The sequence below is a fragment of the Flavicella sp. IMCC45668 genome, from assembly GCF_057219105.1.
In genome coordinates this window covers 1-57,671 of the sequence record NZ_CM170114.1, presented here as the reverse complement: position 1 = coordinate 57,671, position 57,671 = coordinate 1, and the positions used below count along the sequence as shown (strand labels likewise).

Annotated in this window: 56 protein-coding genes (1 of these 56 running past the window's edge); 19 read left to right on the top strand and 37 right to left on the bottom strand. The window is 34.1% G+C overall.

The annotated features are described in order from the left end of the window. The 5 genes from AC2DZ0_RS00280 to AC2DZ0_RS00260 form a co-directional block, all read right to left on the bottom strand. Positions 1-976, bottom strand: the 5' portion of a protein-coding gene (locus tag AC2DZ0_RS00280; RefSeq protein WP_484642959.1) for an acyl-CoA dehydrogenase family protein. It extends 167 nt beyond the left edge of the window; only the first 976 of its 1,143 coding nucleotides appear in the window; its start codon is at positions 974-976; its stop codon lies beyond the left edge, outside the window. A 55-nt stretch (positions 977-1,031) separates the two neighbouring features. Next, positions 1,032-1,886: a helix-hairpin-helix domain-containing protein gene (locus AC2DZ0_RS00275; protein ID WP_484642957.1), complete on the bottom strand. Its 855-nt coding sequence runs from the start codon at positions 1,884-1,886 to the stop codon at positions 1,032-1,034. A gap of 7 nt (positions 1,887-1,893) precedes the next feature. After that, positions 1,894-3,492 (bottom strand): alanine/glycine:cation symporter family protein, encoded by a 1,599-nt coding sequence (locus tag AC2DZ0_RS00270; protein ID WP_484491036.1) that lies wholly within the window; start codon positions 3,490-3,492, stop codon positions 1,894-1,896. 102 nt (positions 3,493-3,594) lie between these two features. After that, a complete protein-coding gene (locus tag AC2DZ0_RS00265; protein WP_484491035.1) occupies positions 3,595-4,584 on the bottom strand; it encodes a potassium channel family protein in 990 nt (329 codons plus the stop codon). A 20-nt stretch (positions 4,585-4,604) separates the two neighbouring features. Beyond that, on the bottom strand, positions 4,605-4,832 hold the full coding sequence (locus tag AC2DZ0_RS00260; RefSeq protein ID WP_484491034.1) for a PspC domain-containing protein: 228 nt from the start codon (positions 4,830-4,832) through the stop codon (positions 4,605-4,607). Positions 4,833-4,990: 158 nt separating this feature from the next. Between AC2DZ0_RS00260 and pyrF the strand changes: the two genes are divergently transcribed. Continuing rightward, complete coding sequence (gene pyrF, locus AC2DZ0_RS00255; RefSeq protein WP_484642955.1) at positions 4,991-5,812, top strand: orotidine-5'-phosphate decarboxylase; 822 nt, start codon at positions 4,991-4,993, stop codon at positions 5,810-5,812. A 78-nt stretch (positions 5,813-5,890) separates the two neighbouring features. On the opposite strand, the gene AC2DZ0_RS00250 is transcribed toward pyrF, so the two are convergent. The 6 genes from AC2DZ0_RS00250 to AC2DZ0_RS00225 all read right to left on the bottom strand — a co-directional run bounded on the left by AC2DZ0_RS00250 (position 5,891) and on the right by AC2DZ0_RS00225 (position 12,770). Then, positions 5,891-7,051, bottom strand: coding sequence for a DUF1214 domain-containing protein (locus AC2DZ0_RS00250; RefSeq protein ID WP_484642954.1), 1,161 nt, complete (start codon positions 7,049-7,051; stop codon positions 5,891-5,893). 231 nt (positions 7,052-7,282) lie between these two features. Continuing rightward, positions 7,283-8,317 carry a DUF1254 domain-containing protein gene (locus tag AC2DZ0_RS00245; protein ID WP_484642952.1) on the bottom strand — a complete coding sequence of 345 codons (1,035 nt, stop codon included), beginning with the start codon at positions 8,315-8,317 and terminating at the stop codon, positions 7,283-7,285. Between the two features lie 148 nt (positions 8,318-8,465). Next, complete coding sequence (locus AC2DZ0_RS00240) at positions 8,466-10,097, bottom strand: ABC-F family ATP-binding cassette domain-containing protein (protein WP_484491030.1); 1,632 nt, start codon at positions 10,095-10,097, stop codon at positions 8,466-8,468. A 68-nt stretch (positions 10,098-10,165) separates the two neighbouring features. After that, a complete protein-coding gene (locus AC2DZ0_RS00235; protein ID WP_484642951.1) occupies positions 10,166-10,705 on the bottom strand; it encodes a DUF2867 domain-containing protein in 540 nt (179 codons plus the stop codon). 120 nt (positions 10,706-10,825) lie between these two features. Further along, on the bottom strand, positions 10,826-12,289 hold the full coding sequence (locus tag AC2DZ0_RS00230) for a catalase (RefSeq protein ID WP_484491028.1): 1,464 nt from the start codon (positions 12,287-12,289) through the stop codon (positions 10,826-10,828). Between the two features lie 130 nt (positions 12,290-12,419). Next, a complete protein-coding gene (locus AC2DZ0_RS00225) occupies positions 12,420-12,770 on the bottom strand; it encodes a VOC family protein (protein ID WP_484642950.1) in 351 nt (116 codons plus the stop codon). A gap of 276 nt (positions 12,771-13,046) precedes the next feature. Here AC2DZ0_RS00225 and AC2DZ0_RS00220 point away from each other — a divergent pair, with 276 nt between their 5' ends. Next, complete coding sequence (locus AC2DZ0_RS00220) at positions 13,047-14,342, top strand: phosphatidylserine decarboxylase (protein WP_484642948.1); 1,296 nt, start codon at positions 13,047-13,049, stop codon at positions 14,340-14,342. Positions 14,343-14,403: 61 nt separating this feature from the next. Here AC2DZ0_RS00220 and AC2DZ0_RS00215 read toward each other — a convergent pair whose 3' ends face one another. From AC2DZ0_RS00215 to AC2DZ0_RS00185, 7 genes are all read right to left on the bottom strand, one after another. Next, on the bottom strand, positions 14,404-14,769 hold the full coding sequence (locus AC2DZ0_RS00215) for a VF530 family protein (protein WP_484642947.1): 366 nt from the start codon (positions 14,767-14,769) through the stop codon (positions 14,404-14,406). Between the two features lie 48 nt (positions 14,770-14,817). After that, positions 14,818-15,588, bottom strand: coding sequence for a cyclase family protein (locus AC2DZ0_RS00210; RefSeq protein ID WP_484642946.1), 771 nt, complete (start codon positions 15,586-15,588; stop codon positions 14,818-14,820). A gap of 743 nt (positions 15,589-16,331) precedes the next feature. After that, positions 16,332-17,168 carry a sulfite exporter TauE/SafE family protein gene (locus AC2DZ0_RS00205; RefSeq protein WP_484642945.1) on the bottom strand — a complete coding sequence of 279 codons (837 nt, stop codon included), beginning with the start codon at positions 17,166-17,168 and terminating at the stop codon, positions 16,332-16,334. 106 nt (positions 17,169-17,274) lie between these two features. Then, positions 17,275-18,303 (bottom strand): methionine synthase, encoded by a 1,029-nt coding sequence (locus AC2DZ0_RS00200; RefSeq protein WP_484491019.1) that lies wholly within the window; start codon positions 18,301-18,303, stop codon positions 17,275-17,277. Between the two features lie 27 nt (positions 18,304-18,330). Then, a complete protein-coding gene (locus AC2DZ0_RS00195) occupies positions 18,331-19,377 on the bottom strand; it encodes a DUF1852 domain-containing protein (protein WP_484642943.1) in 1,047 nt (348 codons plus the stop codon). A 348-nt stretch (positions 19,378-19,725) separates the two neighbouring features. Then, on the bottom strand, positions 19,726-20,682 hold the full coding sequence (locus tag AC2DZ0_RS00190) for a 2OG-Fe(II) oxygenase (RefSeq protein ID WP_484642942.1): 957 nt from the start codon (positions 20,680-20,682) through the stop codon (positions 19,726-19,728). Next, on the bottom strand, positions 20,679-21,476 hold the full coding sequence (locus tag AC2DZ0_RS00185) for an SDR family NAD(P)-dependent oxidoreductase (protein WP_484642941.1): 798 nt from the start codon (positions 21,474-21,476) through the stop codon (positions 20,679-20,681). The genes AC2DZ0_RS00190 and AC2DZ0_RS00185 overlap by 4 nt, the downstream gene beginning before the upstream one ends. Before the next feature lie 98 nt (positions 21,477-21,574). On the opposite strand from AC2DZ0_RS00185, the gene AC2DZ0_RS00180 reads away from it, so the two are divergent. Continuing rightward, complete coding sequence (locus AC2DZ0_RS00180) at positions 21,575-21,937, top strand: winged helix-turn-helix transcriptional regulator (RefSeq protein ID WP_484491015.1); 363 nt, start codon at positions 21,575-21,577, stop codon at positions 21,935-21,937. Between the two features lie 284 nt (positions 21,938-22,221). On the opposite strand, the gene AC2DZ0_RS00175 is transcribed toward AC2DZ0_RS00180, so the two are convergent. From AC2DZ0_RS00175 to AC2DZ0_RS00165, 3 genes are all read right to left on the bottom strand, one after another. Then, complete coding sequence (locus AC2DZ0_RS00175; protein ID WP_484642940.1) at positions 22,222-23,355, bottom strand: DUF4268 domain-containing protein; 1,134 nt, start codon at positions 23,353-23,355, stop codon at positions 22,222-22,224. Between the two features lie 161 nt (positions 23,356-23,516). Then, positions 23,517-24,206: a hypothetical protein gene (locus AC2DZ0_RS00170; protein ID WP_484642938.1), complete on the bottom strand. Its 690-nt coding sequence runs from the start codon at positions 24,204-24,206 to the stop codon at positions 23,517-23,519. Between the two features lie 187 nt (positions 24,207-24,393). Next, positions 24,394-25,182, bottom strand: a complete 789-nt coding sequence (locus AC2DZ0_RS00165) for an MOSC domain-containing protein (RefSeq protein WP_484642937.1) — start codon at positions 25,180-25,182, stop codon at positions 24,394-24,396. Positions 25,183-25,551: 369 nt separating this feature from the next. On the opposite strand from AC2DZ0_RS00165, the gene AC2DZ0_RS00160 reads away from it, so the two are divergent. Next, the gene (locus tag AC2DZ0_RS00160) at positions 25,552-25,839 is read left to right on the top strand and encodes a hypothetical protein (protein WP_484642935.1); all 288 of its coding nucleotides are present in this window, start codon (positions 25,552-25,554) and stop codon (positions 25,837-25,839) included. 384 nt (positions 25,840-26,223) lie between these two features. On the opposite strand, the gene AC2DZ0_RS00155 is transcribed toward AC2DZ0_RS00160, so the two are convergent. The 9 genes from AC2DZ0_RS00155 to AC2DZ0_RS00115 form a co-directional block, all read right to left on the bottom strand. Next, a complete protein-coding gene (locus AC2DZ0_RS00155; protein WP_484642933.1) occupies positions 26,224-27,504 on the bottom strand; it encodes a hypothetical protein in 1,281 nt (426 codons plus the stop codon). A 5-nt stretch (positions 27,505-27,509) separates the two neighbouring features. After that, positions 27,510-28,145: a hypothetical protein gene (locus AC2DZ0_RS00150; protein WP_484642931.1), complete on the bottom strand. Its 636-nt coding sequence runs from the start codon at positions 28,143-28,145 to the stop codon at positions 27,510-27,512. 131 nt (positions 28,146-28,276) lie between these two features. Next, a complete protein-coding gene (locus AC2DZ0_RS00145) occupies positions 28,277-29,125 on the bottom strand; it encodes a helix-turn-helix domain-containing protein (protein ID WP_484642929.1) in 849 nt (282 codons plus the stop codon). Positions 29,126-29,395: 270 nt separating this feature from the next. Beyond that, positions 29,396-30,223 (bottom strand): putative zinc-binding metallopeptidase, encoded by an 828-nt coding sequence (locus AC2DZ0_RS00140; protein WP_484642927.1) that lies wholly within the window; start codon positions 30,221-30,223, stop codon positions 29,396-29,398. Between the two features lie 215 nt (positions 30,224-30,438). After that, positions 30,439-30,849 carry a hypothetical protein gene (locus tag AC2DZ0_RS00135; RefSeq protein ID WP_484642925.1) on the bottom strand — a complete coding sequence of 137 codons (411 nt, stop codon included), beginning with the start codon at positions 30,847-30,849 and terminating at the stop codon, positions 30,439-30,441. Positions 30,850-30,963: 114 nt separating this feature from the next. Beyond that, positions 30,964-31,386, bottom strand: coding sequence for a DUF1330 domain-containing protein (locus tag AC2DZ0_RS00130; RefSeq protein WP_484642924.1), 423 nt, complete (start codon positions 31,384-31,386; stop codon positions 30,964-30,966). Positions 31,387-31,565: 179 nt separating this feature from the next. Next, positions 31,566-31,967 (bottom strand): ACT domain-containing protein, encoded by a 402-nt coding sequence (locus tag AC2DZ0_RS00125; protein ID WP_484642923.1) that lies wholly within the window; start codon positions 31,965-31,967, stop codon positions 31,566-31,568. A gap of 104 nt (positions 31,968-32,071) precedes the next feature. Next, positions 32,072-33,616 (bottom strand): DUF1254 domain-containing protein, encoded by a 1,545-nt coding sequence (locus AC2DZ0_RS00120; protein WP_484642922.1) that lies wholly within the window; start codon positions 33,614-33,616, stop codon positions 32,072-32,074. A gap of 89 nt (positions 33,617-33,705) precedes the next feature. Then, positions 33,706-34,782 (bottom strand): nuclease-related domain-containing protein, encoded by a 1,077-nt coding sequence (locus AC2DZ0_RS00115; protein ID WP_484642921.1) that lies wholly within the window; start codon positions 34,780-34,782, stop codon positions 33,706-33,708. A gap of 298 nt (positions 34,783-35,080) precedes the next feature. Here AC2DZ0_RS00115 and AC2DZ0_RS00110 point away from each other — a divergent pair, with 298 nt between their 5' ends. Next, positions 35,081-36,052: a tRNA dihydrouridine synthase gene (locus tag AC2DZ0_RS00110; RefSeq protein WP_484642919.1), complete on the top strand. Its 972-nt coding sequence runs from the start codon at positions 35,081-35,083 to the stop codon at positions 36,050-36,052. Positions 36,053-36,096: 44 nt separating this feature from the next. Next, positions 36,097-36,999: a 23S rRNA (adenine(1618)-N(6))-methyltransferase RlmF gene (rlmF, locus tag AC2DZ0_RS00105; protein WP_484642918.1), complete on the top strand. Its 903-nt coding sequence runs from the start codon at positions 36,097-36,099 to the stop codon at positions 36,997-36,999. 244 nt (positions 37,000-37,243) lie between these two features. On the opposite strand, the gene AC2DZ0_RS00100 is transcribed toward rlmF, so the two are convergent. Further along, positions 37,244-37,402 (bottom strand): C1orf53 family protein, encoded by a 159-nt coding sequence (locus AC2DZ0_RS00100; protein ID WP_484491003.1) that lies wholly within the window; start codon positions 37,400-37,402, stop codon positions 37,244-37,246. Between the two features lie 295 nt (positions 37,403-37,697). Here AC2DZ0_RS00100 and sigZ point away from each other — a divergent pair, with 295 nt between their 5' ends. From sigZ to AC2DZ0_RS00075, 5 genes are all read left to right on the top strand, one after another. Then, positions 37,698-38,240: an RNA polymerase sigma factor SigZ gene (gene sigZ / locus AC2DZ0_RS00095; RefSeq protein WP_484642916.1), complete on the top strand. Its 543-nt coding sequence runs from the start codon at positions 37,698-37,700 to the stop codon at positions 38,238-38,240. Positions 38,241-38,301: 61 nt separating this feature from the next. Next, a complete protein-coding gene (locus tag AC2DZ0_RS00090) occupies positions 38,302-39,009 on the top strand; it encodes a class I SAM-dependent methyltransferase (protein WP_484642915.1) in 708 nt (235 codons plus the stop codon). Positions 39,010-39,011: 2 nt separating this feature from the next. Next, the gene (locus AC2DZ0_RS00085) at positions 39,012-39,617 is read left to right on the top strand and encodes a DUF1684 domain-containing protein (protein ID WP_484642914.1); all 606 of its coding nucleotides are present in this window, start codon (positions 39,012-39,014) and stop codon (positions 39,615-39,617) included. Between the two features lie 316 nt (positions 39,618-39,933). Next, complete coding sequence (locus tag AC2DZ0_RS00080) at positions 39,934-41,790, top strand: 3-keto-alpha-glucoside-1,2-lyase-like domain-containing protein (protein WP_484642912.1); 1,857 nt, start codon at positions 39,934-39,936, stop codon at positions 41,788-41,790. 13 nt (positions 41,791-41,803) lie between these two features. Continuing rightward, positions 41,804-43,765: a plastocyanin/azurin family copper-binding protein gene (locus AC2DZ0_RS00075; RefSeq protein ID WP_484642911.1), complete on the top strand. Its 1,962-nt coding sequence runs from the start codon at positions 41,804-41,806 to the stop codon at positions 43,763-43,765. Positions 43,766-43,840: 75 nt separating this feature from the next. On the opposite strand, the gene AC2DZ0_RS00070 is transcribed toward AC2DZ0_RS00075, so the two are convergent. Both AC2DZ0_RS00070 and AC2DZ0_RS00065 read right to left on the bottom strand, forming a co-directional pair. Beyond that, a complete protein-coding gene (locus AC2DZ0_RS00070; RefSeq protein WP_484642910.1) occupies positions 43,841-44,809 on the bottom strand; it encodes a DoxX family protein in 969 nt (322 codons plus the stop codon). 16 nt (positions 44,810-44,825) lie between these two features. Then, positions 44,826-45,368 carry a DUF1599 domain-containing protein gene (locus tag AC2DZ0_RS00065; protein WP_484490996.1) on the bottom strand — a complete coding sequence of 181 codons (543 nt, stop codon included), beginning with the start codon at positions 45,366-45,368 and terminating at the stop codon, positions 44,826-44,828. 172 nt (positions 45,369-45,540) lie between these two features. On the opposite strand from AC2DZ0_RS00065, the gene folP reads away from it, so the two are divergent. Then, positions 45,541-46,371, top strand: a complete 831-nt coding sequence (gene folP / locus AC2DZ0_RS00060) for a dihydropteroate synthase (RefSeq protein ID WP_484642908.1) — start codon at positions 45,541-45,543, stop codon at positions 46,369-46,371. A gap of 233 nt (positions 46,372-46,604) precedes the next feature. Here the strand turns inward: folP and AC2DZ0_RS00055 are convergent, their stop codons facing one another. After that, positions 46,605-47,198: a ribonuclease HII gene (locus AC2DZ0_RS00055; RefSeq protein ID WP_484642907.1), complete on the bottom strand. Its 594-nt coding sequence runs from the start codon at positions 47,196-47,198 to the stop codon at positions 46,605-46,607. 197 nt (positions 47,199-47,395) lie between these two features. On the opposite strand from AC2DZ0_RS00055, the gene AC2DZ0_RS00050 reads away from it, so the two are divergent. The 7 genes from AC2DZ0_RS00050 (at position 47,396) to AC2DZ0_RS00020 (ending at position 55,059) form a co-directional block, all read left to right on the top strand. After that, the gene (locus AC2DZ0_RS00050) at positions 47,396-49,378 is read left to right on the top strand and encodes a putative porin (RefSeq protein WP_484642906.1); all 1,983 of its coding nucleotides are present in this window, start codon (positions 47,396-47,398) and stop codon (positions 49,376-49,378) included. A 33-nt stretch (positions 49,379-49,411) separates the two neighbouring features. Then, positions 49,412-50,974, top strand: coding sequence for an NAD(P)/FAD-dependent oxidoreductase (locus AC2DZ0_RS00045; protein ID WP_484642904.1), 1,563 nt, complete (start codon positions 49,412-49,414; stop codon positions 50,972-50,974). Between the two features lie 80 nt (positions 50,975-51,054). Then, a complete protein-coding gene (gene dapF / locus AC2DZ0_RS00040; protein WP_484490991.1) occupies positions 51,055-51,834 on the top strand; it encodes a diaminopimelate epimerase in 780 nt (259 codons plus the stop codon). 14 nt (positions 51,835-51,848) lie between these two features. Further along, positions 51,849-52,391 (top strand): GNAT family N-acetyltransferase, encoded by a 543-nt coding sequence (locus tag AC2DZ0_RS00035; RefSeq protein ID WP_484642903.1) that lies wholly within the window; start codon positions 51,849-51,851, stop codon positions 52,389-52,391. Next, entirely contained in the window at positions 52,384-53,418 is a 1,035-nt protein-coding gene (gene mltG / locus AC2DZ0_RS00030) for an endolytic transglycosylase MltG (RefSeq protein ID WP_484642901.1), read from the top strand. The genes AC2DZ0_RS00035 and mltG overlap by 8 nt, the downstream gene beginning before the upstream one ends. A gap of 31 nt (positions 53,419-53,449) precedes the next feature. After that, complete coding sequence (locus AC2DZ0_RS00025) at positions 53,450-54,352, top strand: DUF2279 domain-containing protein (RefSeq protein WP_484642899.1); 903 nt, start codon at positions 53,450-53,452, stop codon at positions 54,350-54,352. A 92-nt stretch (positions 54,353-54,444) separates the two neighbouring features. Next, positions 54,445-55,059 carry a lysozyme family protein gene (locus AC2DZ0_RS00020; protein WP_484642897.1) on the top strand — a complete coding sequence of 205 codons (615 nt, stop codon included), beginning with the start codon at positions 54,445-54,447 and terminating at the stop codon, positions 55,057-55,059. Positions 55,060-55,066: 7 nt separating this feature from the next. Here AC2DZ0_RS00020 and AC2DZ0_RS00015 read toward each other — a convergent pair whose 3' ends face one another. The 3 genes from AC2DZ0_RS00015 to dnaA are packed head-to-tail and all read right to left on the bottom strand — an operon-like array spanning position 55,067 to position 57,671. Continuing rightward, positions 55,067-55,774, bottom strand: coding sequence for an SAM-dependent methyltransferase (locus AC2DZ0_RS00015; RefSeq protein ID WP_484642895.1), 708 nt, complete (start codon positions 55,772-55,774; stop codon positions 55,067-55,069). 10 nt (positions 55,775-55,784) lie between these two features. After that, positions 55,785-56,240, bottom strand: coding sequence for a low molecular weight protein-tyrosine-phosphatase (locus tag AC2DZ0_RS00010; RefSeq protein WP_484642893.1), 456 nt, complete (start codon positions 56,238-56,240; stop codon positions 55,785-55,787). Between the two features lie 3 nt (positions 56,241-56,243). After that, the gene (gene dnaA, locus AC2DZ0_RS00005) at positions 56,244-57,671 is read right to left on the bottom strand and encodes a chromosomal replication initiator protein DnaA (RefSeq protein WP_300326300.1); all 1,428 of its coding nucleotides are present in this window, start codon (positions 57,669-57,671) and stop codon (positions 56,244-56,246) included.

The following is a 57,671-nucleotide window of genomic DNA, read 5'->3' as shown; positions in this document are numbered from 1 at the left end:
TTTCTGATGCATACATCTTAGCCATTGCACCAATCTTGGTCATAGGCTTTTTATGATTCTTAAGATATGCGGCTTTATGAATTAATAACTCCGAAGCTTCAATCTCTGTAGCCATATCCGCTAATTTGAATGAAACTCCTTGAAATGAAGAAATCGGCTTCCCAAACTGCACACGTTCTTTAGAATATTTCAAGGCTGCCTCATAGGCACCTTTAGCAATACCGACAGACAAAGCCCCAATAGAAATTCTTCCTCCATCTAAAACCTTCATAGACTGAATAAATCCTTCTCCTATTTCACCTAAAATATTCTCTTTCGGTACACGACAGTTGTCAAAGATAAGCTCTGCAGTTTCAGAGGCACGCATTCCTAGTTTATTTTCCTTTTTCCCAGAACTAAAACCTGGTGTTCCTTTTTCAATAACAAAAGCCGTCATTCCATGAGAATCCCCTTTTTCACCAGTTCTTACTATTACTACGGCAATGTCTCCGCTAATAGCATGGGTAATAAAGTTTTTGGCTCCATTTAACACATAATAATCTCCATCTTCTACAGCAGTAGTACTCATACCTCCTGCATCAGAACCTGTATTATGCTCTGTTAACCCCCAAGCTCCTATACTTTTGCCAGAAGCTAGCTTTGGTAGCCATTTATTTTTTTGCGCTTCGTTACCAAATTGTAGAATATGCCCGGTACACAAAGAGTTATGTGCAGCTACAGACAAACCAATAGAACCATCCACTTTTGAAATTTCTTCCAAAATTGAAATGTATTCATGATATCCTAATCCCGATCCTCCATACTCTTCAGGTACTAAAATCCCCATAAATCCCATTTCCCCGATCTTCTTGAATAAATCAATTGGAAAAATTTGACTTTCATCCCATTCCATTACAAATGGTTTGATATGCTGTTGGGCAAAATCCCTTACGGATTCGGCAATCATCTTTTGTGTTTCTGTATATTCGAAATTCATGAAGAATACTTTGTTTAATCTTTTGCTTAAATTATTAAACAAAAATACGACCTATTTATTCAGCTCGCAAATATAATGCTATTCTATGATATTTTTCAATGGGAAAACCTGGTATTTTTTTTATTTCTTCCAAGTTATTCACCTCTCCCACAGAATCTCTGTACCTACATAATAGTTTTGTTGTAGCATAATCCACATACACATTGCCCAAAATTTCTTTAAAAGAGGCTGTGTTTATATTTATTTTTTCCTGAACAGGGATTAAAAACACCTTGTAATACTTGTTCAACTCAAATATTACTTTAGCATCCAAACCATAAACTTCATGCAATTGATCCATATAAGAAAACCCATGCAAAAGGGTTCTATACTTTATAATACGTGTCGATAACTTATCCCCGATTCCATAAATCAACTGAAGCTCTTGCTTTGTAGCCTTATTAATATCTTTTTTTACAATATGTACATTCCCATTGACCTTACTAGTTTTTTTATTTTTAGGTTGGTTTTTAAAAGGAAATGTAAAGTAAGCCGACCAAATTTCTAACAAACTATCAGAAACTTTAGTGACTTCCTGAAATTCCTTTATCGAGTATATCCATTTATTTTGATTTCTAAAAGAATGTAGCCTATCTATTTCTTGGATGGACATACCTAATTCATAACCTTTTTCATCTGTTATAAAATTAGGATTGAATCTATATATCTTTTGGGTTTTCCCCTTTACCGCTTTCAAAGAGTCTATCTTTTTAGACAGAACAATAAATTCATCGCTATCAACCGTAAAATTTTCTGTTTTATTAGAAACTAAAAAATAAACCACTTGCACACACACCAACAACAACATAAAACAAAAAACCCCATTTCGTTGTCTTTTGTTATAAACGAAATGGGGTCTTAGTTTTCTCATAGAAGTTTTAACTTTTTATTGCCTTCAAATATCTTTTTAGTTCATCTTTTACTTTAGGTGCTAAAATTAGTAGTCCTAAAACATTTGGGAATACCATCGCAAAAATCATAGAATCCGAAAATTCTACCACAGAGTTCAAACTAGAAGAAGCTCCAATTACAATCACAAATAAAAACAATGCCTTGTAAGTAAAATCAGCAACACGTCCTTTTCCAAATAAATATTTCCATCCTTGGATACCATAATAAGACCACGACAACATTGTTGAAAAAGCAAATAGTATTACTGCTATAGTTAAGATAATAGAAAAATTCGGAATTGCCGAATCAAAAGCAACAGATGTCAGATCTACCCCACCAACTTTTGCTCCGCTACTATTTAAGATCACATTGCTTCCATCTAAATTACCATAAGTAAATAAATTACTTTTGATATTTGTTACCACTATCACTAGAGCTGTCATAGTACAGATAATCACAGTATCTACAAAAGGTCCAATAGAAGCAACAATTCCCTCACTCGCTGGAAACCTCGTTTTTACTGCAGCGTGGGCAATCGATGCAGATCCAACTCCAGCTTCATTTGAAAAGGCAGCTCTTCTAAATCCTTGTATCATCACTCCTATCACTCCACCAATCACAGCATCATTTCCAAAAGCACTTGTCCAAATATCACTTATACCTTGAGGCACTACATCAAAATTCATAACAATAATCACGATTGCTGCACCTATATAAAGAATTCCCATAAAAGGAACTATTTTCTCTGTTACCTGACCAATTCTTTTGATCCCACCAATAATCACAATTCCAACTAGAACTGCCATTGCCAAACCAAACCAAAAACCATTTTCTACTCCAAATAAAACTTGAAGCTGATTTGCTGCTTGATTGGATTGAAACATATTCCCTCCTCCGAAAGAACCACCAACAACAAAAACCGCATATATAACAGCTAGCACTTTTCCTAGCCCAACCATGTTTCTTTCTTTCAGACCCTTTTTTAAATAATACATAGGTCCTCCATAGATCTTTCCATCCTCTCCAACTTCACGATATTTAACCCCTAAAGTAGCCTCTACCAACTTAGTAGACATCCCTAAAAACCCAGCTAAAATCATCCATAAGGTTGCACCCGGTCCACCAATTGCAATCGCCACAGCAACACCCGCAATATTTCCTAGACCTACTGTTGCCGATAAAGCAGCTGTTAACGCTTGAAAATGCGTTACCTCTCCAACAACACCTTCTCTTTGCGGACTTTCTTTTACATCTCCTCCAGGAGTTGGATCTCCCGCCACAACATCAACCTCATGATGATCTACTGCATCATATTTCCCTTTTGCTGCATTGATCGCAACCTTTAATAAACGAACATTTGCAAACTTAAAATACAAGGTAAAAAACAAGGCACCTAGTAACAACACAATAAGTACGATAGGAACACTAATTCCAACAATAGAAACGGGATAAAAAACAATGGAGCCAATCCAGTCGGCAAAAGGCTTAAATTCTTCTTCAATTTTTTCATCAATTGTTAGCTCTTTCGCAAATCCGAAAAAAGGAATTATCAATACAGCTAAGCTGGTTAGTAGGTTACGCTTCATAAATGTTTTAGGTTCTTTGTTAATTTTAGGTGCAATATAGGGACTTCTTATGGAATTCAAATTTTGACTGAAGAAACAAATACTGTCTGTACAAGTGTTATTTTAAAATAAAGTTTTGATTTTAGCTATTTGGTCTGGTCTCCCTAACAAAATTAAATTGGACTTCGGCTCTAGAATCATATCCGAAGAAGGATTTATGATGTATTCACCATTTCCTGTAATAAAACCAATTACACTACAGCCTGTTGTTCTTCTTAAATCTAATTCTCTGATAGACTTGTTTAAATATTTATTTGGTAGATCTTCCACAGAAATTTCCTCAAGATTCGCATAACTCTCTCCATCCAATGAAATTCGATTCACAAATTCAACCAAATCGGGAGTTACTACCAAAGATGCCATATGGTCTCCACCAAGTTTATCTGGCATGATTACATTATCGGCACCCGCAATTTTTAATTTCTTTTGAGAAGATTCATTATTCGCTCTACTCACAATATTCATATTGCTGTTCAACTGTCTTGCAGATAGCACTACATATAAATTATCTGCATCTGAAGGTAACGCCGTAATCAAATTTTCAGCATTTCTAACCCCAGCTTCTAACAATGAATCATCATCTGTAGCATCTCCTTCAATAAAAAGCAATCCTTCTTCTTCTATTTCTCTTAAAAGCTCAGGAGATTTTTCTATAACGACACAAGACTTTTTAAAATTATTCAATTTTGAAACTGCCTGTCTACCATTTCTCCCATAACCACATACGATGGTATGATTTTCAAGTGCATTTATTTTTTTCAACATTTTATTCTTTTTAAGTTCTTCCATCAAAGTACTGTTAGACAAAAATTCCGAAACTACTGTCACCACATAACCATAAATACTAATACTTGTAAGAATCAAAAATATGGTAAATAGTTTGCCTTCTTCGGTTAATGGATTCACTTCACTAAACCCGACCGTGGTAATTGTAATGATAGTCATATACAAACCATCCACAAAAGAAAAGTCAAACAAATAAGTATACCCTAAGACACCTATAAAAATAGCACTTAAAAAAAGGACTACGGCTTTGTAAATTTTAGACGACAAATAGCAATATTTTAAGTTGTTTATAAATCGAACACAGAAGTTCTTTTAGTATACACCATATCCTTTAATTTTAGGAAAAAAGCGAAGATCAAATAAAGTGCAAAAGAAATCCCAAACGTCACAAAGGAAAGATAGATAAACAATAACCGAATGTTTTTCACACCAATCCCTAAACGTTCCGAAAAACGTGTTGAAACATCGAAACCATGTCTCTCAAAATAATGACGAATCTGATGAATCACTTTCATAGCCTATTTATTCTAATTTAACGCAAGATAGCAAAACCTGTGCAAAATTTCAATCTAACCAAACCTTTCTATTAAATTTAATCCTTAAAAAGCTTTGCACTTAAAAACTTTCACAAAAGCATTGAAAAGTATATTTTTGCGTTTCAAAATATAGGGCAATGACAAAACAACAACTTATAGAACAAATCCAACTTAAAAAATCTTTTTTATGTATTGGTTTAGATGTAGATATCAACAAAATCCCAAAGCATTTATTGGATACGGAAGATCCTATTTTTGAATTCAACAAACAAATAATTGATGCTACACATCATTTAGCTGTTGCCTACAAACCAAATACTGCATTTTACGAATGTTATGGTTTAGAAGGATGGAAATCTTTAGAAAAAACAATTGCATATATCAACACGAATCACCCTGAAATATTCACCATTGCAGATGCTAAGCGTGGAGATATTGGAAATACTTCAACGATGTATGCCAAAGCATTTTTTGAAAATTTAAATTTTGATTCAGTTACTGTTGCCCCATATATGGGTAGCGATTCTGTAGAACCTTTTTTAGCTTTTAAAGATAAGTTTACCATTATGCTTGCCTTAACCTCCAACAAAGGAGGATTGGATTTTCAGGCACAGCAGGTTGCTGAGGATGAAAAACTATACCAAAATGTATTGAAGCAATCTTTGACGTGGGACAATAATGAGCAGTTAATGTATGTTGTTGGAGCAACAAAAGCGGAGTATTTTAAAGGAATTCGAGAAATTGTACCAAATCACTTTTTACTCGTGCCGGGTGTAGGTGCTCAAGGAGGAAATTTACAAGATGTTTGTAAATACGGTTTGAATAAAGATTGTGGCTTATTGATCAATTCTTCAAGAGGAATTATTTATGCCGGTCAAGGAGAAGATTTTGCAGCTATTGCCAAAGAAAAAGCAATAGAACTTCAGATTGAAATGGAAGCTATTTTGAATAATATGTAAATAGATTTCAAAAACAATTCTACATAAAAAAAAAGCGACACACGGTGTCGCTTTTTTTATGTAGAAAAATGATTTTTGTTACTCTTTCGTTAACTCTTTCATCATAAACATAGGATTTAATCTATTAGGAACGGCATTTTTATTATTCGCTCTTAGCACCTGATCCGTAACTCCATAATAACGTAATGTAAAAGTAAAATCTTGTCCTTTAGTGTCAATATTATTTTTAGCTTCCTCTCCACAATTAAAAGATATCGTAATCGTATTGTCACTATTTACTTCCCATGAATTACTATTGATATTTTTTACATCTTTATCTTCAAACAAATAACGATTTGCATCATACACGGTAATGGAAGAAAAATACACCGATTCTGGGTTCATAAATGTTGTACTGTAACTTTTTTTGCCATCGTACATTTTTGAATTGCTATACAAATTAGACTCGTTCACTATCGGAGATGCACCACCCCAACCAAGTGCACATTCTAAATTCCATTGATGACGATCTATAACATCTTTTTCATTCCTTGGAAAAGTATAGTAAAATGCCTTTCCTACGACTTCGCTACGCAATTCATTTGTTTTAGCATCTACTGCAGCAAAATCATAATTAGGAACTTTATAATCTCCTGAAACCAATCCCCATGTGGTTAGCTTATTTTGATTTTCTTTCGCTACCTCAATTCCTTTCTCAAGTCCACTTCTAAAGATCAAAAAGGCATGTGTAGTTCCATCTGTTGTATCTACAGCAAGGGTATGTCTACCTTTGGTAACAATATAATGTTGGCCATGACCATATTGATCCACAACTTGTACCGAAGTATAGACTAATACATCATCCGGTATTTCAAAAGAGATTTTACCGTTGACTACTTTGGTAATTGCCACAGAATACAAACAATCATGATTCATCTGTACCGTAGGCGCTTTCGAACCCCTCGGAGCCATAATACGCAAATGAACAATCCCTTCATTCGCCCCTTTTGCCATCCAGTTTCGATAATTTTTAGCGGTTTCCGCATGTGCATAATTTTCATCAGTAATTTGGAGCAGCTCCCCTTCCATAAACTCTGCTTTACCTCCTGCTTTTTGATATTCAATAGCGCTTTCAATTATTTTCGATTCAACAATAGGCGATGGATTTGTATCTTTTTTTACTGATTTTTGAGCATCCTTACATGAACTTATAACACCTGCCAAGAGCAATGCCATTAAAACTAATTTACCATTTTTCATAATTATTGTTTTAAACAGTTTATATTTTTAGAAATTTATAGACTTCGATTTGTACATCAAAGAAAGCACTAAATTAAATGCAATTCTTTTTGATTTTTTATGAAACAGACCAATTGCGTTCTAAAAATAACATTTTATTTAGATCAAACACCTATCTGTGTTGAAAAAGACAAGTATTTAAAGTTTACAAAAAAAGCGACACTGAGTATCGCTTTTTTTATTCAATATGAATTATTTAATTTTTTTAATAAATTTTGTTGGATCATATCCCTCAACAGCATCACTTACATTTTTACTTGGTCCATAGTGACGTAACAATACGTTAAATTTCCCCGTTGTATTCCCTTCTCTAATAGGTATATTATTTGGCTGCCCATCACAACCAAACCTCAAAGTAATGGTTCCGTCTTTATTTATGATTGGATTCATTTCACTTGAAATATTTGCAACATCGTTAAACATTCTACCATCACCATTGTAAACGGTAGCTGACCAAAAATAAACATCTTTTGGATCTTTAAACGTAACTTCATATCCTCCATTGGCATCCATATAGGCACTTGTCTGATAAATATTATCTTCAACCATGGCTCCACCCCAGCCTCCAGCAGCACCAACATAATTCATATAAGAAGTCTGTCCACTCTCTTTGTTACCAAATGCTTTCGATTGATCATATCCATCAGAAAAATCAATATTACCAGCTTTGTCCACTGCCTGAAAAGATTTCATATCCCATTTTTTTACTTTAAACGGCTTGCTACTTCCTGCTTCAATTTTCAATCCATCTCGAATCTCTCCTTCTAAAGCTCTTACAATCACAAAAGCATGATCTGTTTTGGCACTAATCTTATGTCTACCTGAACCGTAAATCATCGGTTGTGTCTCATGATTTTCATCTACAATTTGCAGTGTGACATATTCCTTTGTTTTTGGTATGGTAACATATACCTCATCACTTGACATATCAATTACCGAAACCGAGTAGGGTGTATCTCTATTCATACGAACCACAAACTGCTCCTCTGGAATACTACTAGGAACCGGCATGGTAAAAAACTTGTTAACTCCCCCTGTTTTCTTTAATACGGCAGCCAATCTTAAATTGGTATAAGCTTGCGGAAAATTATCTTGAGTAACTATAATGCCGGATTCCGAATTCGTTGTCTCTTGAGATGTTGATGCTTTTCCTTGTTTTGTTTCTTTACATGAGCTCATCGTAAGAAGCACCAATGCTAAGATCAATATTGATTTTATTGTTTTCATAAATGTATTTTTTATGTGATACTGACCCATCAGTATCGCAACGTTTGGTACAGCAAAGGAAAAACTTCCCTATGGTAATTATTCTTTTTATAGCGTCAACAGGATAAATTAAGAACTAAAATAGTTGCTTTTATTCTTGAAACGTCAATTACAAATCTATTTGCTTTAAGGTTTCAATTTTATTACGCTCTAAAAAGGCATCAATGGTTTCAAAATGCTCTATTACTCGCTTCTCTTTAAACTCGAACACTTTTTGCGAAAGACCTGTTAAAAAATCACGGTCGTGAGATACTAAAATTAAGGTTCCATCAAAATTTAACAACGCTTCCTTTAACACATCTTTCGATTTGATATCCAAATGATTGGTAGGCTCATCCAAAATCAAAACATTTACAGGTTCTAATAATAATTTCACCATTGCCAATCTTGTTTTTTCACCTCCAGAAAGCATTCCTACTTTTTTATCTATGGCATCCCCTGAAAACATAAAGCGGCCTAATATATTTTTTATCTGAGTTCTAACATCTCCCTTCGCCACTTGATCAACCGTTTGAAAAACAGTCAATTGTTCATCCAATAAAGCGGCTTGATTTTGCGCAAAATATCCCACTTTAGCATTATGTCCAAGTTCGCATGTTCCTTCAAACTCAATCTCTCCCATGATTGCTTTGATCATGGTAGATTTACCTTCTCCATTCCTTCCAACAAAAGAAACTTTTTCTCCTCTAGAAATAGACATATTGGCATCTTTAAACACCACATGTTCTCCGTACGACTTTGACAAACTTTCTGCCTGAACCGGATAATCACCCGATCTTGGTGCTGGTGGAAACTTTAAAGCCAAAGCTGAATTATCTACCTCATCTACTTCAATAATTTGCAATTTTTCTAACATACGTTCTCTATCTCTCACTTGATTCGTTTTAGAGAACGTTCCTTTAAACTTATCGATAAATGCTTTTGTATCTGCTATAAATTTTTGCTGTTCTTTATAGGCTTTTATTTGATGCTCTCTACGCTCTTCTCTTAAGGTAAGGTAATGAGAGTAATTAGCTTTGTAATCGTAAATTCTTCCCATAGTTACCTCGATAGTCCTATTTGTTATCGTATCGATAAATGCCTTATCGTGAGAAATAACAACTACTGCTTTTGCTTTATTTAATAAAAAATCCTCTAACCATATTACAGATTCAATATCTACGTGATTGGTAGGCTCATCTAATAAAATTAAGTCTGGCTTTTGCAAAAGTATCTTAGCCAACTCGATACGCATACGCCAACCTCCACTAAATTCATTAGTCTGACGTGTAAAATCTTCTCGTTTAAACCCTAAACCTCCTAAGGCTTTTTCTACCTCAGCATCATAATTTACATCTTCAAGTGCATAATATTTCTCTCCTAAATCAGATACTTTTTCGATGATTTTCATGTAATCATCAGAGTCATAATCCGTTCGAGTTTCTAACTCTTTATTCAAACGTTCCATTTCATCACGCATTTCAAAAACATGCGCAAACGCTTTTTCAGCTTCTTCAAAAACAGTACAATCATCCTCCGTTAAAAGATGCTGTGGTAAATAGGCAATAACCGCTTCTTTAGGACAGCGCACATTCCCTCTGGTTGCTTTTTGCACCCCAGCAATAATTTTCATCATGGTAGACTTACCTGCACCATTTTTACCCATAAGGGCAATTTTATCATTTTCATTTATTACAAATGAAACATCACTAAACAATGCCTCTCCACTAAACTCTACTGCGATTTGATCTACTGAAATCATATTTAAACTATTTAAGAGCTGCGAAAATAGTCAAAAGCTTTGGTTTTGTAAAGAAGGAAAAACCGGATTTATTCTTTTTCTAACTCCTTAACGATTCCTTTTAACATCACGGGAACAATGAGTTTATGAAAAGGGCGCACAGGAATAAAATAAAGACGTCCATATTTATTATGAAACACCACTGAGGTTGATAAAATTATACTTCTAGTATGAGGTTTAACTTGATCCGAATCAAGAAACAAAGAAATCCTGAAACTCAAATGACTATCATTTTCACCCAAAACCACCTCTTGATTGCTTCTTGAAAAAACCTTAAACAAGCCCAATTGCTCTCCAGGCTCACAGTTAAAAAACTCCAATTGTTTTTCTCTTTCTCTGCGGGTTCCAGAAGTTTTCAATCCAAAAAAAGCAACTATTCTATCTCTAAAGGACATCAAGCTCCCCACCCATTTTGGTGCACTTGTAAAAAAGGCTTTTCCGACTTTTTCTATGCTAACAGCACCCTTATTATCAGTAAAAACTGCTTGGAAACTATCTACATAATCATACCGTGAATTTTCCTTCGATAACAAGGAGCTTTCTGGTAATATAGTTTTCACTATTCTCATTTGCTTTTATTCGCTAAACTAAATCAAAAACGGCTAAAAATCAGACTTAAACAGTTTTTATTTCCATAAAAAAAGCCAAACTACCTCAGGTAATTTGGCTCTCAATACTTATTATTTTTTTTAGGAAAGATCTATTTTACTAATATCAAGTCCTAAGGCTTTTGCAACTCCTTGCCCATAGGCTTCATTTGCCTTGTAACAGTTCACAATATGTCTTTCTTGAATAAATTTTTCTGCACCGCCAATCTGTGCAGCTGTATTATCAAAGAGTATTTGCTGTTGCTCTGCACTCATTATTGAGAACAACTCTCCAGGCTGAGTATAATAATCTTCATCTTCTCTATGATCGTAATGAAAAGCTGCTCCACCTAATTCCATTGGTGGTTCTTTGTGTTCAGGACTTTCTGTCCATTGTCCATAGCTATTTGGTTCATAATGTATAGATCCTCCTTCGTTACCATCCACACGCATTGCACCATCTCGATGTGAATTATGAAATGGACATTTGGGCTTGTTTACCGGTATTTGATAATGATTTACCCCCAAGCGATATCTTTGGGCGTCTCCATATGAGAACAATCGCCCTTGTAACATTTTATCAGGAGAAAAGCCAATTCCAGGTACTACATTTGCAGGGTTAAATGCAGATTGCTCTACATCTGCAAAATAATTTTCCGGATTCCTATTCAATTCTAATACCCCTACATCTATCAATGGATAATCCGTATGAGGCCATACTTTGGTCAAATCAAAAGGATTGAAACGATAATCAGCAGCTTCTGCTTCAGGCATGATTTGCACCTTTAAATTCCATTTCGGGAAATCCCCTTTTTCAATTGCGTCAAATAAATCTCTTTGATGACTCTCTCTATCTTTTCCGATAATTTGCTCTGATTCAGCATCACTTAAATTCTGAATTCCTTGTGCGCATTTTAAATGAAACTTGACCCAAAAACGTTCTTGATTGTCATTGATAAAACTAAAAGTATGACTTCCATAACCATTCATATGACGATAGGTTTTTGGAATACCTCTATCACTCATGGTAATTGTAATTTGATGCAATGCCTCAGGTAAGAGTGTCCAAAAATCCCAATTATGGTTGGCACTTCTTAAATTTGTTTTAGGATCACGTTTTACCGCCTTATTTAAATCAGGAAATTTATAAGGGTCCTTTAAAAAGAATACAGGAGTATTATTTCCTACCAAATCCCAATTCCCTTCCTCTGTATAAAACTTGACTGCAAAACCACGGATATCGCGTTCTGCATCGGCAGCACCTCTTTCCCCAGCAACAGTAGAAAAACGCACAAATGTTTCGGTTTGTTTTCCTACCTCTGAAAAAATATTAGCTTTGGTGTATTTACTAATATCATGAGTTACGGTAAAAGTTCCAAAAGCTCCTGATCCTTTGGCATGCATTCTACGCTCAGGAATTACTTCTCTATCAAAATGTGCTAATTTTTCTAAAAACCAAAAATCTTCCATTAATAAAGGGCCGCGGTTCCCTGCGGTTTTTACATTCTGGTTTTCTGCAATAGGACGTCCGGATACCGAAGTCAGTTTTTTCTTTTCCTCTTTCATGATCTGATGTTTGTTTGTACGATAACAATGATAATATTGTATGCAATTATTGCCCAAGGAAGTTACAACAGATTCATGAAAACACCAAAAAGGAAACTTTATAAAAAAGACATGCTTTTATAAAATTGATTTATTTAATTTCTGTCCAAACAGCTAATTCATTTCCAGAAGGATCTAAAAACTCAAAACGCTTTCCTCCGGGAAAAGAAAATATTTCTTTTAAAATACTTCCCCCTGCATTTGACACTTTTGCTATAACTTCTTCTAAATTAGCATGTGCCAAAACAATCAAAGCTCCGTTCACTATCGGTTGGTCTGTTTTTTCAAATCCCCCCTCTATACCACTCGAAGAAAAAGCAATATAATTAGGACCATATGAGGTGAATTTCCAACCAAAAACTTCACTATAAAACTGCTCCGTTTGTTGTAGATCTTTTGCTTTGAATTCTATATAATTTATATGATTATCTTTTGGCTCCATAACGTTTTTTTTATTCTTCATTCAAATATACAAAGCCTTCTTCATTAAATTTTAAAGAGATCAACAAGAGTCGTGCTTTTTTGATGGATTCTAACGCTACCCACCTCACACTTATGCCTAAAATTTGAAGTTTTATAATGCTATTTCTAATGCTTATGGTATTGAAAAAATAGGAAGACTTTTATTTTAGAACTTTAACTTCCTGTGAAGGTTTACCGTCCGCAAAACAGCGTAAAAAATTCTACACAGTAGCTTATAATAACAAAAACAACAACCATGGAAACAACTCAATTAACCTTACAAAAACACCAACCCGTAGTAGCACAACTTAAAACTCTATTAGAAGAGAACCAGGCTATGAAAACAAGTTTAGAAACTTCACTAAAAACGGCGGTAGCTTTATCAAAGAACGGAAACTCTGAGAAACAGATTGCTCCTTTAAACCTTAGCTTATACCAAGCCATAGACAACGAACTCAATGGATTTGGTTGGCCCGAAACTATTGAAGCTTATTACGACTATCTAGATGCCTATGTTTGTATCATACCAAACGAAAGTAATGATCCTGAATATCCTAACGCTTGGAAAAGTGATGGAACAAAAAATGGATACAACCAAAAAGTCTACGATTTACTTTGTCAGTTCTATTGGTTGATCGACCAAACAGACAATGATGGCAACACCATGCAAAGTTATCCTGAATTTGCAACATGGCTGGTTAGTTTTGCAACTTCATGGGGTACTTTTTTAGATACCCCGGCCTCTTTAACACCAACCTCTTTAGCTTCTTTCAAAAATGATAAAAACGCTGCAGGAAATAGTGTTTATAATTTCCCTTTGTATGAAGACAATGAGAAAAGCTGGACTACTTTTAATGAATTTTTCTACAGAGAATTTAATCAAGCCGATCCAATCACTGGGATCTCACCTTTACGTCCGATAACTGACCCTTATAACAACCAAACAATCGTTGCACCCGCAGATTGTACTTTTAAAGCACAATATCCCATTGCAGACAACGGTGCTGTAAATGAGATAACACTGAAAGGAACTCATAGTATTGGTAATATTGACCAATTATTAGAATTTAGCAAATATGGAGAAAGCTTCTATGGTGGTACTTTTATCCACTACTTTCTAAGTCCTTTTGACTACCATCGTTTTCACACTCCCGTAAGCGGAAAAATTCTTGAAATCATCCCTGTTGAAGGAAAGGTGTATTTAAATGTAAACACCACAAAAGATGGTCAATTTGATGCACCCGATGGTGGAGAAAATGGTTATGAATTTACTCAAGCCCGCGGATTGGTAATTATGGATACAGGAACAGACCTTGGAAAAGTAGCCATCTTACCTATTGGAATGTGTCAGGTTTCTGGTGTAGATATGTACACAGACCTTCAGGGAAAAGACGTTGTAAAAGGTCAAGAATTTGGAAAGTTTAAGTTTGGAGGATCTGATATCATTATGTTATTTGAAAAATCTGGTAATGAACTGTATACTTTTCAAAACGACCCATCATTGAATCCAATTCATTTTCAATATGGTGAAGCTGCTGTTTTGGTAAAATAGGTCATCATCTATTATATTAAATAAAAACCCGGATACTATGGCTAGTCTCCGGGTTCTTTCTTTAGTTTTCTTTTTTTTCAATATCTTCTAGCATCTCTATATAAACATCTTCAACAAACTCCCTTGCCCATTGGGTTTTCCTTAAAAAACCAAGACTTGATTTCATGTTTGGATTGTATTTAAAACAACGAATATTTACTCTATCCCCTAAATACTCCCAACCATAATAAGCTACCAATCTCTCCAAAACCTGTTTCAATTTCACACCATGAAACGGATTATTTAATTGCTCTGGCGTTGCTTGTTTTCTGTTTTTTCTAGAAGGATCTGCCGCATTCAGTTCTTCATTCGTAACAGTTTTAAATACCTCCTTAGACACAGCTTCAGTCATTGGTTTGTTCTTTTCTTCTGGTGTATCAGTTGTCATAAAATATGCTGTTTTAACAATTACAATTCTTTTCCAATCACTGCTTTATCAAAGCGTTTCATCAAATAATGCTACCACCCTTGCAGGTGCGGCGGAGGCTCCTACAATTTTCAAAGGAAACACAGCAACTTTAAAACCCGAATAAGGAAGTGCATCTAAGTTTACCAACTGTTCCATATGGCAATACTCTTTGCGTTGTCCTACTAAATGTGCTTCCCAAAACAATTCTGAGTTCCCTGTTTCTTTTGCTTTTTTAATCAAATATTTTAAAGGTAAATCCCAACCCCAAGAATCTATTCCCATAACTTTGATTCCTTGGTCTATCAACCATTCCGTTGCCTCAGCACTCATTCCGGTACCTTTGTCAGGAAAATCTTTGGTACCGTTGTACATATCTCTTCCTGTTTTGATCAAAACTATCATTCCTTCTTTTAAGATTAGGTTTTCTTTTTCTAAAAACCCTTTGATATCTTCCACGGTAATCGCATCAAAATCTTCTTTGTGTTTCATATCAATAACCAATCCTTCTCCATAACACCAATCCAAAGGAATTTCATCTATTGTTTTAGCTCGCTTTCCATTTACCATCGGAGCATAATGCCAAGGAGCGTCAATATGTGTTGTAGCATGTACACCCATTTTTTGAATGGTATCATCCGCCCAACCGATAAAATTTTTAGGGAATAGTTTTTTAGGCAAACCTAAGAAACGTAATAATGCACTTGCTTTTTTATGAGCCTTGTGTTTTATTTTTACTTTCATAAACCAAGGATCGGATTTATTGTATTGGATGGGTTTTGATAGATCTATTATTTTCATTTTACAATTTGTTATTTTTTGTAAATATCTATCTTTTTTGAATATCAAATTTGACAATAACTTTTTTTTCAAAAAAATATAATTCGATAACAGGAGTTATTCATTTTTTTTGGATCATATTAAGAACGATCCTGATACTACTACTCGCTACTAATTTCCTCAGTCCATTCATAAATTCACTCGAAGTGACAGGGTTTATATTCATTTTGTCTTGACACAAAACGAATCAAAAGGTCAAGACTTCAGTTATTTTCTTAAAATTCCTAATCCCCGAATCATGACTCACTGAACTCGTCCTGCGGCCTCAAACAGCAGTTACTCAAAAAATGATTCTTGCGGTTGCAATTGCTACAGAAAATCTCTGGAGGTAAGTTAGGAAAATGTGTTTGAAAAACCTTAGTACTTTAAACTCTTGTAAGTAGTTACTAGACTATATCAGTTCCAATACTCTATTTTTATTGGGTGGTATCGAGTACAATTCTGAAACTACTTCTCGATACTAATTTCCTCAGTCCATTCATAAATTCACTCGAAGTGACAAAAAAAATAATCATATTAGATGTAGACATCGCTGAATTCTGATTCTTCTGTGTCTATTGTTGAAATCCGGACACTATCAACGCAAGAGCAGTTAATAACATCTATTAAAAAAGGATCTAGGTTCCACATGAGCGCACGGTTTGAAAAACACCAACTGTTTTTGAATTGTCTATTAGGGGTAGGTTATGGCACTCGCTGGCTTGTTATACAGAAAAAACCTCTGCATCCAATATCAATCTCACTCCTACGATCAGCAATAAAACTGCGAATGATTTTTTGAGTGTTGCTGCCGGTAATTTATGAGCCAGTTTTGCTCCGATACGCGCCGTAAAAAAACTTGCTATACTGACACATACAAATGCATACATATGTACAAAGCCTAATACTCCACTCGGTAAAGATTCTTTTACGCTGTCATCTAAAAACTGTCCGAATACAAAAAAGCCTATTGCCCCTGCACTTGCAATCGGTAACCCACAGGCTGCAGAAGTACCTACTGCATTTTGAATTTTGAGACCAAAGTTGCTCAAGATTGGCACGGTTAAAGTACCACCACCGATTCCGAAGATGGCAGAAACCACCCCAATAAATGCCCCTAAACCTGTTTGCCCTATGGGTGATGGCAATTTGCTAAAGTCATTTTCCTCAAGGCCTTTATTTTTCATAAATATCATTTTCAATCCTACCAAAAAGGCTCCTACTCCAATGATTGCTTGCAACGAATTCCCATGAATTACGGAGGCAACCCCAGCCCCCATCAAAGAACCTATTACCAAGCCCGGTGCCATACGCTTCCATACACTCCAGTTTACAGCACCTCTGCTGTTATGAGCTCTTAGTGAACTGATAGAAGTAACGATTATGGTTGCTAAAGAAGTACCAATACCAATGTGTGTTAATGCTGCATCAGGAATGCCTTGGGCCGTGAAAATGTAAATTAAAGCGGGTACAATAATCATACCACCACCAATTCCAAACAAACCAGCCAGTAACCCTGCAAAAGCACCCGCAACGAGATAGTAAAGAATAAATATATCCATAAGTAAATTAAATTTTTATTGTTTTTTATATGAGGTTCTCTTTGACGAAAGTAAGAATTTTACAAAGTGCCCGAAAAGAAAACTCTAAATTGATTGTTTCTAATAATTAGTTTGAAAGTTCTTTGCGTATGATTGCTGCTCCGGCACTCAAGGCACTTAACTTGCCTCTTGCCACCTCTCTGGTTAATGGAGCCATGCCACAGTTGGTACATGGATAAAGATTTTCTGGAGCTACAAATTCTAAGGCTTTGCGTAGTGTATTTGCCACCTCTTCTGGAGTTTCAATCACATTAGACGCAACATCAATTGCCCCTACCATTACCTTTTTACCACGTAACAATTCCATCAACTCAAAAGGTACCCTTGAGTTATGGCATTCTAATGAGACCGCATCAATCTTAGATTTTTGAATTTTTGGGAAAATCTCTTCGTATTGACGCCATTCAGAACCTAAGGTTTTTTTCCAATCGTTGTTGGCTTTAATTCCATATCCATAACAAATATGCAATGCCGTTTCACAATTTAGACCTTCTATAGCTCTTTCTAAGGTTGCCATTCCCCAATCGTTTACCTCATCAAAAAAAACATTAAAAGCAGGCTCATCAAACTGAATGATATCTACCCCAGCCTCTTGCAATTCTCTAGCTTCTTCATTGAGCGCTTTGGCAAATTCCCAAGCCAATTTTTCGCGACTTTTATAATGGTTATCATACAAGGTATCTACCATAGTCATTGGACCAGGCAATGCCCATTTTATAGGTTTATTTGTTTGTTTGCGTAAAAACTTAGCATCCTCTACAAAAACTGCTTTTTTACGTGCTACCGGCCCCACTACCATTGGCACACTTGCCTCGTAACGATCACGGATTTTTACCGTTTTACGATTTTTAAAATCTACACCACTTAAATTCTCTATAAACGTTGTTACAAAATGTTGGCGTGTTTGTTCGCCATCACTAATGATATCTACTCCTGCCAATTGTTGTTCTTGCAAGGCAATGCGCAGTGCATCTTGTTTTCCTTCGTGTAACTGATTCCCTTCTAATTTCCAAGGTGACCAAAGTTTTTCTGGCGGAGCAAGCCATTCTGGTTTTGGCAAACTTCCAACGGTTGATGTTGGTAATACTATTTTCATAATTCAAATATTTTTGATGTTTGTTGCTTAAAGCGTAACGCTAGCCGACCATTGTTCTAATAAATTTTTAAACGGCTTCATAAAATGTTTTTCGGCATATTTCCCTTGATCTATCCCCAACTGCGTACGCTCTTCTCTGTTGTAAACTATTTTTGTTAAAGAGTGATCTTGATTTTTTAGACTCGGTTTATAACACTGACCTGCTATTGCATTGGCATTGTAAATTTCTGGTCTATAAATTTTTTGGAAAGTTTCCATGGTACTAATGGTACTGATCAACTCTATATTGGTATAATCCGCTAACAAATCGCCAAAGAAATAAAATGCAAAAGGAGCCACGCTGTTATAAGGCATAAAATAGCGTACCTGTAAGCCCATTTTCTTAAAATATTGTTCTGTTAAAGATGAGGTGTTTGCTTGGTATTCAAACCCCAAAATAGGATGTTGGTTTCCGGTGCGCTGGTAGATTTTATTATCTGACACACTCAAGCAGATTACAGGCGATTTTGAAAAATAATTTTTATAGGCTGCTGACTGCACAAAATACTTAAATAAATTACCGTGCAGTTCTCCAAAATTTTCTGGGATGCTAAAATTTTCTTTCTCTTTGTTATGCTCTAAAAGTGCAACACTAAAATCATAATCACGTACATAAGAAGAAAAATTATTCCCAACAATCCCTTCTGTTTTTTTGCCCGTTTTATGATCTACAATATGGGTTTTTAAAATTTCAATTAGCGGAAACGAAGCATCATTGTTTTTTATATTTAAATCCACAGAAACAATTTCTAACTCAACCGCATAACGATCATTATTAGGATTATCCCAATTTGCCAAGGCATTGAAACGATTGTTAATCATGGCAATGGTATTGCGTAAATTTTCTTGACGACTCGCTCCTCTTGCCAAATTAGCAAAGTTGGTAGTGGTACGGGTACTATTGGAAGGAATGTAATTTTCATTAAAATCAATAGACGTAAGCGTGAAGTTAAAATCATTCTCACGAGGGGTTTCTCTATTTTCAATACTGTGTAGTTCCTTACTTTTTGATGCTTCTATTTGTATCGTTTTCATATGGCGGTGATTTGTAGTTTATTTACCTTACAAATTTTAGAATAAAAGTGTTATTAATTTTAAAAACATCAATAATCAGAAAATTTAACTATCAAACTCTTTCAAAAAGGTAATTCCTCTGTTTGAGAATTTAAAAACCCGTGAAACAGAAAATTTATCTTTAGAAAACAGCAAGAATTGAGGTTTGAGGTGGTATAGAAACCAGTAAAAAGTTAGCAAAGCGTCAAGTTTAGAAGATCCCTTCAAAAAAAATCAAAAAAAATAGCAGCGCCACCACCCACAAAAAGTTAGATGTTGCGCTGCTATTTGAAAATTGTATTTAACTAGTAGCTGTGTCCGTATCACTATTTAAAACGGTGCGATGCTATCCTTAGGTTCCGTTGGAATTTGCCAACGTTCCTTTGCAGAAACATTCTGTCGTACCTCTGGACTGGTACTAGCGGTAGGCGCGGCACCATAGCTACTTGCATTTCCTCTTGGAATTTGCATGCGATCTCCATAAAGCCAAACCACTAAATTACTACGCTGGCCGCTGGTAATGGGATGTGTTGCATGTGGCACTGCCCCACTGTGAATGATGGCTTTACCGGGTTCAAACACTGCCTGTACCACTTTGCCTGTGGCTCTGTCATGAAAATCTACTTCAGAACCGGTAAACCCTTCGTCTGGTAAATTTATATTGATATTTAAGGTGGCAGCAGAAGCATCTGTATGCGCATGTAAATCTTTATCCTTATCAGGGTTGTACTGAATAGAAAAACCAAACGTTTGGGTATCATAGCCATAAGTACCTATTAGCAAACGAGCAATGGGTCTCATAAAACGATCCATGATATCGTTATAAAAAGCCTGAAAATTAGGAGCTGCAAGATGTCCTTCTGACCGAGGATCTAGCATGATTCCATAACGGTTTAGCTGGATTCCGTAAGGAGCACGTTTTGGAATTTGTGCATTTGCCACCGCCTCTAAATACCCACGAAATTCTGCCAAGCGCTCTACATCAAAAAACTGAGCGGTATAAACCCCTGGAATAATCTCTTCCCATAAATCTGCCACGGCATTTTCTTTCTCTGGATGTTCCCAGGCTTCTTTTACAGCTTTTCTCAAACGAGGATCTAATAGGCTTTCGTCTGGAATTAATAAATTGTCTTTGTTTTCGATTTCCCATTCTGCCCATGCATTTTCAAGCAGTTCTCTATTGCTGTTCCAAAAAGCAGCCACAGAAGGTTCACGTTTTAAAGAGGCTTCGCGAGAAGGTAAACTTAACTCACGTGCCTGTACGAGTGCATTATTATTATGTTTCATCTTTTTAAAATTTTGTTTGTTTCTAAAATCAATTGCGAAATTTTATTTTCGTCGTAGGCATCTCTATGCGCATTGGCAAAAGTACCTTTGTCATTGTCAAAATATTTTCCTGTTGCGGTTTGATACTTTTCTGATATGGCAAGTTCATATAAAATATCCGCTCCTTTGGTGGCAGAAGACCAGTATTGCCCATAAGCCTCTTTTGCCATGTTTGTATTTAATAAAGACCCTGGATTTACAGCAATGCTTGTGAGCTCTGGATGTTTGTTTGCAAAATCAAAACTCCACATGGTTAATGCCAACTTACTTTGTGCATAAGCCTCGTTGCTAGAAATTTGTGTATTTCCTTTTAATGCCTCTATCGCTACGGTGGCTTGCGCGGCAGAACTTAGATTGATAATTCTTGGCGCACTGCTCTTTTTAAGCAATGGCAATAATCCATTACTGAGCACATAGGGAGCTATAAAATTTACCGCAAATCTCATGTCAATATTCATTTTGTTTTTTGGGTTTGGACTTATAAAAACACCTGCATTGTTTATCAATACATCAATACAAGTTACTGTTTTGTTAAGCTCTGCAATCATGTTATCAATGCTTTTTGTATCTGATAATTCTGCTACAACACTATAGATGTTTTTATTATTTGTTTCTGCTTTGATTGCTGCCAGGGTCTTTTTTAATTTCTCTGGGTTTCTACCATGTAGAATGAGTTGATACCCGCTGCTTGCAAGTTTTAAAGCGATTAACTTACCTACTCCATCTGTGCTACCTGTAATTAATATGGTTTTCATTTTACTCAATTTTCTATTAACTATAAAAATTATAGTAACAAAATTAAGTATAGTATTGTATATTTGCAATAACGGTCAAAAAGGATAGTAGCAATTTTATGAAAACAGTAACAGAAAATAAGTATAGCTTTAGAGGAAACACCTACCCTTGTTGTGCAAGTTTAACTATGGGCATTATTGGTGGAAAATGGAAAACAGTTATTTTGTACCATTTGTTAGCGGATACCTTACGATATAACGAACTGAGAAAACGCATGCCTACAGTTACCGAACGGACTTTGAGTTTGCAGCTGAAAGCTTTGGAAGAAGACGGTTTGATTCTAAGAAAGGTGTATACCTCTAAACCGCCTTTGAAAGTAGAATACTCTTTAACAGATTTTGGAAAAACTTTAATTCCGCTGATACAATCTATTGCCAAATGGGGTGCTACTGTAGCGGAAAAAACGCAACCCTTATTATAGGGTTATTTCTATCAGGTTTTCAAGAAAAAGATTTAGACATCTGCACATCTAAGTATTGATAGCATTTTGTGCTATGCTTATTTTTCGGGGAATTTGGAAGTGAACGGTTGGTATAAGAAACGTAGGGCAATAAATAAGCAATACATTTCAGTTTATAACTTAGCTATATATAAATATTTTGCTGTTATCTTTTTTCTCCTAAACGCCAAATTTTATATTTAGCGGACTTTGAAAACAAACACAAACCTTTCAAGTTGGCACTTACTAACTCATAATACAATTTATTAGCTCACTTTATTACTTTTTAACTGACTATTTATTTTTTTCAAAGGTTCTTTAAGTACTTTCTCAAATCTAATCATTCCATCAGTCAAAAATTCGATCATTTCATCCCAGTTTTCCTTTTCAAAAACATTGACATTTGGATTTTCATACTTGATTCGACAGGCTCTTTTATCTTCTAATTTTTCCCAAATTAGTTTTTGTCCAAAAGTTTGCTCTATATATTCTTTTTGTGTTTCGAGTTTTTCAAAAATCAGATTATTTTCTTGAAGCTCTCCTCTGTCTATATATAATTCAACTCTTACATACTTTTTGGAAATAGCAAAATTATACCCAACCCCTCTAACTCCTGAACCCGCACCAATCCAATTATAAATAGATGGACTAATATTTTGAAACAGATTTGACCTAGTGTTAAGTTCACTTATTAACCTAGTCCAGAATCCTTTTCTAATTAAATGTCTAGTCTTTAGTTCTTCCTGAGAATTAGAATCTTCTTGAGCTTTTTCAGCCATTTTTATGGTATAGTCCTCAGCCTCTTTCACAGGAATTATTTGTTCTATGTTCAATAAAAATTTTTCTCCAAAAACATATGGGGTAGCCTTAAAACATTGGATTTTCAATTTATACTTTGAAAGAAGCCACATAACAGTTGATGTCACTTCTTTTCTGTAATTGGCGGCAACAAATATTATTCGTTGATTTTGATTAAGCTGTACATCTTCATTATCAAAAAACTCTAAAATTTTTTCTTCACTATTCTCATTAAAACCATGCTTGTTTAGATAATCTTGATATATGTCGAAAATTTGTTGCTTTTTTAAGCTAGAACAGTACGAAGCGTACTTTAAGGCTTGCCAAGTTACATCACGTCCCGTGTCATCTAGCTTATTTTCAATTACTACAAGATTTCCTTGTTTGTCAATCGCTAATAAATCTAATCTCTCTCTAGTGTCATCAAACCCATCAAATTCCTTTTGAATTATCAGTAGTTTTTGTTCTTCTTTATCTCCAAGCGATGATGGATTGTTAGCAATCCATTCCTGTAAATGCTCACGCTCTTTAAACCCTAACTCTGAAAAAGTCTTTTCAGTTATTTTTTCAATTCTATTAGTGGTTTTGTCTATTGTAAACATATCTATTATCGGTGATTTGGGATGGTGTATTGTATATGAAAAGTAGCAGGATAAAAATCATATTACTTTTAGCATAAAAACAAAGATAACAGAAAAGAACTAAACATCCAGCTTAGTTCTTAACCGCTATTTTTTATATACGTTATTCTAGCACGTATTTTTTAGTTAAATAAATTTCCCATTAACTGTTCAACCATTTTATACTCCTCTAACAATGGTTTTCTATGTGTAAATCTTTCAATATCTTCTTTACTCGTTTCAAATTCTTTCGTTTCTAAAAGCATTTTATCAATTTGGTTTTTCCATTCTTCATAAGCATTCGGCTTTGGGTCAATGAAAACCTCATAAGTGAATCCGTCTACCATTTCTTGAGTCATTTTCTTAGCATCGTTTTCTACTGTTTTGAACCATATTGATAATGTACCATAGGCATTCATTGTCTCCGTCATTTTCTTTAATTCCCTTCTCATCCATCTAGTGGAAAGTTCAAAAATATTAAATACCACTTGTTGTTTTTCTACTCCCAAACTGTCGTTTTTAACCCTATAGGATTTTGCTAATTCAAATGCTGGAACTATATAAACTTTTTCTCTCAATTTTCCACGTTTTCTTTTTTTCTTAGGAATATCAAGTACAGCAAACATTCCGAAAGCACCTACCGTACAAAGTCCTATTGTGTCGCAATACTTTACTGCATTAAGAATATCTTTTCCTTCATTTTGAAAATCAGACGATTTGAGTTTAATATTTTCTTGCCAAAAAATATGTTCGTTATTTTTCAAGTGTTCATTATCCTGTCCAAAAACAAGAGTTGAAATTAGTAAAAATATTATTTGAATCGTTTTTTTCATATGTGTTACAACGGTTTTGGCTTAAAGGTTAGTGTGGGGTAAGAAAATCATTGATTTTCGAACACGCACTAAGCTGAAGCCTTTTTGTTTAGTTTTTATTTTGTTGTCAAAAGCTAAATCGAAAAGGATTTAGCGACTTAGTAAATATACATAAAACATCGAATTAAGACTCAAGCCCACATTAACTTTAGCCGTTGTTGCCTGCAGTTTTTATTTCAATTTTGTCAGATTTTCGAATTAGTCCTGTTTTAGTTGGAACCAAATAAATCCCAAAATTTACTTTCCCTTTAGATTTAAACTCTCTAGCTAAAGTTCTTAATGGTTCCTGTTTTTTATGTTTTTCACCGCTTTGAGGGTCAATAGTAATCAAAGAACATCTTTCGGTTATAGAAACAACTTTAAATTCACATTCACCTATTTTTACTTCTTTCCATTTTTCTTCTTCGAAAGCTTTTATACCAGAAATAACTATATTTGCTCTGTATCTAGTGAAATCAATATTCGAATCCATTTTCATATTTAAAGCATTAACAGAGCTTTTAGATATTAAATGGATAGGGTAAAGGTCAGTAAAAGTAATTTTATTCGTGTTAGTTTCTCTTAAATATTCATTATCAATTTTGACTAATTTACTTTCCTGTTGTAATACTTTAGTTAACCATTGATTGATTTTTGTTTCAAACAAGTAGGCTTTAGTTTTTTGTTTAAAAAGTGATATTTCAATTTGATTTAAACTATGATTTAAGTCTATTGTTTTAGAATCTGCTCCGTAGATAATTTGGAGTTTCTCAATGTCAATTTTAGTTTTAAGTTTTAGTAAAATTGAATTTTCACGAGCTGTAATAATTTCATTTTTTGAATTTATTATTCCAAAGTACCGATCAAATTTAAAACCGGTTTCATCTAGAACTATTTCATTATTAGATATGCCTTTTGTTGATTTTATAGGATATGTAAATAGTTCTTCTACTTTCAATTTTTTCGTTTTTTTTTATTGCAGGCAACTCCCGAATCACAATACCTTTTCGTTAAAAAAGCTCGCTTCAAACCAGTAAGTTGTTGTTTTTCAATTTTTCTTTAAAAGTAGCTTATAGCTATTTAATAAAAGACAAAAGCATCATTAGTTTTAGAAAAGTTACTAACAATTGAGGATATGCTTTTTTTGGGAGTTTTTGTTTGATTTCTAATTTCGTTTATAATGACAGGGTTTTATTCATTTTGTCTTGACACAAAACGAATCAAAAAGTCAAGACTTCAGCTATTTTCTTAAAATTCTTAATCCTCGAATCATGACCAACTGAACTCGTCCTGCGTCCTCAAACAGCAGTTGCTCAAAAAATGATTCTTGCGGTTGCAATTTCTACAGAAAATCTCTGGAGGTCAGTTAGGAAAGTTTGTTGCTAGAACTTTATTACTTTCAACTATTGGAAGTATTTATGAAGCTATGTTAGTTCTAGTCATTCATTTTTCTTGGATGGTATCGAGAACGATTGTAAAGCTACTTCTCGATACTAATTTTTTCATTCCATTCACAAATTCACTCGAAGTGACAGGGTTTTATTCATTTTGTCTTGACACAAAACGAATCAAAAAGTCAAGACTTCAGTTAGGAAAGATTGTTGCTAGAACTTAATTACTTTCAATTATTGGAAGTATTTATGAAGCTATATTAGTTCCGTTCATTCATTTTTAATGGATGGAATCGAGAACGATTGTCGTGCTGCTTCTCGATACTATTTTTTTCATTCCATTCACAAATTCACTCGAAGTGACAGGGTTTATATTCATTTTGTCTTGACACAAAACCAATCAAAAAGTCTAGACTTCAGTTATTTTCTTAAAATTTCCAATCCTCGAATCAAGACCCACTGAACTCGTCCTTCGTCCTCAAACAGCAGTTGCTCAAAAAATGATTCTTGCGGTGGAAATTTCTACAGAAAATCTCTGGAGGTCAGTTAGGAAAGATTGTTGCTAGAAAACTATGCTTCCATAATGGAACTTTTTTTTAACCCAACAGCTACTGACTTGATTTCCTGTTTCTAAGTCTTGTAGGATAAAACACCACTTGAATTAAATTATATTCCAGTTGACTAAAATTAAAATTTTCTCCCTCTATTTTAAATTCAGAAAACGGATACCACCTCAAATTGGTTCTCAGAATTAGAGCTTCATTCGTTTTTCCGGGTACGATATCCCAACCAAAAGTTAACCCTGGTTCAAAGAATTGAAAATTCAAGTTACGTGTAGCTCCACTCACGTCTTCAGTGTATTGTATATGATCGTAAGCTATATTGAGCCCTATATAGGGTGCAAAGCCAGAGTAATCGGTCAGAAATTTATTTACTTCCAATGCCAAAGAAGTTTTATGAATGGTCTGCTTCGCTCCAAACCCTTCTGTTTTATAGGTAGGGTTTCGAAAAGACAAGGCGGTAAAGAAATTTGCTTTATTAAAATGATATCCCAGTGAAAGATCAAAATAAGCTGAAGAACTCAATCTTGGTTGTAAATAAGGAAGTTCTATGGAGTTGTAATCAGAGTTTGAAAGCGAAAAGGACTGAGAAGGCCCCGCTCCTATAAAAAAATCTCCAAATGATTTAGCATCATAAGAGAGTTTTGAGACTTTTGGATAGTTATTCCAAGTATCAATATTTTCTTGAGTATTATTTTTTGTAACATCAAAGGCATACAAAACTCCAATTTGAAAAGAGAATTTTGGAGTAAGTATTTCCTCCGTTTCTGTTTTACTAAGAGGGTATTGCCATTCATTATTTGGGAAATAATTTAATCCTAGCCTAAAGGCCGTTTTTTTATAGCTATACAATAGTCCTATATCATAATTCAGCATGAAATCTTTATAGAGCATGGGATGATTTTGGTGAGGTTCCTGAATCTGTTGAAACGCTACCCCTCCCCAATTGAAACCAATATAAGGTCGTAATTTTCCTTTTTCCATAGTCCAAGGATAAATCCTAGCACCTGTTGCTACGGAATGTAAAAGCTTATGTTGTACTTCATGCTCCTCTAGGTTTATTTGATTTAGAGGGAAGGTCACATAAAATTCTGCATGTCCCCAAAAATGAAATCCTCCCCAAGTAATATAAGGGTTCAAGGTAGCAGAAAATTCTATTGGCACTACTTCCCCATGTACCAATTGTTTTCCATCAAAGGAGGGGAAAAAGTTTCCTCCAGCCTCTAGATACATGCTGGCAAAATCTAATCGTTGTTTTGCATTGCTCCCTTCCTGAGCTTGAACGTTTAACACAAAGGCAAACACTGTTATTAAAATTATTTGTTTCATCATTGCTAAAATTGATAACCTATAAAAAGCCAAATATTGTTTTCAAACTGGTTGCTTTTGATGGTGGCATCTCCCAATTTTGTTTCCTCAATGGGATCAAAATTCACTCTAAATGGAACGGAAACTCTGTAATACAAGCCTTTTAACCTAAACACATCCGTTTCAGTAAAACTAATAGCAGCTCCCATGGTAAATGAAGACTTTTCTAGGGTTTCATTAAGAATGGTATGTGTGTATTCATTGTTATAATATCCTATTGAAGGAGCCACATAAAGACCTTTCACAATCACAGGAAAGTCGTAAAAAACTTCAAAACCAACTTGTTTCCCTTTTACATTTTCTCCCTCAACAGCTTTTGCAAAATCAGAGGACAAATGTTTTTCTGACAAATAGAGGTGGGTATAAGCAAGTCTGAATAAGTGATTGTTTTTAAATCGTAAGCCCACTTCTCCGCCCAAAGATTGGAATTGGTTAAATATTGCTTCTCCAAAATCATAGGCTATAAAAAATCTTGGCCTTTTACTTTGGTTAGTTTCTTTTTCGGCATTGATCCCTGTTGAAGGTGGCACTTCTGAATTTTGAGAATTCGAAGGAACGACATACATTGCAAAACATACGATGAGAAATAATTTGTACTTCATGTAATTTTTTGAAGCAAAAATATTGACTAAAAACCTAGATCACAATCGGACAAGAGTAGGAATTACCACTAAGCTATCAATATCATACAAAAGTATGAGTGCTAACAATCAAACAGTTACACTTTTAAGTATTACCTAAGTAAGCTGGCTAATTCACTTCGGGTTTTTACCCCTATTTTTTTGTAAATGTTACTGGTATGGGTTTTTACGGTTGGTAAAGAAATAAATAGCTGATCAGCAATTTTCTGATAGGTCAGTCCTTCAAAAAGAAGTCTGGCAATTTCTTGTTCTCTCTCTGTAAGCGCATAATTTTTAAATTGCTGCTCGTTGGGTGTCATCACATTTTTAATAAGAGAGAGCCTTTGCAAATCATCATAAATTTTTCGTACCGCCAAGGCCGTAAAAGCGAAATACAGTAAAAATCCCATTTGAAATTGTTGATACTGCTTTTCAAAAGCATAATGAAAAATCAGATAGATCGGTGTTAGGATTAAAAATGTAACAGCGAAAATCTTATTTGATTTTTCTAAGTGCTGAAATTGTTGAATAGGCTTTGTTTGCCTTGTGATCAGCATTGACATAACCACAGAAACTATTAAAAAACCAACTACAGCCCATTGTGCAAAAACCATGTTCCACATGATTTTCGAGAAAATCAGAAAAACGCCTAAAACAACTGACAGTCCGATGTGAATTTTCTTAATTACAACAGGGATGGAATGTTTTTGTTGCCCTAATGTATCTAAAAAAGTAGTTACCGATACCAAAACCATACAGAGCAACGTAGACAAAGTGGTGGTTTTTTCTTCTGGAAACAACGGTGATATACCAAATGAAATCAATAACATTAATAATGAAACTGTTAACCAAATGGTTTCCCTTTTCTCTAAATTTCTTTTGTAACAAAGTAGCTGCAGAAACAAAGAAATAGTGAAACTGGTATAGGTTAAAATAAGTATGATATATTCAAATAGAAGCATTTTTTTTATGTTTACGATCAATGCGTATAGCGGTCATATTTACAGTTGCTATGTTTTTGGTTGTCTTGTATACAACGTTTTGTTCAAGATTAGTTTGAGTTTTACAATTCGTGAATTGCTAACTCCAACACAAGCATATACCTATTTAGTGTTTTTATTTTGTCGACCTAAAAATAGATAAATAAGTTGAAGCAGACTTTACTAATAAATCAAAAAATTAGAGAGAAACACAAAACTGTACCTTGAAAGTATAATGGTTTTGGCACCGACTTAAAAAACCTGCTTATAATTTTCAATATAATTAGCAGGAATTGCCTCTATCTTTTCTCTTATACTTTTCCGATATGCGATTAGCTCAGGAAATTCGTAAAAGAACAGTACTTTATGATGCTTAATTTCATTTGCACTTGGTTTATCACTCAAAATAAAAAAAGTCCAAGATTCTGCAATATCCTCCTCCGGACTTTCCGCTGCATAGTCTGTTAAAAAGGAATTTTCATATTCTAAATAAAAGTCAAATATCAAATTTAGTTTTCTGTTTTCGTTTTTTACTCTTTCTATTTTATCCCACTTTTTCAACAACTTATCATTCCAAAAACGATTTACAAATTTCCCGAGATAACTATTCTGATTCGCATAACCTTCTAACGTGAGGTACCCTTTTTCGTCATTCTGAAATTCATCATCGGTAACTTCAACCTGTTCAGGATTAAGAGTTAATAAATGACCAAACTCATGAATTATTGTATGTGTATAATCTCTAATATGCAATTCGCTTTTATTGTTAAAATTAAAATCAAGAGTATCAATATCAATTTCCCATTTTGAATTACTATCATTTAAAGGCGACATACCTCCTAATTCTTCTTGCATACCATCAGTGAATAAACGCAAACTCGAAACATATTTATTTAATAAGTCAGAGGGTAATTTTTCATTTAAATAATTCCAATATTTGAAAGCACTAGAATCCTTTAGTCCTCCATTTGGTTGAATGATTCCATTTATAATATTCCAACGCTCACCACCAATAGCATCATTCTCTTGACAATTTACCTTTAAACTTATTAAGAGTAATATGATTAGTGTATTTCTCATTATTTTGTTTTAATATTTTACCAGTTTTATAAGAGTCGTTGTTTATTTCAAAATCAAAATCTTTCAACCCATCACGAACCTTTGTTCAAAGATACTCGCTTTGATTTTTTTTGTAAAAATTATGCTCCAATGATATTTACACCATGAAGAAAATGAATAAATAAAAAATTTAGATTGAGGCACAAATCTCCCCTTTGATTCCATCATGGTGTTCACTAATGATCTAGATTTTGCAAAATATTATTTGAGCCTTTTCCTCGTATAATTTGAGGTTTTCTTTCCTCCTTCTCAAGTTCAATATTAAGAATTTTTATTTTTCTCAATTTTTTCGATACATACTCCACATCAGTAAAAGTTTCTAAATTAAAATAAAAAAAGTAGGAATCATCAATTTTCAAATCAGATGGATTAATTATTTTCTTTCCGTTTATTTTAATAATTGTTGTTTTATTAAGACCAGGAATTAAAGTCTGTTTTTTTAATACCTCAGAAATTGAATTTAGCACAAGTGATTTTTTTGCAGAAAAATGTACTTCCCCATTTTCGCTTTTACGACCAATATCTATCGATTCTATACTATTCGGGTTGATATAAGTATAGTCCATATCCACTTCTAAGGAATCCATGTAAAAAGTTGGAATACTATTTTTTTGACAGTACGATTTAAGACAGAAGACTAGTAAAATTAATAGGGACAGTTTTTTCATAGTAGTTGGTAGATGATTGCAGAACACCTTGGTTTAGTTTCCAATTTCAGAAGATGGTAACAAACGAGAATCTATAAGTGCCGCCGCTCTATGTCCTGCATTTTTCAAGTACTCCTCATTTTTAGCAAACTCCATAAATTTTAAAACAGAAGTATGCTCTACAACTAATATGGCATCCCATTGTTCCGACTCTGGTCCAATTAAAAAAGAATTGCTTTTTCCATAATAAATGATTTTGCTTCCTGCTTTTTTTAATTCAGGTAGAGTGCTTTTCATATAAAGTTGGTAAGCTTCTTCTCCACTGATAATTTTATTAGGTTTTATTTCTTCTAAATTATCATAGTTTGCTTGCTCTCTAAACTTCAATAAATTTAGCATTACTATTTTTCCTTTGTTATGGAAATCTTGATAGAATTTCTTTCCAGCTTCAGCACTTGCCTCTACATATCCTTTCATATTATTTTTTTAAAAATTACAAACAGGTTTTATTTCCCCATGTTCAAAAAACACAAATATTAAAAATACTTGTCTTACATTTTTTCGCTGTTGCCTGCAATTTAAAAAAATAAATTTTGCAGTCTGTTTAGTATTTTCCCTTTTAATTCAATCGCTTTATAGGATTGAAGCAATACACATTATTGGGAATCTTCTGCTAATTTTTGCAAAACTCTCATCGCTTTGTCCGCATGATTTTTAGCCACAAAAATATGATCGTGGTAATATCCTGCCATCACATTACAACTGATATTATTTTTTGCCAATTCTGTTGCGAATATTGCTGTCAACCCAACAGCATCCAGAGATGAATGAATTGTAAGTGTAATCCAACAAGCAATATATTCATAGCTTACCTTCAATTGATCTGCTTTCATTTTATCTAAAACAATCGTTGTTCCTTCCTTTTCTTTGAACTCAGCAATAGTATCTTTTCGGTCAATACTATTGAGATCAGTTACGGTCGAAAACACATACTCTCCCTCATTCAATTTGGGCGTCATTCCTTTGATCAATTCTGATAATTTTGTTTCTCCTGGCATTTGCTTATTTTGATTTAGATTCTATCCATTCCCTAGCTGTTTGCGATCAATAAAACTAGGTATTAGCAAAAAAAAAGGATTCCAAAGAATCCTTTTTTACTAGTTTATAAATTTATTTCTTCCGCATCAGAAGGATACCATTCTCCCTCAAACCAAGGTTCTAAAGGAGCATACAATCTAAAAATAGTATTCCATCCTTTTCCTGGCACGGTTTGAATCCAATTGTTCTCCAAACCTTTTGGTGCTTTTGGTCCAATATATATATCCCAACTTCCATCTGCGTTTTGCAACAATCCTTTTTTATTATTATCAATTCCAGGAAATTGCTGATCTGTTTGTAACATAGATCGAGTTTGATTGTCGTAAATCGTAAACGACCAAAATTCTTTCATTGGTGGGTTGGGTGGTATATGAAATTTATACGTTTTGCCTCCATCAAAAGTATTTCCATCTTTATCAGAATAAGCAATAGCGTACTGAGACCCTTTCCCAATAATTTTCATTGACATTGCGGGCGTAATCCCTGTTGCATAAAAATGAAAAGCGCTTCGGGCGTCTAACAACCTTGACCCTTCATGCTCAAATAAATAACTTTTATACGCCAATGGATTCAACCATTTTGTCCCAGGAAATTTATACAAATAATCTGCACGTGGTTTTGCCATTTGTGTTCTTACAATCGCTGCTCCTATTTTTGCAGCTTCTTCTAAAATGGCTTGCATTCTAGCATCTGGTTTAAACTCTTGGCCCTTTTTAATTCCAATTGCAGCCAACGAACCTAAAATTTCCGGGTTTTCACCAATCAATGGTTCGTGTTGAATAACCGCATTAATCTCATTATAAATCTCAGCATCCATTCTATGAATGGTATTGTGAGCATCTCCAGAGACATTCACAAAAGTCATTGCTGGTGGATTGTCTTTTTGGGATAATGGATACATTTTAAAAGTTGCTTTTGTTGCATCTACCGCAGGTTTTGGACTTCCATTTTTTTGAAAACCTCTCCAAATCACCCAATGACCATAAGTATTCGTATGGTATACATGATATCCTTTACTGGGCACCTTTCCTTTATATCCAGGAGGAACAATTAAAAACTTACCTCCTTTTGCTTTGTCTGGCCCCAATCGACCAAAGTCTGCAACATATTTAAAATAATGATCGTCAATAATCCCTAAAACATCAGGTGGTGTTTCAATAACCATAGGCTCTTCTCCTAGCTCTAACCAAGAGGCCATATAAACAGAAGTGGTATTTGGAGTTAGCCATAAAGACTTCGAATCCATTAAATCTTCAAATAAAAAAGCGGTTGTATTTGCAGGTCCCAATGAAAGTAATCCTTGCTTCATGGCTTCCATAGAGGCAATTTGAATTCCCTTTACATAGGCATCAACTGCATTGTGTAGATCTATATAATTATAAACCTCATCCTCTGTTTTTGGAGTTGGCACCCCATCAAAAAACTCCAAAGTTCCTAAGGTTTCTGTTTTAAGGGCATTGGGTGTTGCAATTCCTTCTGGAATGGCCGTACTCATTTTCATGGTCGGCGCGGGTACTTTTTCCTTTTCCTCAGATTTGCTTTCGTTACAGGAGGTTAATGTTAAACTTCCTGCTAAAAACATGGTCATATAATAATTGTAATATTTCATATAGCTGTTTTATATTTTGCTCTAAAGTAGCCATTTTTTATTATTTGATAAAACTCATGTTTGCAAATTCTGAAAGGTGTTGAATCTCTTTAATCTTTGATAGATTCTAAATAATCACTCAATCTTTGAACTTCTAAATCAGTTAAAACTGGTTGAAATCTTTTGAGGTACTCCAATAATTCATGTATCATTTTTATCGTAACAAACTGAAATTCTCCAAACGGTTTTGCGTTAAGCATAACAATTACATTCCGAATTGGTATTTCTCTTTTACCCCAATGATTTGTTTCTTTAAAAATGTTTTTTTGATTTTCTCTATTGGAAACATAAAATTCCAAAGCACCCCTAGCCCTTATTATTTGTTGGATTGGAGAACGCATATTTATATTTTGAATAGACCTTTTGCTCCAATTTTTGGTTTCTAATATAAATATACCTGCATTAGAAATCAGAAGATGGTCTATTTGAACACAAAATATTTTCTTAGCAACATCCCTTCGAACTAACATTTTGTTATAACTAAAAGAGAAATCATTAAACACAATATGGGCATCTGACAACTTCCTTAGTTCTTTGACGACTTTATTTTCGCCAACAGCACCGGCAATTACCGACTTTAATCCATCTACCACCTCTTTAATTCTATCTTGTTCTTTCAATTTATGAGAGCTTCTTTCTGCTATCAAAAAACTCTTCTTTTGTAATAAGTTCTCAAAAGCTTCATTTTTATTTTTCCATCTATTTTTAGACTTTGAAACCACCCAAGCCGGATAAAACTGTCCCACACTTAAAAAAAATATTTCACTCAACTTATAACCAATCATATACAACATTCTATCAGACTGATCGATAAAGTCTTTTGGTTGACTTTCTTTATGAATTTGATATCGTTTTTTACATTTTTCTGTTTTAGCTAAAAAATATCCCTGTACTTTATCTAGTTTCTTTTTGTAAATTTCTTCTAACTGCAGTGCTTCAAAACGCTTTAATTCAAACTCCTCTTCAAAAATATTTTTTTCATTTAATAAAATAGCCTTTTTGTCCTTTTCGTGGTTTCGCAAAAATGTATGAATTTCGGCTACAGAAGCAAACTTATGAATACCATGAGATTCTAATACCTCTCTAATTCTTTTTAATGTTTCAATTTTTCCTTTAACAATTGCCATTATTTATCCATTTATCATATGAGCGAAGAAAAGTTATAAAATCCTCAAAAGCGAACACAAAAAACATTCTTAAAGCAACCAAAAAATGAGGTGATAACACAAAATTGAGTACTCAAAATAAATTCAAAATTATTTACTCGTTACTAATTCTACTTTCTTCTCACTCTGTTTTATGGATAGCTAATTCTGAAAGGTGTTGAATTCAAATTTTCCTTTCTAATTGTTGTACAATAAATTCAAGTAACTATAAGATGAGATACTAAAGAACTAATGTATCTTTGCATCGAATATTTGATTTATGAGTCTTACTTTACTTTCTTCTCCTTTACAAGGATTTACGGATTTCCGTTTTAGAAATGCTTTTCACAAATTTTTTGGTGGTATTGATACTTTTTATGCTCCTTACATTCGTATGAATGGTAAATTAGTAATCAAATCATCTTATAAAAGAGACCTAGACCTAGAACATAATGACACCTTGGAGGTTATTCCACAAATTATGACCAACTCTGATGAAGAGTTTTTATATGTGGTGAAATACATTCAAGAATTGGGCTATAAAGAATTGAATTGGAATTTAGGTTGTCCCTATCCGATGGTAACTAAAAAAGGAATGGGGTCTGGTTTGATTTGTCAACCAGAAAAAATAGACCATATTTTAAAACGTGTACACAACGAAACGGATATTACTGTTTCTATGAAAATGCGTATGGGCTATGAAACTCCTGAAGAAATACAAGACGTATTTCCAATTCTAGACAATTATCCATTGAAAAATATTGCCATTCATGCTAGGATTGGAAAACAGTTGTACAAAGGTGGCGTTGATTGGGATTCGTTCCAAAATTGTATTGACAACACCCAACACAAATTATATTATAATGGAGATATTACTAGTGTAGCCTCCTTTAAAACAGTGCAAGAACGTTTTCCTGCAATAGACCACTGGATGATAGGCCGAGGTTTGATAGCAGATCCTTTTTTGCCCAAAATGATCAAAGAGAATACCACAGAATATCCTGAAAATAGTATGGAGATTTTTAGAGCTTTTCATGATACTATTTTTGAACAATATGATGCCTTTTTGCAAGGTCCGACTCCTATTAGAATGAAAATGTTAGGCTTTTGGGAGTATTTTGCACAATCTTTTGACAATCCACAAAAGGTGTATAAAAAAATCAAAAAAGCTAAAAATATCAAAAGTTACCAAACCGCAGTTTCAGAAATCTTAGCGAACAAAGAATTTAAAGGTTTTTCTAATTCAATTTAATTTACACTCAACTAGTTTTTCTAGCTTGAAAAAAAACACTTCCAATGGCAAAACCAACTGCTCCCATAATGCATCCTAGAAATAAACATCAAGGTCAATACAATTTCAAAGTGCTCATTGAAACATTACCTGCATTAAAACCTTTTGTTTCTAAAAATGAATATGGCACTTATTCAATAGATTTTTTTAATCCTAATGCGGTAAAAGCATTAAACAAAGCCCTATTGCTCCATTATTACCAGCTTAAAGATTGGAGAATCCCTAAAGGTTTTTTGTGTGCTCCTGTACCTGGACGTGTGGATTACATCCATTACATTGCTGATTTATTAGCTGAAAATTCTACAGGAAAGATTCCCACAGGTCCACAAATAAAATGTTTAGATATAGGTGTTGGGGCCAATTGTATTTATCCTATTCTAGGACATCAAGAATACGGATGGTCTTTTGTAGGGGTGGATATTGAAGAAAAATCCCTTACTTCAGCATCTCAAATTTTGAAATCAAACCCTGAAATACAAAAAGCAGTCACATTGCGTTTACAGAAAAATAAGAAAGATATTTTTAGAGGCGCAATTAACGAAGGAGAAAAATTTGATATCAGTATCTGCAACCCTCCTTTCCATGAATCTGAGGCAGCAGCAACGGCAGCTACCAAAAGAAAATTAAAAAATCTAAAATCTAAAGGGGCAGAAACTTTAAATTTTGGTGGACAGCATAATGAACTTTGGTGTGATGGAGGAGAAATTATGTTCTTAAAAAACATGATCCGTCAGAGTAAACATCATGCAGAAAATGTGACTTGGTTTACTACTCTTGTTTCTAAAAAAGAAAATATTCGTCCGCTAAAAGTATTGCTAAAAAAACTAGGTGCTACAACATTTAAAACAATCCCAATGGGACAAGGTGCTAAAGTAAGTAGAATTTTGGTTTGGTCTTTTGTGCAGTAGACATCAATTCTAGTAAACACGCTGATTCCAAACTCATTAAACTACTTTTTTAAAATTCTAGAATCAGTTAGAATTATTTCTCGTGCGTCCTTGTTTTATTGTCACTTCGAGTGAATTTAGGAATGAAATGAAGAAATTAGTATCGAGAAGTAAGACGCCAATTGTTCTCCATACAATCCATGAACTGACATCACAAGCTAGCTAAATACGATCTCGGAAGCCAAGCTTTTGATGTGTTCTGTTATCACTTAAAAGAATCTGTTTTTTTATCGTAATTATACGGACAATGTTTGCATCCACTTTTACAGCAATACCCTCTTTTTAGATGATATTGTTCTGTAAAAACACGATAACCATCTTCATTCCAATAAAAATCTCCTTCTACTAATTTTGGTAAATCCATTTTCCTCTTTTATAGTCGAGCAAAAATAGGGCTTATCATTGGTTGGAAAAAAAATATTCTATTTTTTCAGTATTTTTTGCATCTTTTTTGACATTCCTGCGTCTTATAAGTAACTTTAACTATTAAATGATAACATTATGAAAAATACAAACTGTACTTGCAATTGTGAATCTTGCAAAAATGGACAATGTGCCACTTGTACTTGCGAATCTTGTACTTGCGCTAATTGTAATTGTTAACTAATCTTCCTTCTCTTTAAAATTGATTTTTAAAGAGAAGGAAATATCATGGAACTATGGATACAGAAAAAATTTGGTCTGAATTCGCAACTGGCTTGAAAAAATTTATTTTTAGCAAGGTCAAAAATGAATCTATTGCTGAAGATATCTTGCAAGAAGTATTTATAAAAATTCATCTGCACAAACACGAATTAAAAGAAAAGAAACAATTAAAATCTTGGCTTTTTACCATCGCTAACAATGCTACCATAGATTATTTTAGAAAAAAAGACATTGTGCTTCCTTCAGAGATCAATGATACTACTGAAGAAAGTTCAAAAGATGACCATCATGCCAAAGATTGTGTGCTACCGTTGATCCTTAACTTACCTAAAAAATATAAAGACATTCTTGTTTTAACAGATATCAAAGGGTACAAACAACAAAAAGCGGCAGATACCTTATCGATAGGATTGCCTGCTGCAAAATCAAGAATTCAACGAGGGAGAGAATTACTAAAAAAAGGTTTTATGGATTGCTGTGACTATAAACTTGATGCAAATGGTCATCTTATAGGGGAACACAAAAACATAGAAGACTGTAAAGTGTGTAATTCTTAAAAGCATCGTTTTTAAAATTATTTTTTGCTCTGCTATTTTACTAAATTTGCAAAAAAACTACATGTCCAAAGACATCTACGGAACTGCATTATTAGATTACCAAAACGGAGATTATACCGAGGATCTGGTTACCAATTCTTCAATTGCAGAGGAAGACACTATGCCTTTACCTTATTTATTTCGTTCGTTTGATGAAATGCCTACTTTAGAACAAATAGCTCTTAAAAATTGTAAAGGAACTATTTTAGATCTTGGCGCTGGTGCAGGAAGTCATTCGCTTTATCTTCAAGAGAAAAACAAAAAAACAACTGCTTTAGACATTTCTAAAGGAGCGATAGAAGTTTGTAAAAAAAGAGGTATTAAGGATAGCATTGTTCAAGATATTTGGACTTTAGAAAACAGATCTTTTGATACAATTTTAGCCTTAATGAACGGCACTGGAATATGTGGAACACTAGATAATTTGGCCCCTTTTTTACTCAAATTAAAATCTTTATTAACACCAAAAGGTCAAATATTAATTGATTCATCAGATATCATTTATATGTATGAAGATGAAGAAGGTGAACATTGGATTCCGAGCGATATAACCTACTATGGTGAAGTTACTTTTGACATGTCGTACAAAAACGAAAAAGCTACTTCTTTTCCTTGGTTGTATGTAGATTACAATACTTTGCAACGCTGCGCTAACTATAACGGAATGCATTGCGAACTTTTACAAGAAGGCGAACATTTTGATTACCTTGCAAAAATTACAATCCTATAAAAATGAAATATCTTACTACTTTTATTTTCTGTCTAACATTATTCGCAACTCAAGCTCAAACGGAATCTGCTCAGAAATCTTTTCAGGCAGAATTGAACTTGCAATATGGTAACAAAGACAACTCTCCATTAAGTAAAAAAGATATAAAAGCATTCAAAGGCTTACCTTTTTATAATTGGGATAAAAATTATGTGGTAGTAGCCTCTGTAAAACGAACACCTGATGCTCCGTTATTTAAAATGGAAACCACCAGTAACAGAACTCCATTATACCAGCAATATGCAATTGCTACCTTTATCTTGAACGGACAAAAACAGGTTTTGAAAATATACCAAAGTCAAGATTCTAAATTTAGTTTTGACTATAAAGATTATTTATTCTTGCCTTTTAAAGATACTACCAACGGAACAGAAACTTATGAAGGTGGTCGTTATGTAGATGTTTTTATCAGTAATATCATTAATAATACTATCGTTATTGATTTTAACAAAGCGTACAACCCGTATTGCGCCTACAACCACAATTATTCTTGTCCAATTCCCCCTTCTGAAAACCATCTAAACATTGCCATCGAAGCAGGGGTAAAAAAAGGATTACTTACTGAATAGCCCCCTATATCCCCATTAAACTTAGCAGAAACAACCTTATTATTCAGGCATTGAGACAATAGAAAAAAACACTTTTTTTCTTTGCTCAAAACCATATATGCTATTGATTTAGACAATCAGTATATTCAGATTACTTCAATTTCTCTTTCTTTGTTATAATCATTTGGCTTCATAAGTCACAGGTAAATCCTATCCTACTGATTTAAATATTGTTCAGTTTTTTTCACTGAACAATATTAAACAGAATAACTAGTGAAAAAAATTATTTTTACCTGCCTCTGTAACAGAAGCTCAAAAAAACTTAAACAACATCAGAATGAAAAATTATTTTTTAGGCTTGTCGGTTCTTTTATTATTACTATCCTGTAATAAAACAGATCCTCAAAAAAAAGCTGTAAAAGGAGCTGTTCATACAGCAACTCTCCCTTATACAGAAATTCAATTAAAAGACTTATCATCATTTAAAAAAGTAACAGACAATTGGAAAATTGTTGGATCTGCATTTGCAGATAAAACGCAATGGAGAAAAATTGCAGGTACTAAGGGAACTGGCATATTAATGAATGATCCTACAGACAATGCAAAACAAAATTTATTTACGGTTCTGGAGCACGAGGACATAGATATTGAGCTTGATGTTATGATGCCGAAAGGTTCTAACTCTGGTATTTATTTACAAAGTAGATATGAAGTTCAACTGTTTGATAGTTGGGGCGTGGAACATCCTAAATACAAAGATATTGGAGGTATCTACCAACGTTGGGACAAAAGCAAGAAAAAAGGCAAAGAAGGATATGAAGGACATAATCCTAAAGTAAACGCAGCTAAAGCGCCCGGATTATGGCAGCATCTAAAAATAAAATTCAGTGCTCCTAGATTTAACAAAGCAGGAAAAAAGACGAAAAATGCTATTTTTCATGAAGTCTGGCTGAATGGTGTATTAATACAAGAAAACGTTTCGGTAACAGGTCCTACACGCGCAGCAGCTTTTGCTGATGAAGTTGCAAAAGCATCTCTTATGATACAAGGAGACCACGGCCCTGTAGCTATTAAAAATATTGTTTATAAAACCTATACCCCTCAAAATATAACGTTCAACAATTTACTTTGTAAAGAATATAACAAAATCTACAAAACTAAAGTACCAGATTTAAACATGGTACAAGAAATAAAAGCAGAGAAAGTATCTAAAGTAACTTTAGGAATGCTTAAAAGTAGAAACTACGCTAAAACCATTTACTATTCTGGTGAAATTAATGTGCCAGAAACCGGAACTTATTTATTTAACTATAAAACTGCCATTGGAGGAATTTCTCAGTTATTAATAAACAAAAAGCGTATTACCTCTACTAAAATATACTTAGAAAAGGGAACAGCTGTTCCTTTTGAATTAATGGCCAGCAAAGGAAGTCCTTGGATGGGAAGTGTTGTTTTGAATGTTGAAGGTCCGCACCTAAAACTTCAATCCTTAGATCCAAATCTATCAACAGGTAAAAAACCTTTAAAAAGAAATCCAAAACATACGGTGCATGCCTCAGCACACCCAAATACTCAACGTAGTTTTATGTACCACCACGGAGAAAAAAGAATGCACTGCATTTCTGCCGGAACTCCAGAAGGTATTCATTATTCATTTGACTTAGATCATGCTTCCCTATTATCCGTATGGAGTGGTGACTTATTTTTTGATGCCACACAAATGTGGAGTTCAAGAGGGACGGAGCAATTTGGTAGAACCGGATCTTTTGCAGTACCAATGTTTGGATACAGAGAATTTACACAACTGAAATCAGAAAATGAAGAGTGGAACACCTCTATTGAAGATATTAAGTTTGACAGCTATATTCTAAACACAAAAGGAAGACCTGTTTATACACATCAAATGGGAGCAACTAAAATAACTAATGAAATGAACCCAAGCAATTCCACGAGAGGAATTACAAGAAAAATAAAAATAGAAGGGCCGAATGAATTATACCATAAAATAAATGAAGGAGTTTCTATCAAACCACTAAAGACTGGAGGCTACATCATTAACAATACCAGTTATTATGTTGAATTTCCTTCTGATTCTAATTTGAAACCTTTTATTAGAAAATCAAAAGGCAAGGAAGAGCTACTTGTAAAAATTCCAAGTGGAAAGCAAACATTAGAATATACAATCATCTGGTAAAAAATAAAAAATTATGAAAGCATATACAAAAATAGCGAGCATCCTTTTGGTTCTATTACAGATGGTGGCAATAGCTCAGAAAAAATCAGCCGCAGATATTAAGGAATCAGAATTCTATAAAATTATTGACGTACCAATACCTAAGGATGTTGTTTTAGAAGTTGGTGGATTGGCCATGACAGATGACAATAAACTTGGGGTGTCCACCAGAAAAGGTGAAGTTTGGTTGATTGACAACCCATTGTCCAAAAATGCAACCTATAATCTCTATGCAAATGGTTTGCACGAAGCGTTAGGATTGGCCTATACAAATAATGGTTTTTACCTTTCACAAAGAGGAGAATTGACTCGTTTGGAAGACAAAAATAACGACGGAAAAGCGGATGTTTATAAAAGTATCTTTTCTTGGCCTTTGTCTGGAAACTATCATGAATATTCTTATGGACCCAAAATAAAATCCAATGGAGACCTTATTGTAACTTTAAACCTATCTTGGGTGAATGGAGTTGGTGGAGTTGCCCTTACCAAATGGAGAGGTTGGATGTTACAAATAACTCCAGAAGGTGAAATGACCCCAATTGCAACAGGACTTAGGTCGCCTGCTGGTTTTGGAATCAATGAAAATGATGATTTATTTTTCACAGAAAACCAAGGTGATTGGGTTGGTTCTGGTAGATTAACACACTTAGAATCTGGTGATTTTGCAGGCCATGTTTCTGGATTGAAATGGACAGATGATCCAAAATCTCCGCTAAAATTAAAAATCGAAGATATCGAGGAGTTTTCAGGAATGACCTTATTTGAATACTCCAAAAAAGTTCCAGAATTAAAAGCTCCAGCTATTTGGTTCCCTCATACGGTTTTAGGAATTTCTACATCGGATATGTTGTACCATAAAAAAGGTATCAACTTTGGACCTTTTGAAAACCAACTATTTGTCGGTGATCAAGGGCATTCTAAAATTATGCGTGTTTATATGGAAAAGGTAAATGGTGTTTACCAAGGTGCGGCTTTCCCATTTAGAGAAGGTTTTTCTTCAGGTGTTTTACGAATGATTTGGGGTAATGAGAACAACATGTTTGTTGGTATGACCAGCAGAGGATGGGCTTCAAGAGGTAGAAAACCATACGGACTACAAAGATTAGAGTGGACGGGTAAGACTCCTTTTGAAATCAAAACGATGAAGGCCTTAAATGATGGGTTTCTACTAGAGTTCACAAAACCCGTGGATAAAAAAATTGCAGAAGATGTAGCCAACTACGATATGAAAAGTTTTACTTATAGATATCACAGAACCTACGGAAGTCCGATTGAAGACAACCAAAATGCAATGATTCATAAAGCCACTGTTTCTGAAGATGGCAAAACGGTTAAACTAATGGTACATGGTATGCGCTTAGGTTTCATACACCAATTAAAGGCTCATGGCGTACAGGCTACTTCTGGAGAAAAACTATTGCACAATGCTGCCTATTATACTCTAAATGAAGTTCCTGGAGGTGTTTTAAATTCGCCATCGATGCCTGAGATGCCAAAGAAAAGCAACAAAATCAAACAAAAGAAAAGAACCAATGAAATGCCATTTACTTGGACGGATGGCCCGGATAGAAAAATTACCATTGGTACTAAACCAGGAATGAAATTTGATATCAAAGAAATTACTTTAGAAAGAAATGCTAAGATAGAATTGAATTTCATCAACAGTGATGATATGTTACACAATGTGGTATTTGCAAAACCAGGTGCAGATGTTCCAAACGCTTTAGGGGAAGCCGCATTAGCATTAGGACTAGATGCTCCTAAATATAACTATGTTCCGAACTCTCCAAGTGTATTAAACCATACTGGAATTGTGGGACCAGAATCTTCAGAAAAAATATTTTTTGAAGTTCCAAGACATGGCGGTCAATATTGGCTGGTATGTACTTTTCCTGGTCACTCCAATACCATGAAAATAAAAGTTATTGTAAAATAATTTAAATATTTCTTGATAACAAAAAAGCGATACCGTTGGGTATCGCTTTTTTGTTATGAACACTATTGTGGTTTGCTATTCCAAATCAGTAGAGGCATCTCGCCAATTCCATTTCCCTACCACTGTACCTTTCTCTAAAGTTACAATTCCTGGATTTGCTCGAATAATGGTTTTAAGGGTAGTTCCATCACAAAATAAAAATTCAAAAGGCAGCTCATGGCGATTCATCACCTCACGAGTAGCTCCTGAGGAAGAGGATGACACCCCATAAACCTTGTAGCCTTTTTCAATTGCCTGCGTCGCCACTTCTCTTATTACCTCAAAGCCTTTGTCATTTGCTAGTTCTATGTCATAACTTACAATTAAAATCGCTTTTTCCGCTTGTAATATTTGATCTGTTAAATCATCCGTTTCCGACTCTAGGAAAAAATCATGCACAGGTGGCAATTCATCACTACCATCTATATACTCCATCCCCTCTTGTATGTTTTTACCAATGGCATAGGCCCTAAAATCAATAATAGGCAAATGTGCTAAAACAAAATAAGTTATATAGATAAATATCCCTAGAGCAAATAGAGATATATTCCTCATGATTTTATCGCTAAAAATAGACTGAATGAAATTTTTATTGAAAACTAATGGTAACAATAATACCATCAAAATTACATTTTTGTAAAAGGTATCCCATGGACTCAATTTTAAAGCATCTCCAAAACATCCACAATCTGTTACCTTATTGTAATAGGCAGAATACCAAGTTAAAAATAAAAACAACGTATTGATTCCTAATAGACTCCAAACAGTAACTTTAGGCTTGTAACCTAATAATAAGGTAACACCCAGCATTATTTCAACCAAAATCAACAGAATGGAAAATGGTAAGGCCAACGGAATTAAAAATTCAAGGTTCAGTACATCGGCACCAAAGTACTCCTCAAACTTATAGGAAGACCCAAGCGGATCTACCAATTTAACAAAACCTGAATATAAAAATGTAAAGGACACTAAGATCCTTGCAACAAATATTAGAATTCCTTTCATTTTTTATAATTTGAAATTATTTTGCTTGCCCTAAATGAATCATCGCAAAAATGGCGTAATTGATCATATCTTGATAATTTGCATCCAAACCTTCAGATACAATGGTTTTTCCTTTATTGTCTTCTATTTGCTTCACACGTAATAATTTTTGCAAAATCAAATCTGTTAAAGAACTAACACGCATATCTCTCCATGCTTCACCATAATCATGATTTTTATTCTCCATCAAGCTTTTGGTAATATCAATATGTTTTTTGTAAAGGGCTACAGCTTCTTCTGTATCTAAATCTGGTTGTTGCGCCACTCCTTTTTCTAACTGAATCAAAGCCATGATGGAATAATTGATAATTCCAATAAATTCAGACACTTCACCTTCATCTACTTTTCTCACTTCGTTTTCTTGCAATTGACGAATTCTTTGCGCTTTGATAAAAATTTGATCCGTTAAAGAGGATAGGCGTAAAATACGCCAAGCGCTTCCGTAATCAGTCATTTTATTTTCGAATAAAGTACTACATGTTGCTATGATAGCATCGTATTGTTTAGATGTGTTTTGCATAAGAAAGATTGAAAATAATATTGTAAATTTCGCTCGTAATTTTGAAAGCATCAGAAGCGATATTTATCGCAAACGAAATTATAAAATTTTAAGAGAAATCCCTCATAAATCATTTTTAAAGTTCACAGTACAGTTGATGCGAGCTTCCAAACCTGATTTTCAAAAATAAATTATGACTACAATCAATTGCAAAGGAAAACTGATCAACTTAGATTCTCCAAAAATTATGGGAATTCTAAACATAACACCTGACTCTTTTTTTGATGGCGGAAAATATAACGATGAAGAAAGCATTCTAAAACAGGTTGAAAAAATGCTTACGGATGGGGCCACATTTATTGATGTAGGAGCGTATTCTTCTCGTCCTGGTGCTACTCATATTTCTGAAGATGAGGAACTCCAAAGAATACTACCCATCGTAAAACTATTGGTAAAAACCTTTCCTGACATTCTACTTTCTATTGATACCTTTAGGAGTACTGTAGCAAAAAAATGTATTCAGGCAGGTGCAGCAATCATCAATGATATTTCGGGAGGTAATGCTGATGCTAATATGTTTGCAAACGCGGTAGAACTGCAAGTACCCTATATCGTGATGCATATGCAAGGAACCCCGCAGAATATGCAAGACAACCCTCAATATGGGAATATTACTGAAGAAATTATTTTGGATTTTTCTAAAAAGACTAATACCTTAAAAAAAATGGGACTAAACGATATCATTATTGATTTAGGGTTTGGATTTGGAAAAACCGTAGCTCATAATTATGAATTACTAAAAAATATAGATTTATTTCATTCATTAGATTGCCCTATACTAACAGGAATTTCTAGAAAATCAATGCTATACAAACCTCTTGAAATTTCGGCATCAGAAGCGCTGAATGCTACAACTTATGCTAACACGATTGCTTTGCAAAAAGGGAGTCAGATTTTAAGAGTGCATGATGTAAAGGAAGCACAACAAATTATTTCTCTAAATAAATTACTGCAAGAATCTTAATTTTTTTTCTGTAAAAAAAATGCCCAAATAAATTGGGCATCTTGTTTTTGCTTTGTACAACCTCTCCAAATTGTATTCAGCTAATTGATACTAAAATCAACATTAGTAATCAAAAAAAATTAAACATACTACAAAAGTAAAGAGATTGTGATTTGAAAAGGAGTACATATGTCTCAAATAACATAACATATTCGTCAAATAGCACTTTTTAAAGATAAAAAACAGCCATTTTACTAGGATTCTTCTTTTGGCAACAAACGAAACGTTTTTCTGTGGTATTTACAACTTCCATTTTCTAAAATCCCTTTTCTATGTTCCTTTGTAGGATAACCTTTATTTTTTTTCCAATTATAACAAGGAAATTCAGCGTCTAATTTTTCCATAAAATCATCTCTGTAAGTTTTCGCTAAAACAGATGCTGCTGCAATATTTAAATATTTACCATCCCCTTTGATTATCGTTTCATGGGGTATTTTTTTATAGGCATTGAATTTATTTCCATCAACAGAAATAAATTCAGGAATGGAATCTAATGCGCTTATAGATTTATGCATCGCTAAAATAGAAGCTTGCAAAATATTTATTTGGTCTATTTCTTTTTCATCCACCACTCCAACGCCAAAAGAAATCGCTTTTTCTTCTATAATTGGTCGTAATAACTGACGTTGTTTTTCTGTTAGCTTTTTAGAATCATTTAATAAAGGATGGCTAAAATTATCAGGTAAAATAACCGCCGCTGCAACCACCGGCCCCGCTAAACACCCACGACCTGCCTCGTCTGTACCAGCCTCTAACTTAAACTTTGTATGTTTTAATTTTAATGACATAGTTCTAAAAATTAATGCGTGGTAAAAATAATACATCGTTTTTAGCTTGGCTCTATATATCTAATGTTTTTAGCCAAAAAAAAGAAGAATTTTCAAACTTATAAAAGCTATACTTTCTGAATAAATAAATTACCTTTGCCTCTGACATTTTTTATATATTTAGATTTATTTTTCAGGTAATACCACCTACAAAACCTATGAAAAAGTTTTTACTTACTGTATTTTCTTTATTTTTTTCAATATGCTTTTACGCACAGGAAAAAGACAGTATTAAAGAACCTGAAATCTATAATTTAAACGACTTTACCGAAAAAAAAGCAAGACCGTTAGCTGCAAGAAAAAACGAGGATGACGAAGGTGCAAAAGTAGATCCAGAATCAGGAAAAGCAGATTACTTATTGTATAAAATTATCAACCATGCAAAAGACACGGTTGTTTTGGATACCACTTTAAGTATTGCCAGTCAGTACAAAATGAACTTCATGAGAAAGGATATGTTTGGCACACATGCTTTTCAAAATCAAGGGCAAGTGTTTACGGAATTGACAAACGACTTCAATAACCAAGACATCGTTCCAAGCATGGGACAAACGCCAAGAAACATTGGTTACAAACAAGTTGAAGATGTTCTTTACTATCAAGTTCCAACACCTACTACTGAAATTATGTACAGAAACGGGATTGAACAAGGGCAAGTGCTAGACTCTAAAATAGCGATCAACCTTACTGAAAATCTCAACGTTTCTTTAGGCTATGTTGGATTGCGTTCTTTGGGTGCCTACAGAAACTCTTTGAGTAGTTTTAAAAACTTTACAGGAACCGTTTCCTACAAAACAAAAAACGATCGATATAGATTTCGTTTTCACAACACCAATCAAAGAACCTTAAATCAAGAAAATGGTGGAATTGTTGATGAGCGAAAAGCAGATTTTGAATCTAATAATTCTGAGTACAGTGACCGTGGAAGATTGGATGTTAATATGGAAGATGCTGAAAGTGTTTTGACAGGGAAAAGATATTTTATTGACCATAACTTTAAACTGTTTACCACTAAGGATACCATTCCTAAAAAAATATCTAATGTAAAATTAGGACATATTTTCAATTATGAAACCAAACAATTTAATTTCCTAAAACCTACAAGTACGGAATATTTTGGAGATTATTTCTCAAGTGAAACCAATGATCTTACGTCTTATAAATCTATGGATAACAAAGCGTATATTGATTTTACGAGTCCATATTTACTAGGAAAGTTTAGAGTATTAGCCGGCTACCATTATTACTACCAAGGATATAAAAAAGTAGTGAACACAGATACTGGTGTTATCCCAAATCAAATTAAAAATGATGCCATATCTCTAGGAGCAGACTGGAAAGCATCTTTCAAAGCATTCCATTTGAATGCAAGTGCTTCTACCAATATCATAGGAAGCATTAACGGAAATAATCTATTTGTGGAAGCCGCTTTTAGAAACACCAAAAACTTTAAGTTATCAAGTTCACTTTTATTAAACTCAAAATCTCCCAATGCTAACTTTTTACTTTTCCAAAGTAATTTTGTAAACTACAACTGGTATAACGAGTTTAAAAATATAAAAACCCGAACGTTACACTTTGATTTTGCTACCAAATGGGTACAAGCCTCAGCTGCCATCACGCAAATTGAGAACTATTCCTATTTTGACGAACAAGCTCAATCTGCACCAAAACAATATGATAGCACTGTAAATTATTTTAAAATTAGAGCACACAACGACTTAAAGTTTGGATATTTTGGTTTAGATACGGACCTAATCTATCAGCAAGTTACCAGTGGAGCTAATGTTTACAAATTACCTGATGCTGTAATCCGAAGTACTTTCTATTTTTCTAAAGTTTTCTTTGAGAAAAAATCATTGTTTTTACAAACAGGAATTACTGGTAAATATTTCAACGCTTACAATGCTAATAATTTCAACCCATTGTTAGGTGAATTTACATTACAGACAACAGAGTTGATTGGTGGTAAACCGATCTTTGATGCCTTTATAAATGCACAAATCAGACGAACAAAATTGTATTTTACTTTTGAAAACTTAATGCAATTAACAAAAAACAATTATTACTACGCTGCTCCAAGCAAACCGTATACCGACTTTAAAATCAAATTTGGTTTTATTTGGTATTTCTTCAAATAGAAATACTAGAATTTCCTGAAATCTTACTGCAATATGCCTAAAGAACTACAACTTCAAGTAAAACCAAAAGTAGCTGCCACGGAATGGCTATTAAAAAAGGAGGTTTCCTACAAATTAAAGGTAGCTACAGATGATATCAAACATGTTGAAATTCTAAAAAGATCTATTGACGCTAGACAAAAGACTGTAAAAATAAACTTAAAAGTTGCTGTTTATATACACGAAGAATTCTCTGAGCAACTTCCTAGCCTGCCTGATTATCAAAACTGCAGCAACAAAGAAGAAGTTCTTGTAGTTGGAGCAGGCCCTGCAGGTTTATTTGCTGCTTTGAAACTTATAGAAAAAGGCTTAAAACCAATTGTTTTAGAACGAGGAAAAGACGTAAGAGCTAGAAGAAGAGATCTTGCGGCTATTAACAAATTACATATCGTTGATGAAGACTCTAACTATTGTTTTGGTGAAGGTGGCGCAGGTACCTATTCTGACGGTAAACTATACACACGGTCTAAAAAAAGAGGAGACGTGAATGCTATCCTTAAATTATTAGTTGCCTTTGGTGCCACAAAAAATATATTGATCGACGCGCACCCACATATTGGTACCAACAAATTGCCCAAAATCATCGCTAGCATGAGAGAGGCAATCATTGCGAACGGCGGAGAAGTACGATTTGAAGCTAGAGTTTCTGATATTTTAATCAAAGAAAATGAAATTGATGGAGTTGAGCTACAAGATGGAACCAACATCAAAGCAAAAAAGCTAATCTTAGCTACCGGACATTCAGCCAGAGATATTTTTGAATTATTACACAAAAAAAACATCTTAATTGAAGCCAAACCATTTGCTCTAGGTGTTCGTGTAGAACATCCTCAGAGTTTAATTGATAGCATACAATACAAATGTGATATCAGAAGTGAATACTTACCGCCTGCTCCTTATAGCATCGTAAAACAAGTAAAAGGTAGAGGAGTTTATTCATTTTGTATGTGTCCAGGTGGAATTATTGCTCCTTGCGCTACAAGTCCTGGTGAAGTTGTAACCAATGGATGGTCTCCTTCCAAAAGAGATCAACCTACCTCCAATTCAGGAATTGCTGTAGAACTGAGATTAGAAGATTTCAAAGAATTTAAAAAATACGGACCACTTGCAGCAATGGAATTTCAAAAGAAAATTGAACAGCATGCATGGCGCTTAGGAGGAGAAACTCAAACAGTTCCCGCGCAACGTTTGGCAGATTTTACAAAAGGAAAATTATCAAATGATATTCCTAAAACAAGCTACCAACCCGGAACCACTTCGGTGGAGTTAGCAGAAGTTTTTCCTTCATTTATTCACAAAACCCTTCAACAAGGATTCAAACAATTTGACTCCTCTATGAGAGGTTACCTAACCAATGAAGCTGTAGTGCATGCCCCAGAATCTCGTACCTCATCTCCTGTAAGAATACCAAGAGATAATGATTCTTTAGAGCATCCACAAATTAAAGGCTTGTACCCCTGTGGTGAAGGTGCCGGTTATGCAGGAGGTATTATTTCTGCCGCTATTGATGGAGAAAAATGTGCCGAACAGTGTAAAATTAGCATATCAAACAGTTAACTACTTTCTTGTTTAAATTCTCAAGCTAATTCTTGAACTTTTATATTATTGTGTAACTTTGCCTAGCAAAATACACAGTAATGAATTTACCATTTTATAAATACCAAGGAACCGGAAATGATTTTGTAATGATCGATAACAGAGATTTGCATTTCAAACAAGATGACACAGCATTAATCAATAAACTTTGTGATCGTCGTTTTGGGGTTGGAGCCGATGGACTTATCCTTTTGAACCCATCAGATACTTATGATTTTACTATGGTATATTATAATGCTGATGGAAATGAAAGTACCATGTGTGGTAATGGAGGACGTTGCTTAGTTGCCTTTGCACATGACTTAGGAGTGATTGGAAATACAACAACCTTTGACGCAGTAGATGGCTTACATCATGCTTCTATTGAAAATGGCTTGGTAAACTTGCAAATGATCGATGTTGAAGATATTCAAATCAATGAGGAATACGCTTTTTTAAACACCGGATCTCCACACCATGTACAAATGGTTGAAAATATCGGTGCTTTTGATGTTTATACCAATGGGAAAACTATCAGAAATGGTGCTCCGTATTTTCAAGAAGGAACGAATGTGAATTTTGCAGAAGCAATTGATGATACTACGTTTAGAGTAAGAACCTATGAACGTGGTGTTGAAGACGAAACATTGGCTTGTGGTACAGGTGTAACTGCTGTAGCCATTGCCATGTTTGAACAAAACATTACAAAAAGCAATCAAATTAAACTTTTGGTTGAAGGAGGAGAATTAGAAGTTTCTTTTAACAAAAAAGAAAATTCTTTCCATGATGTGTTTCTTAAAGGACCTGCAAAATTTGTTTTTAAAGGAAACTTTGAGCTGTAATTGAAATCCATAGAATGAAAACCTTAAAAGGTAATAAAATTAACTTACGCCCATTAGAACCTGAGGACCTTCAGTTTTTGTATGACACAGAAAATGACGAATCTCACTGGAAAGTTAGTGGTACACAAGTTCCTTTTTCAAAGCACATTCTAAAAAATTACATTGCAAATGCGCATCAAGACATTTATGAAGCCAGACAAGCTCGTTTTGTTATTGAAGATAAATCATTAAAAATTCCCGTTGGGATGATTGATTTATTTGATTTTGATGCCTTTAATAAACGCGCTGGAATAGGAATTCTAGTGATAGAAAAATTCCAAAAATTAGGAATTGCTTCTGAGGCTTTACAAATGATTATTTCTTACGGTTTCCATTACCTTAACTTACATCAGTTATATGCAAACATCACCACGGATAACCACAGTAGTTTACGTCTGTTTGAAAAATTTAAATTTAAAAATGTAGGTGTTAAAACAGATTGGATATATTACGACCATCAATTCTATGACGAAGCCACATATCAACTTATACATTCCATAACTGGAGACCATGAATAAAAAAACCACACTTCTAGGAGCGATCCTTTTGATCACCTTTTTAATCATTATTTCATTTCATTACTATTCTAAAATATATGGTAAAAATGTAAAAGAAACGGCCTTAGTGAAAATACCAACAGGCACTCAAATCGATTCTTTAAAAATTATTCTAACTCCTTTCCTAGAAGATGTAGAGGATTTTGAATGGGTTGCAAAGAAAAAAAAATATGCTTCCAACATAAAACCGGGTCTATATTCAATCAAAGCGGGCGCTAATAATAATGAATTAGTTAATCTACTTCGTAGTGGAAAGCAAACACCGGTAAAACTAAGCTTTAACAATCAACATCGTTTAGAAAACCTAGCAGGACGAATTGCAGTACAAATTGAAGCGGATTCAGTTTCATTGTTAAGAGCTTTTCAAGACGAAACTTTTTTAAAACAACATAACTTCAACACCAATACTGCGCTTTCAATGTACATTCCAAATAGCTATCAAGTTTATTGGAATACTAGTGCAGAGGCTTTCAGAACTAAAATGCTTAAAGAATACAAACGTTTTTGGAATAACAACAACCGACTTCATAAAGCACAATTACAAAACCTTACTCCAATACAAGTTAGTTCTCTAGCTGCTATCGTTCAAAAAGAAACGGCACATATTCCTGAACGTCCAACTGTAGCTGGTTTATACTTAAATAGGTACCATCACAAATGGGCTTTGCAATCTGACCCAACGGTAATTTTTGCTTTAAAAGAAAAACATGGACAAGGCTTTGAAGTCAAGCGAGTGCTCACCAAAGACCTAAGTATTGACTCTCCTTACAACACCTACAAGTACAAAGGAATTCCCCCAGGTCCTATAGCAATGCCAGACATCTCTTCTATTGATGCTGTCCTAAATCCTAAGAAGCACAATTATTATTATATGTGTGCTAGCATTGAAGATTTTGGAAAACATTCCTTTGCTAAAACCTTAAGCGATCACAACAAAAATGCTAGAAAATACCAACAATGGCTTTCTAAACAAGGTGTAAACCGATAGATAATTTCTTATTTTTACAAAAAGCACTTTTTTGAATTCTAAGAATCTACTTTTCTTTGCCTGCTTATTCGTTTTTCTAAATTCAGGAAAAGCGCAAGAAAAGCATTCCTTTTTCACAAAGTCAGATACTTTAAATAAACCTAGACTTAAAGGAGTTTACATCACAGAAGCAGCTTTAGCTACAACAGCAATTATAGGTTTAAATCAACTTTGGTATGCTGATTATCCTAGATCTAAATTTCATTTTATCAATGATAATGGAGCCTGGCTTCAAATGGATAAAGTAGGGCATGCCTTTTCTGCCTATCAACTAGGACGCTTAAGTATGTCTGCAATGGATTGGGCCGGAGCAAGCAAACGCGATCAGCTATTGTATGGTGCGCCCATTGGTTTTGTATTTCTAACAGCCATAGAAGTTTTAGATGGATTTTCGAGTGAGTGGGGTGCTTCTACAGGTGATTTAATTGCAAATGCCGCAGGTACAGCTCTATTGATTGGACAAGAATTAGCCTGGAAAGAACAACGAATTTCATTTAAATATTCGTTTCATCAATCGGAGTATGCACAACTCAATCCTGATATTTTGGGTGAAAGTTTTCTTGAACAAGCTTTAAAAGATTATAACGGACAAACCTATTGGCTTTCTGCAAATGTGTGGTCGTTTGCAAAAGAGAGCAAATTTCCGAAATGGTTGAATATTGCCTTCGGATATGGTGCAGAAGGAATGCTAACAAGTTACCCAGGACATGAATTAGAAACCTCTACACGTTACAGACAGTTTTACGCATCTTTCGACCTTGATCTTACCAAAATAAAAACCAAATCAAGATTTTTAAATACGGTTTTTACTACTTTGAATTTTATTAAAATACCAGCTCCAACTATTGAATTTACTAGCAATGGAAAAATAAAAGGTCATTGGATTTATTATTGATTTTCTCTTAAATTTAAGTTCACTTACATACAAATTAAAAGACGTATCTTTGCCGCTTCAAAAAACAAATTGAGACAGAAAATATATTTCGTATGGAATCTATCAAAAATAAGTTTTTTTTAAGTTTTGTTCTAGCGATTGTAGTATTCACATTTAATACCAACGATAGCTATTCTAAAATCACTTTTAATGAAAATGAAATTTTCAAATTAAAAGCCCCCCACCTTGAAAATGATTTTAAAGGCCCTTATAACAAAAATGGCTTTTATCACTTTAAAGAAGCTTTGGCTTTTAAAGAATCTGGTGGAAAATATCAAGTCGTAAATTCTTTCGGATATCTTGGAAAGTATCAATTCGCAAAAGGTACTTTAGCCCGTTTCGCAATAACTGATACAAAGGCTTTTCTAAAAAACCCAGAGTTACAAGAAAAAGCTTTTATTGCATACTGCAAGGTAAACAAGTGGATCCTTAGAAAGGACATTTCAAGATCTGTAGGTAAGAAAATTAATGGAATTGTGATTACCGAATCTGGAATATTAGCAGCTGCACATTTGGCAGGAGCAGGAAACGTAAAAAAGTTTTTACGCTCTAATGGAAATTTTCATTTTGAAGACGGTTTCGGAACTACTATTGAACAGTATATGTACAATTTTAGAGGATATGACACTTCTATCATTGAGAAAAACAGGCTTCCTTCTTTAGGCTAAGTAATGATTATCTCTGAATGATAAAAATCGCAGGTCTTTTGTGAAGATCTGGCTTTACTCTTGACCATTCTTTAATAGAGTATGTTTTGATATACTCTGAACTCAAGGTAATATCTGCAGCAATACAAACTCTCGTTTCTGGATGTAAGGCAGCCTTTAAATCGTCAAACATTTTTCCATTTCTATAAGGCGTTTCGATAAAAATCTGAGATTGTCCTCTTTCTTTAGAAACTTTCTCTAACAACTTTAATTCACGCTTCCTATCACCTTTATCGATAGGTAAATAGCCATTAAAAGCAAAATTTTGACCGTTCATACCAGAACTCATCATAGCCATCAAAATTGAAGAAGGCCCCACCAATGGAACTACTTGTACCCCTTGTTGATGTGCTAGTTTTACAACATCAGCTCCAGGATCTGCTATAGCAGGAACACCAGCTTCCGACAACAAACCAACAGAGATACCTTCCTTACAAACATCTAAATAATGCTGTACTTCTAAAGCACTAGCATACTTATCAACAAGCATAATCTTTAAGTCTGGCTGTGGTTTTTTAGGAGTTAATTTCTTGATAAACCTACGTGCAGATTTTTCATTTTCTACAATAAAATAGTCCAAATCTTCCACTACTTTTTTTACAGAAATTGGCATCACTTCTAACGGTTCATTCTCACCTAACGTGGTAGGTATTAAATACAACTTCCCTATTCCCATCATTTCGTTATTAATTCTTTAGTTTTTCTGCAATTATCGCGCAACTCTCATCCAACAATTGATACACATACTCAAAACCACCATCACCACCATAATAAGGATCTGGTACTTCCATTGTTTCATCAGGATGCAGAACATCCAAAATAAGCTGTACCTTTGATTTTTGAGAATCATTTGCAGCAAGCTTTAGAACATTTCTATAATTAGAAACGTCCATCACATAAATATAATCAAATTGATCAAAATCTTCAGAAGAAAAAGCTCGCGCCCTTTGGTCAGTGATATCTAAGTGATGCATCTTTGCTACTTCTATAGATCGTGGATCTGGTAAATTCCCTACATGGTACGCTCCCGTTCCAGCAGAATCAACAAAAACATGATTGGCATCTACTTTAGACTTAAGAATACCTTCAGCCAATGGAGACCTACAAATATTCCCCAAACACACCATCAAGACCTTAAGCATTTCTTAGAAAGTTAATTTGTTTGTTAGATCTTCTACATATTTTTTAAACTGCTTGTCAGTCTCAGTAAGATTATCAACTGTTTTGCAAGCATGTAATACTGTAGCATGATCTCTCTTTCCTATTTGAGAACCAATACTTGCCAAAGATGATTTTGTCATTCTTTTGGCAAAATACATTGCTAATTGTCTGGCCTGAACTATATGGCGCTTTCTAGTTTTTGATTGTAATGTTGCAACATCCATATCAAAATACTTAGAAACCACTTTTTGGATATAATCAATAGAAACCTCGCGTTTGGTATTTTTAACAAACTTATCCACAATCTGTTTTACCAACGTCATTGTGAATTCCTTTTTATTAAAAGAAGCCTGCGCAATCATTGAAATCAATACCCCTTCAAGTTCTCTAACATTCGATTTGATATTTTTAGCTACATACTCAACAATTTCGTCTGGCATCTCAACACCATCTCTAAATAGTTTGTTTTGAAGTATCGAAATTCTAGTCTCAAAATCTGGAGTTTGCAATTCTGCAGACAATCCCCATTTAAAACGAGACAACAAACGTTGTTCGATATCTTGCATATCGACAGGTGCTTTATCAGAAGTTAGAATTACCTGCTTTCCGTTTTGATGTAAATGATTGAAAATATGGAAAAACACATCTTGTGTTCCTTTTTTACCTGATAAAAATTGAACGTCGTCAATTATTAAAACATCAATCATTTGGTAGAAATGAATAAAATCATTTCTTGTATTTCCTTTTACAGAATCAATGTATTGTTGCGTAAATTTCTCCGAAGAAATATACAATACAGTTTTATCTGCATATTTATCTTTTATTTGAACACCAATAGCATGTGCTAAATGTGTTTTTCCTAATCCAACTCCACCGTAAATCAACAAGGGATTAAACGAAGTACCTCCCGGTTTATTAGCCACAGCCATTCCCGCAGATCTTGCCAAACGGTTAGAATCTCCCTCTACAAAACTTTGAAAATTATAATTAGGATTTAATTGAGATTCTATTTTTACTTTTTGCAAACCAGGAATCACAAATGGATTTCTTAGTTCACGTTTTTTTAACTCTAACGGTACAGCAACATTTTGTGCTTTTAAAGGTGCTCTATTTGAACTTGGGATTTTTACAATTTGAGGACTATTACTGCTATAAGCATTTTCCATTTTTACTTCATACACCAACTTGGCATCTTTTCCTAACTCTCTTACAAGAGCCACACGAAGTAATTTAATATAATGTTCTTCTAACCATTCATAAAAAAACTTACTAGGTACTTGCACTGTTAAAACTTCTCCAGATACTCGAATAGGCTTGATCGGTTCGAACCAAGTTTTGTATGCTTGCGGTTTGATATTATCTTCAATAAAAGACAGACATTCCTCCCAAACCGTAGTGGCTATTTTAGTCAT

Excerpts from the sequence above, each read along its gene's own strand:
- AC2DZ0_RS00275 (WP_484642957.1), bottom strand. The coding sequence starts at position 1,886 with ATGAGAAAACTAAGACCCCATTTCGTTTATAACAAAAGACAACGAAAT.
- AC2DZ0_RS00270 (WP_484491036.1), bottom strand. The coding sequence starts at position 3,492 with ATGAAGCGTAACCTACTAACCAGCTTAGCTGTATTGATAATTCCTTTT.
- AC2DZ0_RS00260 (WP_484491034.1), bottom strand. The coding sequence starts at position 4,832 with ATGAAAGTGATTCATCAGATTCGTCATTATTTTGAGAGACATGGTTTC.
- pyrF (WP_484642955.1), top strand. The coding sequence starts at position 4,991 with ATGACAAAACAACAACTTATAGAACAAATCCAACTTAAAAAATCTTTT.
- AC2DZ0_RS00250 (WP_484642954.1), bottom strand. The coding sequence starts at position 7,051 with ATGAAAAATGGTAAATTAGTTTTAATGGCATTGCTCTTGGCAGGTGTT.
- AC2DZ0_RS00245 (WP_484642952.1), bottom strand. The coding sequence starts at position 8,317 with ATGAAAACAATAAAATCAATATTGATCTTAGCATTGGTGCTTCTTACG.
- AC2DZ0_RS00240 (WP_484491030.1), bottom strand. The coding sequence starts at position 10,097 with ATGATTTCAGTAGATCAAATCGCAGTAGAGTTTAGTGGAGAGGCATTG.
- AC2DZ0_RS00235 (WP_484642951.1), bottom strand. The coding sequence starts at position 10,705 with ATGAGAATAGTGAAAACTATATTACCAGAAAGCTCCTTGTTATCGAAG.
- AC2DZ0_RS00230 (WP_484491028.1), bottom strand. The coding sequence starts at position 12,289 with ATGAAAGAGGAAAAGAAAAAACTGACTTCGGTATCCGGACGTCCTATT.
- AC2DZ0_RS00225 (WP_484642950.1), bottom strand. The coding sequence starts at position 12,770 with ATGGAGCCAAAAGATAATCATATAAATTATATAGAATTCAAAGCAAAA.
- AC2DZ0_RS00220 (WP_484642948.1), top strand. The coding sequence starts at position 13,047 with ATGGAAACAACTCAATTAACCTTACAAAAACACCAACCCGTAGTAGCA.
- AC2DZ0_RS00215 (WP_484642947.1), bottom strand. The coding sequence starts at position 14,769 with ATGACAACTGATACACCAGAAGAAAAGAACAAACCAATGACTGAAGCT.
- AC2DZ0_RS00210 (WP_484642946.1), bottom strand. The coding sequence starts at position 15,588 with ATGAAAATAATAGATCTATCAAAACCCATCCAATACAATAAATCCGAT.
- AC2DZ0_RS00205 (WP_484642945.1), bottom strand. The coding sequence starts at position 17,168 with ATGGATATATTTATTCTTTACTATCTCGTTGCGGGTGCTTTTGCAGGG.
- AC2DZ0_RS00200 (WP_484491019.1), bottom strand. The coding sequence starts at position 18,303 with ATGAAAATAGTATTACCAACATCAACCGTTGGAAGTTTGCCAAAACCA.
- AC2DZ0_RS00195 (WP_484642943.1), bottom strand. The coding sequence starts at position 19,377 with ATGAAAACGATACAAATAGAAGCATCAAAAAGTAAGGAACTACACAGT.
- AC2DZ0_RS00190 (WP_484642942.1), bottom strand. The coding sequence starts at position 20,682 with ATGAAACATAATAATAATGCACTCGTACAGGCACGTGAGTTAAGTTTA.
- AC2DZ0_RS00185 (WP_484642941.1), bottom strand. The coding sequence starts at position 21,476 with ATGAAAACCATATTAATTACAGGTAGCACAGATGGAGTAGGTAAGTTA.
- AC2DZ0_RS00180 (WP_484491015.1), top strand. The coding sequence starts at position 21,575 with ATGAAAACAGTAACAGAAAATAAGTATAGCTTTAGAGGAAACACCTAC.
- AC2DZ0_RS00175 (WP_484642940.1), bottom strand. The coding sequence starts at position 23,355 with ATGTTTACAATAGACAAAACCACTAATAGAATTGAAAAAATAACTGAA.
- AC2DZ0_RS00170 (WP_484642938.1), bottom strand. The coding sequence starts at position 24,206 with ATGAAAAAAACGATTCAAATAATATTTTTACTAATTTCAACTCTTGTT.
- AC2DZ0_RS00155 (WP_484642933.1), bottom strand. The coding sequence starts at position 27,504 with ATGAAACAAATAATTTTAATAACAGTGTTTGCCTTTGTGTTAAACGTT.
- AC2DZ0_RS00150 (WP_484642931.1), bottom strand. The coding sequence starts at position 28,145 with ATGAAGTACAAATTATTTCTCATCGTATGTTTTGCAATGTATGTCGTT.
- AC2DZ0_RS00145 (WP_484642929.1), bottom strand. The coding sequence starts at position 29,125 with ATGCTTCTATTTGAATATATCATACTTATTTTAACCTATACCAGTTTC.
- AC2DZ0_RS00140 (WP_484642927.1), bottom strand. The coding sequence starts at position 30,223 with ATGAGAAATACACTAATCATATTACTCTTAATAAGTTTAAAGGTAAAT.
- AC2DZ0_RS00135 (WP_484642925.1), bottom strand. The coding sequence starts at position 30,849 with ATGGATTCCTTAGAAGTGGATATGGACTATACTTATATCAACCCGAAT.
- AC2DZ0_RS00130 (WP_484642924.1), bottom strand. The coding sequence starts at position 31,386 with ATGAAAGGATATGTAGAGGCAAGTGCTGAAGCTGGAAAGAAATTCTAT.
- AC2DZ0_RS00125 (WP_484642923.1), bottom strand. The coding sequence starts at position 31,967 with ATGCCAGGAGAAACAAAATTATCAGAATTGATCAAAGGAATGACGCCC.
- AC2DZ0_RS00120 (WP_484642922.1), bottom strand. The coding sequence starts at position 33,616 with ATGAAATATTACAATTATTATATGACCATGTTTTTAGCAGGAAGTTTA.
- AC2DZ0_RS00115 (WP_484642921.1), bottom strand. The coding sequence starts at position 34,782 with ATGGCAATTGTTAAAGGAAAAATTGAAACATTAAAAAGAATTAGAGAG.
- AC2DZ0_RS00110 (WP_484642919.1), top strand. The coding sequence starts at position 35,081 with ATGAGTCTTACTTTACTTTCTTCTCCTTTACAAGGATTTACGGATTTC.
- rlmF (WP_484642918.1), top strand. The coding sequence starts at position 36,097 with ATGGCAAAACCAACTGCTCCCATAATGCATCCTAGAAATAAACATCAA.
- AC2DZ0_RS00100 (WP_484491003.1), bottom strand. The coding sequence starts at position 37,402 with ATGGATTTACCAAAATTAGTAGAAGGAGATTTTTATTGGAATGAAGAT.
- sigZ (WP_484642916.1), top strand. The coding sequence starts at position 37,698 with ATGGATACAGAAAAAATTTGGTCTGAATTCGCAACTGGCTTGAAAAAA.
- AC2DZ0_RS00090 (WP_484642915.1), top strand. The coding sequence starts at position 38,302 with ATGTCCAAAGACATCTACGGAACTGCATTATTAGATTACCAAAACGGA.
- AC2DZ0_RS00085 (WP_484642914.1), top strand. The coding sequence starts at position 39,012 with ATGAAATATCTTACTACTTTTATTTTCTGTCTAACATTATTCGCAACT.
- AC2DZ0_RS00080 (WP_484642912.1), top strand. The coding sequence starts at position 39,934 with ATGAAAAATTATTTTTTAGGCTTGTCGGTTCTTTTATTATTACTATCC.
- AC2DZ0_RS00075 (WP_484642911.1), top strand. The coding sequence starts at position 41,804 with ATGAAAGCATATACAAAAATAGCGAGCATCCTTTTGGTTCTATTACAG.
- AC2DZ0_RS00070 (WP_484642910.1), bottom strand. The coding sequence starts at position 44,809 with ATGAAAGGAATTCTAATATTTGTTGCAAGGATCTTAGTGTCCTTTACA.
- AC2DZ0_RS00065 (WP_484490996.1), bottom strand. The coding sequence starts at position 45,368 with ATGCAAAACACATCTAAACAATACGATGCTATCATAGCAACATGTAGT.
- folP (WP_484642908.1), top strand. The coding sequence starts at position 45,541 with ATGACTACAATCAATTGCAAAGGAAAACTGATCAACTTAGATTCTCCA.
- AC2DZ0_RS00055 (WP_484642907.1), bottom strand. The coding sequence starts at position 47,198 with ATGTCATTAAAATTAAAACATACAAAGTTTAAGTTAGAGGCTGGTACA.
- AC2DZ0_RS00050 (WP_484642906.1), top strand. The coding sequence starts at position 47,396 with ATGAAAAAGTTTTTACTTACTGTATTTTCTTTATTTTTTTCAATATGC.
- AC2DZ0_RS00045 (WP_484642904.1), top strand. The coding sequence starts at position 49,412 with ATGCCTAAAGAACTACAACTTCAAGTAAAACCAAAAGTAGCTGCCACG.
- dapF (WP_484490991.1), top strand. The coding sequence starts at position 51,055 with ATGAATTTACCATTTTATAAATACCAAGGAACCGGAAATGATTTTGTA.
- AC2DZ0_RS00035 (WP_484642903.1), top strand. The coding sequence starts at position 51,849 with ATGAAAACCTTAAAAGGTAATAAAATTAACTTACGCCCATTAGAACCT.
- mltG (WP_484642901.1), top strand. The coding sequence starts at position 52,384 with ATGAATAAAAAAACCACACTTCTAGGAGCGATCCTTTTGATCACCTTT.
- AC2DZ0_RS00020 (WP_484642897.1), top strand. The coding sequence starts at position 54,445 with ATGGAATCTATCAAAAATAAGTTTTTTTTAAGTTTTGTTCTAGCGATT.
- AC2DZ0_RS00015 (WP_484642895.1), bottom strand. The coding sequence starts at position 55,774 with ATGGGAATAGGGAAGTTGTATTTAATACCTACCACGTTAGGTGAGAAT.
- AC2DZ0_RS00010 (WP_484642893.1), bottom strand. The coding sequence starts at position 56,240 with ATGCTTAAGGTCTTGATGGTGTGTTTGGGGAATATTTGTAGGTCTCCA.
- dnaA (WP_300326300.1), bottom strand. The coding sequence starts at position 57,671 with ATGACTAAAATAGCCACTACGGTTTGGGAGGAATGTCTGTCTTTTATT.